The following is a 57,671-nucleotide window of genomic DNA, read 5'->3' as shown; positions in this document are numbered from 1 at the left end:
AGAGTGCTTTGCCGACTTTGCTAATACAGCGACTGGTACCGATGCTCTGCCAGTACAAATCATTAAAATACTGACCCGCGATTTACCGGATTACGAGCTAGCAAAACTGAGTTGGCAATACCTGAAAACTCCTGCGGAACTGTTAAGAAAAGCTCAGTTACCCGCAACAATTCCAGTAGTAGAACGCGCCGAAGCGCACCTGGCGGGAATTTTTGCTAAAAATCAGGTTACCGATTTGTCGGGGGTAGAATGGCTGCTCAGGTGCTTGAAAGAAATGCCGGCGCCGCAGCAACTTGCAGCAGTTGAAGAGTTGTTAGTGAAAATTTCGGCTGATATTCTCAAAAATCAACGGCCGAAATTGGTTGAGTGGGTGCGAGACGAATATTATCCGAAATTGCAGTTACTTTCGGCTCCCGCCCAAGAGTCGCTGAGGCGATGGATTGGCGGACTAAATTACAGTTATTTCCAAAAAACAATCGATTTGGTGGCGCGGATGCTGCGGCTGTCTGATGCGGAAATTAAGCAGTTGGAGGAGCGCCGGGATTTTTGGGCAAATTATAGCGATCGCATTCAACGAGTGCGCTTGCTTTTGCCGCAGTCGTCTGTAAGTGCGATCGGCTATCAGTTGCAGTTTGATGTGGATATCTTACCAGAAGACGGCGCTCCTCCAACTGAAGTTTGCATTTTTCAGTTGGAGGGCTATTGTGCGATCGAGTTTTTCCGGGGAACCGGCGCCGAAATTCGCTTGATTAAGCGAAGTAAAGAGAGCGATCGGCTGTTGTTTGCTAAAAAAGAACTGTCAATTAAACGGATCAGAAAATTAGGCGGCGAAGTTCACGATCGCGTTTTTATGTGGCAGAGTTCTTGCGAAAAGTGGCTGAGACCGAAAAAAATTGTGCCCAATGAGGGGACTAAATCTTTTCAGGGAATGTCGCAGTATTACGGCAAATATGATGCTGTAAATGGCTTGAGAATGCCGGAACCTCAAGAACAAAAAGAGCGGGAAGTTTTATTGAAAAAATGGCAGAAAGAAATGGAATCTTTGTCATAATGATTGCGACTAATCAAACCTGTCCCATTTTCCGCGGTAGAAGAGTTTTGGCTTGACCGAAATTGCCACAAACGTGCGATCGCCATCCTTGAGATCGATTGTGCGCCCAGCCGAAAAGACTGCTGCAAGATGCGGTCAGATTCATCGGTGAGAGAGATACTGCGATCTGCTATAATAAAGGTTGAGAGAAAAAGAACACCGATAACGCGAAAACATGGTTGCCATCCAGAGAAATCTCAACATTCCCGCCCTAGAAGCAGAATACAGTCAAAAAACACCGCGAGAAATTCTCAAATTTGCCCTAGAAAATTTTGATAATATCTCCATTTCTTTCAGCGGTGCCGAAGATGTAGTTCTGATCGATATGGCATCAAAAATTACCAAAGACTTCCGCGTTTTCACCCTAGACACCGGACGATTGCACTCAGAAACCTATCAGTTTTTGGAGGAAGTCAGAAAACATTACGGCATTAAAATAGAAGTAATGTTTCCCGATGCAGCAGAAGTACAAGCCCTAGTAGATGAAAAGGGATTGTTTAGTTTTTATCAAGACGGTCACAAAGAATGCTGCGGCGTGCGCAAAGTCAGGCCGCTGCGCCGCAAACTGAATACTCTCGATGCTTGGATTACCGGTCAGCGCAAAGACCAAAGTCCCAGTACCCGCAACCATATTCCGGTTATTGAAGTTGACAGTGCATTCTCAACTCCCGATCGCGAATTAATTAAATTCAACCCCTTAGCAAACTGGTCTTCGGCAGAGGTTTGGGAATACATTCGCGCTTTGGAAGTGCCTTACAATAAGTTGCACGAACGCGGTTTTGTCAGCATTGGTTGCGAACCTTGTACGAGACCGGTATTGCCCAACCAACACGAACGCGAAGGTCGCTGGTGGTGGGAAGAATCGACGGTAAAAGAGTGCGGTTTGCACGCAGGGAACGCACAAAAATAGTAAATGAATTCGTAGGTGGGCCGTAAGCACATTACCAAAGAATTCGCATACAAATTGTAGCTAACCGTAGGGTGTGTCAGGCGTAGAATTATTGATTTTTTGTCAAAACATTCAGCCCGCTAAGCACCCTACAATAACTATTGTATAAGGTGCAAAGCTGTGAGATTATCGATCTTTGTTTAAGAATTTTCGATAGCGACACACCCTACGGCTTCGTTCTTCCTTCTTCCTTCTTCCTTCTTCCTTCTTCCTTCTGAAAAGTTTTTAAGCCAGGTACTTATGCTCGCCTCAACTAGCGAATTGCTGAACACGGCCCGGAGAAACGCTTATGCGATCGGCGCTTTTAACGTGTACAATCTCGAAGGAGTAAAAGCCGTCATCGATGCCGCCGAAGCGCTGCAAAGTCCGGCGATGCTGCAACTTCACCCCAGCGCCCTCAAATACGGAAAATCGCCTTTAGTCGCGCTTTGCATGGAAGCCGCGCGCAAGTCTGTAGTACCGATCGCAGTACACTTAGATCACAGCACTTCAGAAAAAGACATTCACCTCGCCCTAGCCGCCGGTATCAAGTCAATCATGGCAGACGGTTCTCCTTTGTCCTACGAACAAAACTTAATATTTACTCGCGAAATGACTGAGTTATCGCACGCTAACGGTGCAGTAGTTGAAGCGGAAATCGGCAGAATTAGCGGCACGGAGGACGGTTTGACGATCGAAGAAAAAGCGGCCAAGATGACCGATCCAGTGGAAGCAGTAGACTTTATTGCAGCAACTAAGGTGGATTTTTTAGCCGTTACAATTGGCAACGTTCACGGTAAATATTTCAGCGAACCGAAACTCGATTTTCCGCGTTTGGCAAAAATCCGGGCTTCAGTTTCGGTGCCGTTAGTGCTGCACGGCGCTAGCGGTTTGCCGGAATCTACGATCGATCGATCTATTAAATTAGGTGTGTCTAAGTTTAATGTGAATACGGAAGTTCGCGATGCTTATATGGATGTGTTGAGAACTAGCAATTCTTTGTCAGATCCGGATTTGTTGGAAGTTATGGAAAAGGCGATCGCTGCTATGCGATCGGTGATTTCTGGCAAGTTGCAACTTTTTGGTTCTGCTGGTAAGGCTTATTTGCATCAGTCACCTTATGCGGAAGGATTTACCGCAAATAGTGTCAGCAATCAACAAGCTGAAACTAATCAAGTTATTGTTAAATCTTAAAACGTGTTTGTAGTGAGGACTTTAGTCCTCTCTGGGAGTTAGAAGAAGGACTAAAGTCCGATGCTGCGAACCTGACTTCAGTCCTCTCTAGCGGTTTAAAAATCGATCGGGATCGATGCCAGATTCCCGCAGCCGCTGAATTAAAGACTGCAATTGAGATTCCGCTGACTCGGCGCGCTGCCGTTGCTGTTCGGCTTCAGTCAGAATCCAATTGCCATCAACATCATACCAGCGCAACCACAGGCGATCGACTCCCTGAAACTCCCCTTCCCACAAACCCAAGCCCAAACCTAGATCCGCAATCCACACCCGCGAGTCAGATAATTCTAATTCTTGATAGTGTCCGGCATTCAATGCAAACACTCGCAACCTGTTAGTATAGCGGCTGAAAACGGCATAAACAGGAACCCGCAAAATCTGCTCGTAAACCTCCCATTTACTGGGCGGTTTCTCATTTGTCTGGGCCTGTAAAACTTGCCCGTTACCCGCAGCATTCGACCCAGCGGGCAACTTTTCCTCATCGATATTTGCGCCTAAATCTTCTTTTTCCGTTCCCGGCGAAAGCAGTTCCACAATTACAAAAGGATTCACGCCTTCCTGCCAAGTAACGTAACTCATCCGCAGTTCAGATCCATCGTACAGTCTCGGAACTCCCACAACTCCAAACCAATCCGGGCGTTTGTGCCACAGAGGGTGCTGCACGTCATAATAAAGGTTCATGTCAGTGCCGCTAAATATCTCAGAAGCCTGATAATTCCGAGGGCGAAACGCCAGGGTTAACAACTGCGGCTGCAAATCGTGAAATTCGTCGGGCAAACCTGGTTCCTCCGGGTCTTCGCTAGGTAAATCGTACATCGTCGGCAGCGTTTCTCTGGGCGATCGCGGCGGATCGCTCTGCGGCACAGGATATTTAAAAGGCAGCATATAATATTGAGAAATGACTGCATTTATGCTAACATCATTTTAATACTTGCAGGACTAGCGCCAACACTCTTAGTCCTGGACGCACTCCGACGAAAGAAACCGGGTTTTTTACCCTTATTAAAGGCTACAGTCCTGTTTTTTAGTAAAAAAACCCGGTTTCTGCGTCCAGGACAAACTCTGTCAAACTTGAGTTTCAAATATTTATTTCTCTCTTCCGTGAAGTCTATCTAAAATCTAAAATCTAAAATCTAAAATCGACTGACTCGAACTTCTGTACTATGCTCAACATTCCCCAACTGATTGCTCAAGAACTTGACATCAATATCTCCCAAGTCAATAATGCTCTGGAACTTTTCGCCGAGGGAGCAACTATTCCGTTTATTGCCCGCTACCGCAAAGAACGCACCGATTTGCTGAATGAAATTCAGTTGCGGGACATCTCCGATCGCTTCACCTATTTGACGGAAATCGAAGACCGCAAAAAGTCAATTTTAGAGACGATTAGCTCTCAAGGCCAACTCACTGAAGAACTGCAAGCTAAAATCGAATCGTGTTTGCAAAAAAACGAACTCGAAGACCTTTATCTGCCTTACAAACCCAAGCGGCGGACGCGGGCGACAATTGCGAGAGAAAAAGGTTTGGAACCGCTGGCAGAATTTATCAAGTCTCTGAACTTGCCGACTGCTAAACCAGCCGATATCGAAGCGGAAGCAACCCAATATGTTTCGGAAGAAAAGGGCGTTAAAACAGCAGAAGAAGCTCTCAAAGGTGCTGGGGATATTTTGGCGGAAGCAATTTCCGAAAAAGCTGAATACCGAGCTTATTTGCGAGAGTTTTTGATGAAAACGGGGGTTTTTGTATCGAAAATTAAAGAGGATTTCCCGGAAGGAACTACGAAATTTGAAATGTACCGCAATTACCAAGTTGCAGCGAGAAATGTTCAGTCGCACAATATGTTAGCCCTGTTCCGGGGGGAAACGGAGGGGGTTTTAGATTTAGAACTGGCCTTTGATGAATCGGCGGTGATGGCTTATTTGGAAGCTCAGGAAATTAAAACTAGGATACCCCAAGTTAAAGAGTTTTATCGATCGACCTTGAAGGATGCTTTCAACCGCCTGATGAAGACTTCGCTGATGACGGAAGTGCGATCGCACCACAAAGCCGAGGCTGATATCGAGTCCATTACCACTTTTGAAACCAACCTCCGCGAGTTGCTGCTGTCGGCGCCGGCGGGAATGAAACCGACACTCGCGATCGATCCGGGATTTCGCACGGGGTGCAAAGTTTCCGCCCTCGACGAAACCGGGCAGTTTTTGGAATATCAAGCAATTTTCCCCCACCAAGCGGCCGGTCAAAGACAACAAGCTGGTAAAATTGTCAAGCATTTAATTGAAAAATATAAAATTGAATTAATTGCGATCGGCAACGGTACAGCTTCCCGGGAAACCGACGAATTTGTGTCGGAAGTTTTGGCCCAAATGGACAGAAAACCGATTAAAGTCATGGTGAACGAATCCGGTGCATCGATTTATTCAGCAAGCGAAGTGGCGATCGCCGAATTTCCCGATCTCGACATCACAGTCAGGGGCGCAGTCAGCATCGGGCGGCGCTTGCAAGATCCTTTAGCCGAACTCGTGAAAATTGACCCGAAATCCATCGGAGTCGGCCAATACCAGCACGACGTTGACCAAAAACTGCTCAAAAAGAAACTCGACGAAACAGTCGAAAGCTGCGTCAACTATGTCGGAGTTGACTTAAACACAGCCTCGAAAGAACTGCTGACATTTGTATCGGGAATGACGGCAACAGTTGCCAAAAATATCGTCAATTACCGCAACGAAAACGGCGCGTTTAAAAATCGCCGCCAACTGCTGAAAGTTCCCAAACTCGGCCCGAAAGCTTTTGAACAAGCCGCCGGATTTCTCCGCATTCGCGGCGGCGAAAACCCCTTGGACAATACAGCAGTTCATCCAGAAAGTTATCCTGTAGTGCAGGCGATCGCCAAAGATTTAAGTTTGCCGCTGACAGAAATAACACAAATATCCCAAAAAGTCAAGAGTGTAGATATTAAGAAATATGTCACAGAAAAAGTCGGAGAACCGACGCTGCGAGACATTATTTCCGAACTAGAAAAGCCGGGAAGAGACCCGCGGGCTGAGTTTAAATATGCCACTTTCCAAGCCGGAATTAACGACATCTCCGATTTGCAAGTTGGGATGGAATTAGAAGGCATCATCACGAATGTCGCTAACTTTGGAGCCTTTGTTGATGTGGGAGTGCACCAAGATGGTTTGGTTCATATTTCTCAATTAGCCGATCGCTTTGTGGACGATCCGAAACAGATTGTCAAAGTCGGACAAGTTGTGAAAGTGCGGGTTTTGGAGGTGAATGAGAAGTTAAAGCGGGTGAGTTTGACGATGAAGCTGCAAGAAAAACCGCAACCGCAAAATAGCGCGAGGATTCCGGCCCCGCGCCGGCGCTAAAACTAGCGATCGTATCGTGTCCGATCGATTAACCGCAATCAGATGAGTTCGTAGTGCGCCCGAAAGTCCGCTCTCAGGCTGCGGACTTTCGGGCGCACAACAAAACATTTTTGCAAAATGCTGCGGACTTTCGGGCGCACTACAAACCATTTTTGTTATAGTAATCGACCGGACATGGTATCAACACTACAGACAGATTTTATCGAGCTTTTTCAGATTTGCTAAGGAGCCCGAACAAGTCTTCGGCAAGAGCTTTGTTGCCATCTTTGTCAAGGTGGACACTATCAAACTTAATATACATCGGCGCAGAACGACCTTCTTTCTGGGCAATCTGCGCCCTACCCCGACGGACTGGTTCAGTAGCATCGAGATAGGGCACACCGAGTGACTGACTAATTTCCCCAAGTCGCTTGCCCGCGTCAATAGTCAGCCGATTTTTTGGCACTCGCTGCTCGTTGTCAGAAAACCCGTCAAAAGCCATAAAACGAGCAGGCAAGTAAACTACAACCAACGATCGACCGTCAGCAGCAATCGAGTCCCGGAGTACACTCAAATCTGCCTCAAACTGCTTCCAAGCACGGTCAGCAAGATCGGGAGGCACATCAGCCTGCTTCCAGCCCAAGGCTAGCGTTGCGCCTAAAGGAATTTCCGGCTTCATGTTGTGATGTGATAAACCCAGCAAGTACAAGCCTTTTTGGGAGTTGATTCTCAGCCAGGAAGGAGAAGCTAAAACGCGGGTAATTTTTTTGTATCCGTTTTTTAAATCTTCCAGTTTGGATTGAGGGGCAGGCTCTAGATAGGGATTTTTCGGTGCACCTTTGTCGTCGCGGCGAAACCACGTCATCGAGACCATGTTGTTGTCTACCCCCAGCACTACTACATCTGGTTTGTAGGCCGACCATTGGTTGCGATAAACATAGTTGATTTCTTTGAGGGTAGAACCTTCTATAGCGCTGTTGATATAGGTTGCCTTAGCGCCATTTTTCTGAAAAACAGTTGCTAGTTGAGCAGGCCAAGTATCTTCCGCAGCAATCCCAGTCCCAAATGTTGTTGAATCCCCCATGCCGAGGATGCGCAATTCGCCGGGGGGTTTCTGAATCGGCAGCAGCGGGCCGCGATTTCCGGCGCTGCTGACGGCGATGGGACGACCTCCTGTAAAGTCGCGATCGAAAATGTTATTAGTGTACTCAGGAGCAATAACTTGCAGAATTCCTTCCAATAATAAAGCTGCTAACAATAGCTTTGATAAGTCTACGGTCGTGCGGCGAAATCCGGTTTTTAAATGAGAAAGTGCCCGATCGTTAAATATTGGGAGCATAACTTGTCAATCCGATTAGAACTGGAAGTAAATGAAATTTGAACTTGATGCGCCGGCGAAGGTAAACATCAGCGCGATCGCGATCGTACAAACAATCCACTTGAGCAAATTTGGGTGCATCTGAGCCCAACTCATCCACCGTTGCTTCAGATCCCCCCATTGAACTAGCAAAACTAGGGCCAGGTAGAATATCGGGCGATAGTCAATAGGTATCCGGCCATCAGCAAAGGTCAATATCCGCTGAAATACCACACCCGCACTGTTCAAATCAGATGATGCAAAGAGTACCCAAGAAGTACAAATTACAAAAAAGGTCAACAGCCAGCGCAGGAAATAACTAACTTTCGACTTAGGCGCAGATGAGAGTCCAAACGCTCTTTCCATTGACAGCATTGCCCCTTGCAAACCTCCCCAAGCCACCCAGTTCCATCCAGCACCGTGCCAGAGACCTCCCAGCAGCATGGTGATCATCAAATTCGCATAAGTACGGAGTTGGCCCTGCCGGTTGCCGCCGAGGGGAATGTAAAGATAGTCGCGCAGCCAATTTGACAGTGAAATGTGCCAGCGGCGCCAGAAATCAGTAATGCTGTAGGCCAGATAAGGCCTGTCAAAATTTTTCGGCAGTTCTATACCGAATAGCCGAGCAGAACCGATCGCCATATCTGAATAACCAGAAAAGTCGCAGTAGACTTGAACTGCAAAAGCGAAGGTAGCTAGTAACAACCCCAACCCGGAAACGCTCTGGGGCCCACTAAAAGCCTCGCTGGTAATTGATGCCATCGGGTCAGCTATATAAACTTTTTTCAGCATCCCCCAGATGATTTGGGCAATGCCACTGCGGATCGCAACCCAGTCTAGCGGTGACTCACAGGCCAACTGGGGCATGAGAATCTTGGCGCGGACGATCGGCCCAGCAACCAGATTAGGGAAGAAAATGACGTACAGCGCTACGTCGAGAAAGGACTTTTGGGCAGGTGTAACGCCCTTGTAGACATCGACTATGTAACTTATCGTCTGGAATGTGTAAAAAGAAATACCCAAAGGCAATAGCAGATTCAGTTTAGGCCACGGATGAAATCCCAACAGGGAGTATGCCGAAGCCGAAAAGAAATTTGCGTATTTGAACAGGCATAAAGTGCTTATAACTACAACCAAAAAACTAATTAAAGCAGTATTTCTCTCTCTATTTTTATTTGATGACTCGATAATGCGAGCTGTTATATAAGCTAGCAGGGTATAGAAAACGATTAGGAGTGAGTAGGGTACGCTCCACACCCAATAAAAGGAGTAGCTAGCCAATAACAAGAACCAACGTCTGTATTGCGGTGTCAGCAAGTAATAGACGTACACCACAACCGCCAAAAATACCAAAAATAGTGTGGAGTTAAACAGCATTTTTTGAGTTCGTAAAGTTGAGCGATCGCTAAGTGAATCGTATCTATAGAGATAGCAACCGTCAATAATGTGAACAAAACTTTTTTATGTAACAAATTGCAAAGCCCTGCCCTCAGTAGAGTCAAAGAAAAGAGTATAAGATTTTACAATTTATAATTGGTATCTATCTTTAGGAGGATGTGGTCTAACAATTTTCCAAGTAGACCCCCAGCTCGGGTAATAGATGAGATTGCTTTTATGGCTCGAATGTTACTCTACTTAAATATAAAAAATTTTCAACCTGTTTTTCTTTAATCTAAAATTGTGGTTTCAGTTTTGCACCCTTGATGGCGTTGTACTGCCTGACAAACGGGAAATAGAGCGGTGTGCCGCTGAAAATCTCTCCTCAGTACAAACTATTAGTAAGGCTTGTGAGAGAATCCATCGCAACCGCGAGCTATTTACAGATAGGATGTTTTTTACTATAAACATAAGATAATTTTAAATAATTATAAAATTTTTAGATAAATTGAGCCCAACTTCCGCGAAGGGCGATGGCGTCGGGCCCTCGCCCGTGCTACTGCTATAATTGTGTAGTCCTCACCTACCTCACATTTATATGACAGCAAGTAAAAGCTGCACCTATGTCTCCCCCGAAGACTATTTAGAGGGCGAGAAAGCCAGCCCCATCAAACACGAGTACAGGCAAGGAGAAATTTATGCAATGGCAGGAGCAAGCAAAGCTCATGTCATTATTACGGGAAATGTTTTTGCACTTTTGAGAAATCATCTTCGGGGAAGTGGTTGTATCGCTTACATGGCAGATATGAAAGTTCGGCAGGAGACATCGAATTTTTATTATTATCCCGATGTCGCGGTGAGTTGCGACGAACGGGACAGAAATACTGCTGAAGATTTTATTCGCTATCCGCGCTTAATTGTGGAAGTTTTATCGCCGACAACAGCGGCTTTTGACAGAGGGGAGAAATTTGCAGATTACCGCACTTCAGAAATTTTGCAAGAGTATGTGTTAATCAATCAAGAAAGAGTTAGTGTAGAGTGTTTTCGCCGGAATGCAGAGGGGCTATGGGTGCTTTATCCTTACAGTGAAGGGCAAGAAGTCGAGTTGGCGAGTGTTGATTTTAGCTGTGCGATCGCGGCTTTGTATGAAGATGCGATCGAGATTGGTTGATTTTAATTACTCCTGAATCACTGGAATAATGCGGACTTAGATATTGATATGATTGAACCGCGAAGACGCTAAGGACGCGAAGGAAGAGAAAAGAAGAAGAAGCTGGTTATTGCTATTTTTTCTTTGTGGCTTTCCAAGTGCCGCCGTAGAAGTAAAAAGGATTGTTTTTACTTACCGATTCCCAGCATTTAAGACACAGAAAAAACCACTGCCCCGACTCTTCATACCGGGCGCGGTAGAGAGTCGGGGCAGATTGGGAACAGCGATCGCAATATTTAATCCTGATTCCTCTGGCCATTGTTTCTCAGTTTTAAGCAATAGCGGACTCTTGAGGGCGGGCAAAAATCATTCTGCCGGCGCTAGTTTGCAGGGCGCTGGTGACGACGACTCGGGCTTCGCCGCCGACATAGCTGCTGCCTGCTTCTACGACTACCATTGTGCCGTCATCCAAGTAACCGATTCCCTGGGAGGGTTCTTTGCCTTCTTTGCGGATTTTTAGTTCGATCGTATCTCCCGGTAAATAAGTCGGGCGCACTGCATGAGTCAAATCGTTGATATTCAAAACCGGCAGTTTTTGGACGGTAGCTACTTTCGACAAGTTGTAATCGTTGGTGAGCAAAATCCCGTCGATCTCCAAGGCGAAGCGGACTAATTTGGCATCGACTGTGGCAATATCTTCGTAGTCAGCCGAGTGAATTTGAATCCGTTCCGGATAGGTTTCTTGGATGCGGTTGAGTACATCTAAGCCGCGGCGCCCGCGCACTCGCTTTTGATCGTTGGCGGAATCGGCTACCAGTTGCAGTTCTTGGAGCACGAATTGCGGGATGATAATTTGACCTTCGAGGAAACCTGTTTCTAGCAGGTTTTCAATCCGACCGTCAATAATGCAGCTTGTATCGACAACTTTGGCAGATGCTGGTTTGAAAGTGCCTTCGGCTACCAACACCGTGTCTAAGCTTTTGGGGTTGATCAGCCGCAAGAAAGCGCGGCCGTGGGTGTCTGTCAAGCTGACGCCTGTGAAGCCGAACATGACGCTGCCCAATACTGCGACTAGAGGTTTGATGAAGCCGAACTCGCGGGGAATTGGCAGCAGGAACAGCGGAGCCAGCATTAAGTTCGCTACTAGCAGTCCGATGATTAAGCCGATCGCCCGCGTCAGCAGCATTTCCACCGGCATATCGCGCACTTGCTTTTCTACCCGCCGATAGGTTGTTTGAGCCACTAATCCGAGCACGAAGCCGATTAATGCTCCAAAGGAACCCAGTACGGAACTTAAACCTTGTATATTTGTAACTTGCTCTAGCAGGTTGTTCGGTAGCAGTTCGACTCCGTAATAGCCGATGCCTCCGCCTGCGATTATGAATGAGATAATTATGATTGCGTCTAGCATTGTTCTAGGTTAATGAATTTGTTTACATTATATCTTTCCCGTGCCGATCGTTTTTTCGTAGTTGCGGTCGGATATCGCTATCTTTACTCATAAATTTTCATAAACTTATATTTCGCGCTTGTACCCTTTGGGGGATGTGCTACCCGTGCGCAGGAGCATTTAGCGCGCCCCGCCGCAACCGGGCACAAGGTGGAAATTGACCGCAGAGCGCTCTGTTCGGGAATTGCTGCCGATCGCGACCGGTGCGGGGTTAAACTAAAAGAGCGGGCTCTTTCTTGCTAAGAAAATGTCACAATATACATAATTTTTCATGACGGTTTAATTAAAACTTTAGATTTGAACTTGCACTTTTGGCTGAAGATGTAATGAACCCTACCACAGATTATTTAACATTTGAATTCAAAAAAAGCGTGCAACCATTAAATTCCGGCATTCCCAGTTCGGCTTACCTGCACGTACCTTTTTGTCGCCGCCGCTGTTACTACTGCGATTTTCCGGTTTTTGTGGTGGGCGATCGCAAAAATGGCGAAAATTCCGGCACGATCGTGCAATATGTTGCGGCCCTGTGTCAAGAAATTGCAGAAACTCCAAATTTAGGCGCATCTCTAAAGACAGTTTTTTTTGGTGGCGGCACGCCTTCGCTGCTTTCTGTCAGTCAGTTGAGCCATATTTTAGAGACTCTCGACGGCAAATTTGGGATTGCTGCTGGGGCGGAAATTTCTATAGAAATAGACCCGGGAACGTTTACTTTAGAACAGTTGCGGGGATATGCAGCGGCGGGAGTAAATCGAGTTAGTTTGGGAGTGCAAGCTTTTCAGGATGAATTGCTGCAAGCTTGCGGGCGATCGCACTCTGCGGCCGAAATTTTTGAAGCAGTAGAAATAGTGCGATCGGCTGGGATTGTCAATTTCAGTTTAGATTTAATTTCGGGACTGCCGCACCAAACTTTAGAACAGTGGGAAGCTTCCCTAAAATCGGCGGTGGAAATTGGCCCGACTCACCTGTCGAGTTACGACTTAATTGTTGAGGAGGGAACTGCTTTCGGGCGCTACTTTGAAGCAGGCGCGCAGCCGCTACCAGCTCCGGAAACCGCTGCTGCTATGTACCGTTTGGCGCGATCGATTTTGACCGATGCTGGCTACGAACATTACGAAATTTCTAATTATGCTCGGCCCGGCTATCAGTGCCGCCACAACCGCGTTTATTGGGAAAATCGCCCTTATTACGGTTTGGGAATGGGGGCGGCGAGTTACGTGGAAGGCCGGAGGTTTACAAGGCCTCGCAAAACTCAAGAATATTATCAGTGGGTGCGAGATCTTTCCGACGGCGCTTTTGCAGCTACGCCAAAACTTGAGGGCGAAATCCAGCCAGATATTGAGCGAGAAATTGACCAAAATTTTCAAGTCTCAGAAAATGACGTTTTGTTGGAAACGCTGATGCTGGGTTTGCGTTTAGCAGAAGGGGTTAACCTGTCGGCGCTGACACAAAAGTTTACCCAGCAAACGGTTGATAAAATTTGGGATTGTTTGCAGCCTTACTGGCGGCTTCGATGGGTGGAAATTGTGACTGAGGCTGGGGCGATTCCCTACGGGATAGCTCCGCTTCACGCAACTTTAGGCGAAGGCGCGAAACTGCCGCTGTCGGGAAATTTGAGGTTGAGCGATCCAGAAGGTTTTTTATTTTCTAATACAATTTTAGCTGATTTGTTCAGCAAGTTAGGCGAGGAAAATTAGCTTGCGTCTGAGGAAGTACGCCTCTTGGGGTGGCGATCGCCCCTAATGGCGGAGCCGCAAATTCGACCATAAGAAAATCAAATTGCTCCCTAGCTTTATTAGGTCAAAAATGATATGTTTTATATCGATCCCTCAACAAAACTTAAAAGGCAAACTAAGCCTTAGGATAGACGCAGCGACTGAAATCCGGCTGTCATACTTGAGAGTGACGATTTAAAAAATATCTTGATGGAAACTCTGACTCTCGAACGCAACAACATTCACAGCAATCCCACTCTGGCAATTAGCGAGCGCGGCTGCAATCGTAGTTCTAAGTGTACTTTTTGCGGTCACTACAAACAGCAAAGAGGTTCAGTGGGTCACTGTCAATTGTTGAATGCACCTGTTCGGGGAGGATGGAAATCTTGCGCTTTAGCAATGCCGCCTTTTGCACCTTCTTGGGAACACGCCCAAGGCGCCAATGTTTCGCCTGGGGCATTTATTAATTAACCCAAAAAATAATGTAGAAAAAAATTGCTTAAAACTGGTGATATGCTATATTAAGCTTAGGCCAGTGGTCGAGATATCGCACAATTTCACAAATAAGTTAAAAAGATGAATTTGACACTTAATCAGGTAATTTCCGAACGTGATACGCGCATTTTGTGTTGGTATCTGAATACTACCAACCAAGTACAAATCGCTCGGATTACAAATATACCTAATTGGTATTTTGAGCGGACGGTGTTTCCAGGGGAACGTTTTTTGTTTGAAGCATTGCCCGAAGCTCAGTTAGAAGTTTGCAGGACTGCCCAGACGGGTGGTATTGTGTGCGAACGAATTTTGTGCGATCGGCTGCGAGTTGAAGAGTTAAGCACCGCTGATTGAAGATAATTCCCCAGACTTACTAGCGAGGGATAGAAACCCGGTTTTTTTCAGAAACGGGTTTCTCGGTGTGATGATAAAAACTTAGTTCGCGAATCTCAAACCCAGGTAACTTGCGAGTAAGGGGTAAGGTGCGCTCGGGCCGCGCACCCTACAGATAGAGTGTGTGTGCGTCCAGGACTGAACTTGCGAATAAGCTAAACTGTAGAAAATCAACCGCTGTTCCATACTAAAACCCGATGTCCCTCACCGAAAAAATCCTCTCCCAAGTGCCGGGAGACGCCCTTGGAGGCCTGCTTCATGTCGATCGGCTCTGGGAAAACCTCAAACAAAACAGCGCACCACCACCCCAAGCAGTCAAACACAGCGAACAGCCCCTCGAAACCCTCGACTTCGACATAGTTATCGGCGGCGGAACCCTAGGAATATTAATCGGTACAGCCTTAGCCGTGCGGGGTTGGCGAGTAGCCTTACTCGAACGCGGCATTTTGCGAGGGCGGGAACAAGAATGGAACATTTCGCGCAAAGAATTAGACGCATTCTTAGAACTAAATTTGCTGACGGCTGAAGAGATAGACAAAGCAATAGCCACCGAATACAACCCAGCCCGCATCAGCTTTACCAACACCCCCGACATCTGGGTGCGCGACGTACTCAACATCGGAATCGACCCCGTTTACCTCCTCGAAACCCTCAAACAGCGCTTCCTCCAAGCCGGAGGCAAACTATTTGAAAACACACCATTTAAAACAGCAACAATTCACCCCAACGGAGTTCTCGTAGAATCGGGAAATACCGATTCAGAATCGGCTGCAAATTCATTTAAAACCCGATTATTATTAGATGCAATGGGACATTTTTCTCCCATTGTGCGCCAAGCCAGACAAGGCAAAAAACCCGACGCCGTATGTTTAGTAGTCGGCAGTTGCGCCCAAGGATACCCCAAAAATGACACTGGCGACATATTTGCATCCTTCACCCCAATGCAAAATCAGTGCCAATACTTTTGGGAAGCATTTCCCGCCAGAGACGGGCGCACCACTTACTTATTTACCTACATAGACGCCGACACAGAAAGATTCAGTTTAGAAACATTATTTGAAGATTATTTGCGCTTGCTTCCCCAATATCAAAACGTCGAACTCGAACAGTTAAAATTCCAAAGAGCACTCTACGGATTTTTTCCCTGCTATCGCCAAAGCCCTCTAAAAACCGGTTGGCATCGCATACTTCCAGTCGGAGACAGCAGCGGTAGCCAATCGCCCCTCAGCTTCGGCGGTTTCGGAGCAATGGTGCGCCACCTCAAACGATTGACTCTCGGAATTGACGAAGCTTTGACAAGCGATAGTTTAGACAAAAATTCCATTGCACTTTTGCAACCGTATCAACCCAATCTATCTGTCACCTGGTTGTTTCAGCGTTCGATGAGTGCTGCGATGAATCAGAAAATAGATCCCAATCAAATCAATCTACTTTTGGCTGCTGTATTTCAGGTAATGGAAGAGCTGGGAGAACCGGTACTCAAGCCGTTTCTTCAGGATATCGTGCTGTTTCCGGCTTTGTCAAAAACTTTGTTTAAAACAGCAATCAGCCATCCGGGATTAGTGATGAAAATTATCCCGCAGGTGGGAATAGCTAATTTGCTGGATTGGATGGTTCATTATGTTAATTTAGGGATTTATACGGGATTGCAGCCTTTGGGGAAAGCTGTAGAACCGCAGGTCAAAAATTTAGGGGTGGAACAGCAATACTATTTTCACCGATTGGTTGAAGCGTGGCAATACGGGGCTGGAGGCGATTATTAATTCTCGGTAATTTGGTTCGCAGAAGACCGGGCGGTTGAAACCGCGTCTATACAGACAAAACCCTTCTGGTGCGGGTTGAAGACCAAGCGGTTTAACTCGTTACCAAGCTGAAGCCTGGTAACGAGTTAAACCAGTTAATCTTCTTTAGTCCGCGGAGGCGGACGAAAGTTTGACAAGAAGCGGTTTCAACCGCCGTCTTATCTGATATATTAGTTGTGAGTTATGCAGTAGCGATAACTGCCAAAGCTTGGGGAATCACTCGGAATTTTGCAGGCGTGTGAGTGGTGATTTCACCGTCGGTATTAATCGGATGGCGCTTGCTAGTATTAATCTCAAATTCTTGAGCGTGCAAGGCGCGAACGTTAGGCCAACTCGTATGATTTCCTTGCTTCATAGCCGGCAGCAAAGCAATTATTTCCGACCAATGTTGTGTCTCCAAACTGTACAAATCCAGCCGCCTGTCGTCGATTGTGGCATCTTCGGCAACTGTCATGCCGCCGCCGTAATAGCGGCCGTTGCCGATCGCAATTTGAATGGTTTTAACCTTAAAAGATTGGTTTTTTACCTTAATTTCTGCTCGGAAGGGTCGCGCTGACACAATTGTCTGCCAAGCAGTAAAAGCATAAGCTAAAACTCCCCAGCGCTGCTTCACGTCTTTAGTCAGCCGCTGGGTAATTTCCACGCTCAATCCCAAACTCGCCACATTAAAAAAATGCTTGCCGTTCACCCAACCCAAGTCTATGAGCCGAACTTTACCGCTGGCAATTACTTGACAAGCGGCAGATAAATCTGTGGGAATTTCCAGAGTGCGGGCTAAATCGTTAGCAGTTCCCATCGGCAAAATACCCAGGGGCAATTTAGTGTCTATCAAACCTTCGATGGCGGCGTTGAGAGTGCCGTCGCCACCGCCGATGATTACTAATTCTACTTGATTTTGGTAGCGCCGAATTGTGTCGGGAAGTTCGCGGGCGCGGTCTGTTGATTCTACAATTAACTCAAAACCCAGTGCTTCTAATTCTACAGTGGCTTGAGATAATAGCTTTTGCCCTTTTCGGGAGTGCTGGTTTACTAAAAGTAGAGCTTTTTTCATGTGGGAATTGGGAATTGGGAATTGGGAATTGGGAAATAGGTGGTATTAATTAAAAATAATTATGTCATGGTTGGGTGTGGGTAAGCTTTTCCGTTGGTTCTGCAAAAGCTCTGCTCAACTGCGAGTTGAGTTTTTTTAATTAAAAATATTACAGGTTGATGACTTAAGTGCATGAATTTAAGGATTTAATTACATTTTAGCGCTGTTGGTAGATTGACATCAATCTAAAATAATTGATAATTGTAGCAAAATATAGCTGAAAAGTATCTCGCATTCTCAGCTAGCTGCCATCTACCTCGCTCCTTAAAGAAGCTAAATTAAAATTATGTCTGATATTTTAGAGCAAGCGCAAGCCGCGGCCGATCGCCAAAACTGGCCTCTTTTAGTCGAATGCTTGCAGCAAGTGACAGCCAACAGCAGCCAGCAGCCGGAACAACACATTTTAGAACAAGCTGTCAGTTTAGCAATACAAGCCTTAGAATGGGGGGATTTTCAAGACCGCTGGGAAATTGCTAAAGTATTGCCCAATCTGGGAAATGGCGCGATCGCACCTTTAATTGCCGTGCTCGAAGACGAAGATGCAGACACGGAGCCCAGGTGGTTTGCCGCCCGCATCCTCGGAAAGTTCGTGAAGCCTAGCTATCCCGAAGGGAATCGCCCGGAAGTGATGCAAGCTTTAGTAAAATTAATCGAAAATTCCGACGAAGAATTGAGCCAAATCGCCGCCGAAACCCTAGGAACTTTCGGCCCGACAGCCATAGAATCCCTAGCAACTCTCCTACTCCAAGAAGACTCGCGACAGTTTGCCACAGCAGCACTGGCCCAAATTCGGCACCCCGAAACCATCGCACCGCTCTTAAGCGTAGTCGGAGACTCTCAAGTTGCGGTGCGGGTGGCTGCAATCGAGGCTTTGAGCAGCTTTCACGACTCCCGCATCCCGCCGGTACTGATAGGGGCGCTCAAAGATCCGGCGACAGCGGTCAGAAAAGAAGCCGTGCGAGCTCTCGGAGTGCGCGCCTATTTAGATGCAGAATTAGATTTAGTTAACTTGCTTAAACCTTTGCTTTGGGACATCCGTTTAGAAGTTTGTCAGTTCGCTGCGATCGCTCTTGGGCGGCTGAAAACCGATGCTGCGGCGTACAGTTTATTTGAATTGCTGCGATCGCCCGCAACTGGGGTGGAATTGCAAATCGAAACTGTGCGCGCCCTAGGCTGGAGCGAAACCGCAGCCGGTTTAGAATATTTGCAAACAGCGCTGATCGGGCGATCGGCAGTTAACGCAGAACCGAGCGAATTGACAAATAGCGATCGATTGCCAATTCATAGCATTAATTCGGCTGTTTGTCAAGAGATTGTCGCTGTTTTAGGGCGAGTGGAAAAGCCGGAATTAAAAGTCAAAGCTGCTGAGATTCTGAGCGATTTGCTAGAGGGCAATCATCCGGCTGTGCAGTCTGCTCAAATCAAACAATCTTTAGCTTTAGCATTAGGACAATTAGGAGATATCAGAGCGCTAGATGTGCTAATTCAACTGTTAGCAGACGGCGACAACAGCGTCAGGCTGCACAGCACGGCAGCGCTTAAACGGCTTGGTGCGGGGGAGGTGAGGCAGCAATTAGAAAGTTTAGTTAAGCAAGAAAGTCTCGAACCAAGATTAAAACAGGGAATTGCGATCGCCCTGCAAGAATGGCAAGAGAATTAAGAGCGATCGGATTTGCGGAGAACATTTACCCCTCTTGTGCCACTCTAGTCAGAAGAGGGGTAAGTCCCTAAAAGTCGCATACGCTATCGCCGTTCGAGTCCAGGAAGGTTTCAACATCGAGGGAGTACACAATTGCGTTTTTATACCAGAGGTCTTTCATTGCAGTAAATTTCCTAATATAAAAACTGTGTAATATTGCTTTGTTCAGAAGCCAGGTCACAGGGCTATTTAGGAAGCTGAATGCCACGGGTATAGCTCATCTTTCGGAATATCAGCATAAGTCCTGTTTTGCCCGATTCAAAATCTATCTATTTAAAGGTAGATGAAATATCTCTCAATATAATTAATAAATTACACTTTTAAAATTAAAAAACTGTCGGTCGGGCTGATTACCATTTCTTCAGGAGTAATCGCTACCAATTTCAGATTAGATGTTCATCCAAATAGCCAATTTGTTTAGCTTGTAGCTGCACTGTCTTCGCTCTCTTTCGCCAAGACAGTGCAAAACTACAAACCTTAGTTAAATCGGTCAGCCCTTGTAAGTCCTAACGACATAGGAGCTGTGTTTGCCTTTAGCGATCGCTAATGCTGCCCACTAATCCTCTACCCAATTGAGCAACCCAAGAGAAGTAACAGCTCCAAAAAAGTGAGCGCCAATCAGATTGACGTTTGCCATCGTCACAAAAATATCTAGGGAACGAATCATATTTTCGGGCGCATAAGCTGCTATCGCTTGCGGTTGACTAAGAGTTTTCGCTAGGACTACAGCAACTGTTTCTTCAGAAGCTACAAACGCGATTAATACCCCCACCAAACTTGAAATTAATCCAATCCGTAACGTGTGAGTAATATGTTCTTTGCTGGGATATACCTGGGAGTTTTCCGCGTGCAAAAGTCTACCTAAAAGCCTATAGCGAAAATCCCAAAAAATTCTAAAGCACAGCAATAAAAGACCAAGTATCGCTAAAAACACCCCGAAACCAATACCTGCATTGGTTTGTTCGCTCATGTTGCGACCCAACATAGCAAATAATAAAACAATGCCGGAAACAGCACCCAAGAATAACTGTATCCAGAAGCTAAATCGACTGAACAAGCGAAAAGTGGCGACGAATTCGGTTTGTGTCAGCGGTTGCGACAAGGATTCTGGTTGATTCATTATATACACCTTATTGCTGAATTGATCGTCAAAACAAACGAGGTAAGAAAGAGGTTCTGCTTGTCTTCCTGTCGCAAGCGATCGCCTTATGGTTAGCTATGAGACTTCTTGTGAAAACTCAGTTCAGGACAGGCAGGATGCCTGATGTTTGGGAACTGATTTGGGCAATTTCCGGTAAATAAAAGGTTTAACTCAACACAGCAACTGCCGCTGTGGTTGATTTGATTTTCCTAAAATCCTCCCGGTTGTGAACCATCAACTTCTGGCAACAATTGGAATTTAAAATCTTACAATTTGAGTTAGGTAAAAGTTCTATTGCCCCTGTTCAACCTTTCAAAATCTTGCTTATCTCTCAATTTAATCTAACTAGCCAAACCTTGCCATCTGTCTAATGCCATAAGAAAATATCCACCTGATGGAAGATGATTGAGGAAAAACTTATGATAATGCTTTCAGTTAAGTGCGATCGCTCGAACCATTGGCGATAGATGCTTGATTCCCAACTGCCGCACTCTTTGCGCATCCATTCTTGCAACGTCCATAAGCCCGTTAGGGCAGCTATTGCAGCTCCCAAACAATCCATAAAAATCAATAATCGTATCATTCAGGCTCTCAATCACTTCGGTTGAGAGAACAATACCAGCCGTCCATTCGGCAACTTCCCACAAAGCACCAATCGCAATCCCAAAACAGGTTATTGTTAGCAAATACAGCAGTTTATGGTTGCGAAAAATAGTCAGCATTGAACTGTCTGCTAAAAAACTCAATGCTAAAGTCACGGCAAAAGTCGTGAAAGCAGGAACAATTTCATCATAAAGTCCCGGTTGGTAAAACAGCCCCAAAACCCAGTTTCCGGCGTTGAGTAAGCCAGCAAGCACAAACAGGAAATCGAACAGCATTGGCAAGGGATTGTCCATCACCACAAATGCCAGGGATGCTGCTAAGAATAAGGCTAACCCCAAGGCTTTTTGCCCATTTCCCTGACTAAGAGCAGCTACGATCGAGCGAATATGCTTTCATTAGCTTTGACTAGCCAATGATATTTCATTGTTATTAATTGTACTACTTGATATACTCACCGTCCTTTCATGAACGGTGATTCTTGACGCTTCACTGCAACTTGCTAACCGTTGCTAGTCTTACTGTCGCTCATCGTCCGTTTAGAGTCGTGCCGATACCCCATGCCGACTTTTTCTATATTCCTAGCAGCATTTTCATCTCTGTCTTGTTGGGCGCCACAGTTTAGACAAAGCACTGAACGAATAGACAAATCGATTTTGCCCCATTTGAAACCACAGTCTGAGCAGACTTGGCTGGTAGGTTCCCATCTACTAATCACTTGAAACGTTCTACCAAACTTCTCAGACTTAGCCTCACAGAGAGTCCTAAATTCTCTCCATCCTTGCAGACTAATAGCCCTAGCGAGTTTGTGATTTTTTACCATGCCTGACACATTCAAATCTTCTAAAACGATAGTTTGGTTTTCACTAACGACTTTTGTAGACAGTTTGTGTAGGAAATCTTTTCGAGTGTCGGCAATTTGATTGTGAAGTTTAGCGATTCTGATTCGAGTTATGTTTCTTCTCTTAGAGTCCTTTGGCTGCTTGGCTAACTTGCGTTGCAGTTTACGAACTTTACGATCGAGCTTTTTGTAGTCAGGACTTTCGGCTTTCTCACCATTGCTCATTACTGCAAAGGTTTTAATTCCTAAGTCAATTCCGATACTTGGGTTTTCAGTATCAGTTTGAATTGGTTCAACCTCTACAACAAAGCTTAAAAAATAGCGGTCTGCACAGTCTTTAATCACTGTGACAGAGCTAGGTTCAGACGGTAATTGTCTAGACCGTATAGGCTGCAAATTACCAATCTTAGCCAAGTAGACAGATTCACCCGTCATAGAAAATGCTGATGAAGTGAACTCAGCAGACTGTGAATTTGTCCTCTTTTTGAATTTGGGTGAACCTAGTTTTTTGCCTTTTCGTTTCCCATTGCGAGAGTTGAAAAAGTTTTTGTAGGCAAAATCCAACTGCCTGAGAGACTGCTGCAAAGGAACCGACGAAACATCTTTTAGCCATTGGCGTTCATCAGTTTTCTTGGTTTGAGTCAACAAAGCAGATAGCTTATTGAACCCCGGATACTTTTCAGACTGCTTGCAGATTGCTAGGGAATCATTCCAGACTACGCGAACACATCCAAACAACTGAGCTAAACTCTGGCGTTGTTGGTCTGTCGGGTAGAATCTGTATTGATATCTTGCTTTCATTAAGTATGCTAGTATTGGTCTGTCGTTTAATTATATATTGGTCTACAAGCAATGTCAACCCAATTCCGCAGAGAAAGGCATAGCGTTACAGACTTGCTGATTCATTTGGTCTGCGTAACCAAATATCGCAGACCTGTATTTACGGCTGCAAGTCTTGATCTAATCGAAAAGTCTTTTGGGGAAGTAGCGAAAAAGATGGATTTTCAGATACAGGAATTTAATGGTGAAGCCGACCAGATCCATGTGCTAATTGAGTATCCACCTAAGCTCTCAATATCTAGTATTGTCAATGCTTTAAAAGGAGTGTCGAGTAGGCGATACGGACAGGCTGGTTATCCTAAACCCTACGGTAAAGACGCTCTAGGCGAGTCCTAGCTATTTTGCTTCGTCAGTAGGTGGTGCGCCAGTTGAAATCTTAAAACAATATATTAAGGAACAAGAAAAGCCGGCCACTGAAGAAGGGGTTTAAAACCCAGTTTTCTGATAACTTAAAAATCAAAACTTTACCTCTGTTCAATTGGGAATCGCACTCCGAAAGTCGAGCCGAGTCCTTCCCCGGGACTTTCGGCCCAGACAGTGCCGCCGTGGAGTTCCACCAGATGGCGGACGATCGCCAATCCCAGTCCCAGCCCGCCGTAATTGCGCGTAGAAGTGCTATCAGCTTGGCGGAAGCGATCGAACACAAACGGCAAAAACTCCTTGCTGATGCCAATTCCCGTATCGCTGACGGCGATCGCCACAGAGTGAACCGGAGACAAAGACAACATGGCACTACCCGCCGATCGCGGTTCCCCCTCCTCCGAGAGCCTGATTTCCACCCGACCTCCCGGCGGCGTAAACTTAATCGCATTCGAGAGCAAATTCCACACCACCTGCTGCAAACGAGTAGCATCGCAGTTCAAAATGCTCGCTCCTTCGCCGTAAAAAGTCACCAATTCAACTCCCCGAGCTTCAGCATCAGGGCCGAGCGCCTTCACGGCCGTTTCGACAGTCCGCACCAAATCCACCGGGCGCAGCTTCAAACACACTTTACCGCTGACAATCCGGGAAACGTCCAGCAAATCCTCAATCATCTGAGTCTGCAACCGCCCGTTTCGCTCGATAGTCTCTAAAGCCACAGCCGTTTTTTCGGGACTCAACTTGCGCTGCCGCAGCATCTGGGCCCAGCCCACAACCGCGTTTAGAGGCGTCCGCAACTCGTGAGAAAGCGTTGCCAAAAACTCGTCTTTAATCCGGTTGGCCTCGGCCGCTTCCCGGTAAAGCCGCGCATTGTCGATCGCCACCGCCGCATCCCGCGCCAAATCCGAGAGCAAAACCAAATCGCCCTGCTCGCAGCGGCGGCCGGACTCCCCGCACAGCAGCGAAATCGCTCCGATGGTCCGCCCGCGAGCGATCAGCGGCACGCAGATTGCCGACAGCGGGGTCTGGGAGCACAGCACTTCGAGCAGAGCTGTGTCCGACACAACGGCCTCGATCGCCCAATTCGGTATTTCTGGGTAGAGCTTCGGCTCCCCAGTCCGCAGCACCTTTGCTACTCCGTGGCGTCCGTGGGGGTCTACCGGCAAGCGGCGGTCGATTTCCCACAGCAGAGAGACTTTGCTCGGATCTGAGTGAGCAACTGCTTGCAAGCGGATCGAGCCGTCGGTCTCGATTAAATGCACGCAGCACCAATCCCCCAGCCCCGGCACTGCTAAATCTGCCAAACCTTGCAGCGCCTCCTGGTAATCGAGGGAAGCCGACGACAGCAAAGCCAAAGCTCGGGCGCGGAAATCGGCTGTGGCGGCCGATCGCTGGCGATCGTCAATATCAGTACAAGTCCCGAACCACCTGAGGATTTTCCCAAGAGCGTCCCGCACAGGCATGGCGCGACCCAGATGCCAGCGGTAAGCCCCGTCAGATGCGCGTTTCAAGCGGTATTCCACCTCGTAGGTCTCCCCTGTCCGCACCGAGTTATTCCAGCGTTCTACGCAATTTTCCAGGTCATCTGGATGCACCACTGGCTGCCACCCCCAGCCTTGAGTTTCTTCTAGGGTCAAACCGGTGTATTCAAACCAGCGCTGGTTGTAGTAGTCTATCCAGCCGTCGGGCCAACCAGTCCAAACTATTTGGGGGATGGCTTCTGCGAGGATGCGGTACAACTGTTCGCTGGCTTCGGCTTCGCGGCGGGCGGTTTGTTCCCGCGCCAAAGCCTGATTCCGCTGTTCTTCGGCTTCTTTGCGATCGCTGATGTCGCTAATCGCGCCGATCCATTTCCACGGATTGCCTTGAGAGTCAAGCACGACTTTGCCCCGATCGATCCAGTAGAGCAAGTGGCCGCCCTGGCACTGCACGCGGTATTCCTGAAAAAATGGGGCGGTAGAACTGTTTGGCGCGCTCAAATACCGATCGACCGCGGCCTGGATTCGAGCTCGGTCTTCCGAATCCACAATACTGTTCCAAGCTGCTCTCGTCCTCGGAAATCTGCCTTTTTCGTACCCCAAAATTTCATCTACACGACCGAACCACAGCACGATACCGGTCTCGATATCCCATTCGTAAATCAAATCGCTAGCACTTTCTGCCGCCATCCGAAACCGCTCTTCTGACTGTCGCAGCACTTCCATAAACTTAAAGCGTTCCGTCACGTCCAGAACCAGACACAGCATCGATATCAACTGTCCAGAATCGCTGTAAAAAGCCGAATTGTACCACTCGCAATGCACCAAAGAACCCGACTTATCATAATTGCTGTTGCGAACGACATTGCACCGTTCGTGTTTGTTTTTTAAACTATCAATTGCCGCTTGTACATCTTTCACATCGCCGTCAAAAATAAAGTTCCATTCGCTAAAATGCTTGCCTAAAACTTCTGTTGCCTTCCACCCAAAAATCTTCTCGGCAGCAGGCGACCACCCGCTGAGGCGAAAATTTTCATCCCACTCAATCACCGCTAGGGGCGTATTTTCAAAATGAGAAGTGAGTTTTTGCAGGGCGTCGCGCAGGGATGCTTCTACTTGCTTGCGCGCCGTAATATCGCTAAAAGAAATAGCAATGCCGTCGCCCAATTTAACGGTCACAATCCGAAACCAGCCGACAATGCCTTCGCTGTTGTAAGAAATCTCGGTATCGAGGGGAGTTCCTGTTTCTACAACTTGCGCGTAACGGTCGAACAAACCGCTATCTTTATGGCCCGGCAGCACTTGCAGCAATCGCTTGCCGGTTAATTCTTCAGGGGTGCGGCGCTGAATTTTTGCCGCTGCGGGATTGACGTATTCCCATTCAAAATCGACAATTTGGGATTCGTCGCGAATGCTGCGGAACACGTTAAATCCGTCTATAGATAATTCCTGGAAAGCGCGGAAGCGTTCTTCGCTTGCTTGCAGCTTGTTGGCAGTTTCCAGCAAGAGTTCCTCGACTCCCTCGCGCTGCGCTATTTCTGCGAGCAATTGCTGGTTGATGGGCTCTCGTTCGGCGGTGGGGGATGGGGCGGGATTTTTAATGGCAGAGCCAGCTTGCGAGCGATCGGCCTTTTGAGTTGAGGGCGCTGTATTTGCTGCTAATTGTCTCGCCCCAGCCCAAGCCAACACTCGATCGAGCGAGGGCATCAGTTCCGCTACAGCCCACAAAGAAATGACAGCGGTAACGGCGGCGAGCGAAGTTGACAGCCCGTAACTGGGATGCACCAGCATCCAAACTTGCATCAGGTGAGTTGTCCCGCCGCAGAAAAACCAGGCTCCCAATAGGACAAAACCCTTGCTCAAAGGCACGTCCCGCTGATTCCTGGCCAAGTATATCAGCATCGCTGGAATTGAGTAATAAGCCAAGGCAATTAACAAATCGCTAACCGCGTGCAGTCCCATTAACTGCGGTTGCCACTCTTCTAATCCACCTTGGGGCATTAAATTGTGGTTAAATGACATAAATTTAAGAAATTGCAGCATATCCGCTTTCCTGTGCGATCGATCCTACTTGCACTTGTGTTGCTGACCCGCTAATTCCTAGTTTATACACAAACAAACCGAAAACAACAGCGACTTTAGTCCGGGGATGAAAGTTCATCGCAGGTTTTAACCAGGCGGCAATATTCGTACATTTATTGACAGCCTTAAAGAGAATTAGGTAGTATAATGCGCCATTAAATATAAATTTAATGTTATTTTTGTAGTTAAAAGCTTAGGGAAAAACCCAGGGATTTAGCGCAATTAATGTAGCAATTGCGACGGTGCAGTTCATTCAAACCGTTTAGCTACAAACTGGCAAAGTTCGATAAATTCATTTTGATTGAATCCGTTTTGCGATCGGGCAAGCAGATTCAGAAATCCATTCAACACAGGAGAATCGACCTCTACTTAGACGCTCAGAAATCGGGCCGATCGCAAATTGATTCGTAGAGCCCAGCATCTGGGCGTCTCGCCCCGGAATCAAAACTAATCTGTACCTGTATCAAAATCTACTAAATTCTTCTACTAAATCGGTTAATGTCTCTGATGATCCTCGATGAAAATCTGTGAAACCATCTCAACTTAAACATCCATGCGCTTAGAGCAGCTTCAAGCATTTCTTTCAGTTGCTGAAACCGGGAGCTTTCAGCAAGCGGCCCGGAAGTGCGGCGTTACCCAATCGACTATTAGCCGTCAAGTGCAGGGACTCGAAGCGGAAGTGGGTTTGTCGCTGTTTCACCGCACCGCCCACGCGAAGCTGACTGTGGGAGGGGAACGCCTGTTACCTCACGCTCGCAAAATCTGTCAGACTTGGAAAAATGCTGCAGAAGAATTGGGAGACTTGCTGGCGGGAAAGCAGCCGGAACTGTGCGTGGCTGCGATTCACTCGGTTTGCGCTGCTTATTTGCCGCCTGTGCTGCAAAGGTTTTGCCGCGACTATCCTGACGTGCAGTTGCGGGTGACTTCTCTGGGGAGCGATCGAGCTCTGAAAGTTCTCAAAGACGGTTTGGTGGACATCGCGATAGTGATGAACAACCGCTATTTTACTCAAGCCCCGGAAATGTTGGTTGAGGTGCTCTACAATGAGCCGATCGAGGTGTTGATGGCGGCGGGTCATCCCCTGGCCCAGTACGATCGAGTACCTTGGCCGGAATTGATTTGTTACCCGCAAGTCGTGTTTAAGGACGGGTACGGAATGCAGCGCATGGTGCAAGAGCAATTTGGACGCATGGGTGCTAAACTTCATGCTGTTTTGGAACTCAACACTCTCGATGCTTTTCGGGGTGTCGTGCGGCAGGGAGAATTGATTGCTTTGCTGCCGCATTCAGCTTTGATGGACGCTGCGGGCGATCGCACTTTAGCAATTCGGTCGATCGCCCAAGAGCGCGCAAATTCCAAGGTTTCGGCGATCGGACAATCAGCCGATCCGACTTGGAATCGCGAAGTCGTGTTAGTCACAACTCACGATCGAATGCAAATTCCGCCGATCGCCCATTTCTGGAAGCTGGTACGCGAATTTGTGCCGCCATTTGATGTAATCAAGGTAGTAAAATCCGGGAATTAATACCATTTTAGATTTTAGATTTTAGATTTTAGATGGGCTATGACTGATGACATAATGGCTGAGAAATTGCCGACAATTGCATTCTTATTGACAAATGGTATAATTCGACCATTTTAAATTTAAAAGTCAGAACTTTAAATTTAAAACGGCTTAATTATTACCAATTACCAATTTCCAATTCCCTGCGCGGGCCTTCTTCCCAATGCCTTCTTCCCAATGCCCAATTCCCAATTCCCAATTCCCAATTACCAACTTCAAAAATCATGAGTGACGCATTTAGAGAATTGCTGCGAAAAATTGGCAGCGGAATACACACAGGAGAAAACTTAACTCGCCTTGAAGCAGCAGCAGCCACGCGGATGATGCTTTTGGGAGAAGCAACACCGGCTCAAATCGGAGCTTTCATGATTTCTCACCGCATCAAACGGCCCACCGGCGAAGAATTAGCCGGAATGCTCGATGCCTATGAAGAATTGGGGCCCATGCTTGCCCCCCCAAACCGAGAAAAAGGGTTTGCCGTCTCTAGCGTGGCGGTGTTTGGCGTTGCTTACGACGGGCGATCGCGCACCGCTCCAATTAGCCCTATAACCGCCCTAATATTAGCCGCTAGGGGCGTCCCAGCCGTCATGCACGGGGGGGACACAATGCCGACAAAAGAAGGCATTCCCCTGATTGAAATTTGGCGCGGTTTGGGAGTTGACTGGAGAAAACTTAGTTTAGAAAAAGTCCAGCAAGTTTTTGACAGTACCGGTTTAGGTTTTGTTTACCTTCCCAAGCATTTTCCTCAAGCCGCGAGTTTAGTTCCCTACCGCCGCGAAATCGGCAAACGGCCGCCTTTTTCGACAATGGAGTTGATGTGGTGTCCCTGCGCAGGCGACGTTAACGTCATCTCCGGCTACGTGCACCCGCCGACAGAAGGTATGTTTCAACAAGCCTTTGAGCTGCGGGGAGTCAAAAATTATACCACAGTCAAGGGATTGGAGGGAAGTTGCGACTTGCCGCGCGATCGGACTGCGATTATCGGCATTGCTAAACCGGGCGCCGAGTTCGAGCGAGTGCTTTTAGCCCACGGAGATTACGGTTTTAGCAACACAAATCCTCCCTTTGAATCAGCATCTGAGTTACTCAAACAAATGCAGGAAGTCTTGCTGGGAAAACCCTCGGAATTGATGCAGTCTGCTATCTGGAACGGCGGATTTTATCTGTGGCGCAGCGGAGTTTGTTTGGATATGAACTCGGGTTTGATTGAAGCAGAAACTTTATTAAGCAGCGGTGAAGTCGTGCAAAAACTTGAGGAACTTAGCAAAGCCGTTAGTGCTTTGAATTGAGGATGACTAATCAAGTGTGGCGCAGCGCACCCTACACCGATAAAAAAATCTTCTTTGTGACTAATAACTAATGACCAATGCCCTGGGAAGGCCAATGCCCTGGGAAGGCCTTCTTCCCAATGCCCAATGCCCAATGCCCAATGCCCTATGCCCTATGCCCAATGCCCTATGCCCAATGACAAAATTGCAGTAATTGTGCTCGCAGGCGGTCAAAGTTCGCGGATGGGTACGGATAAAGCTCTGCTGGAAATTGAGGGTAAAAGCCTGTTGCAGCGGGCGTGCGAGGTTGCAGCAGCCTTAACGCCACAAGTGTATGTTTTGACTGCTTGGCCCGATCGCTATCGATCGACCTTAACCGAACCATCCCAATTTCTGGTAGAGTACAATCCGGGCACCGGGCCCTTAGTCGCATTGGCTCAGGGACTGACAGAAATTGCCGCCGACTGGATTTTACTGTTAGCTTGCGATTTGCCCTTATTGGATGCCCAGATTATTCAGAATTGGGCAAATCAGCTAACAGCGTTTGCCCCATCTACCTTAGCAGTTGCACCCTATCAAAAATCGCGCTGGGAGCCTTTGTGCGGCTTCTACCGCCAACAATCTCTGCCAAGTTTGCAAAGTTTCATTGACCAAGGGGGACGTTCCTTTCAAAAGTGGTTAAATCAAATCCCGGCAATCCCTCTACCCGTAGGGGAACGAGAAGCACTAATGTTATCGAATTGCAATACATTAGAAGAGTTTGAGCAATTAAAATCGGTAATCGGTAATTGGTAATCGGTAATCGGTAATTATTCCCTCTTCCGACTTCCATCGGACTTCTTCTTGAAATCAGTTACATCCGTTACATCCGTTACAAAATCCGTTGCCGAACTTCCTTCTTCCTAATGATTAACGAATATTGGTTACTCGATCGCGAAATCACTTTCCTCAACCACGGTTCCTTTGGAGCCTGTCCGATTCCCGTACTGGAAGCGCAAACCAGTTTTCGAGAACAACTCGAAAGAGAACCATTGCGCTTTTTAATGCGGGAATTTGAGCCGCTGTTAGATAATGCCAGAAATCAGTTAGCCGCATTTATCGGTGCGGGCGAGGAAGAGTTGGCGTTTGTGCCGAATGCGACGACGGGAGTCAATGCCGTTTTGCGATCGCTCTTTTTTGCTCCGGGCGACGAATTGCTAACCACAAATCAGGAATACAACGCCTGCCGCAACACACTTGATTTTATAGCAGAGCGCACAGGAGCTAAAGTAATAGTAGCAGAAATACCATTTCCAATTGAGTCGCCAGAACAAATTATTGAAGCAATAATTAAATGCGTTTCGCCGCAAACAAAGTTAGCCTTACTAGACCACATCGTCAGCCAAACAGGCTTAATCTTTCCCATCAAACAGTTAGTCGGCGAATTAGCTAATCGCGGCATCGATGTATTGGTAGACGGAGCTCACGCGCCGGGAATGGTAGCGCTGAATTTAGAAGAAATCGGCGCCGCTTACTACACGGGAAATTGCCACAAATGGCTGTGCGCGCCGAAAGGTGCAGCTTTTCTGTACGTGCGGCGCGACAAGCAAGATGGCATTCGGCCAACTACTATCAGTCACGGCGCTAACTCGCCGCGCGCTGATAAATCGCGCTTTCAATTAGAATTTGACTGGATGGGAACAGTCGATCCTAGCCCCTATTTGTGCGTCCCTGTAGCCATTGATTTTATGGGTTCTTTGTGGAGCGGCGGCTGGCCGGAATTGATGGCAAAAAATCATGCTTTAGCATTGGCGGGGAGACAGATATTGGCGGATAAATTAGATTTGCCGCTGCCTTGTCCCGATGAAATGGTGGGTTCGATGGCAGTTGTGCCCCTTGCCGATGAAAAGTCGGATGCGGTTGCAAAGGGAGGAATTCCACCCTTGCAAGAGGCGCTGTGGCAGATTTTTAAAATAGAAGTTCCGGTGATTCCTTGGCCGGATTCTAGCAAGCGGTTGGTGAGAATTTCAGCTCAGTTTTACAATACCTTGCCGCAGTATGAATATTTGGCTAAAGCGCTAGTTGAGCTGACAGGAATGTCAGCGGGAGATTCCACCCAAAAAACATAACACTCAACTACCAACATTCATAGGATCGAGCGTCAGGACTTCAGTCCTATCTCTATTAGGTTAGTAGTGAGGACTTCAGTCCTATCTCTATTAGGTTCGTAATGAGGACTTCAGTGCTCTGTATCTGTGGTTCGTAGTAAGGACTTCAGTCCTCTGTATCTGTGGTTCGTAGTAAGGACTTCAGTCCTCAGTATCTGTGGTTCATAGTGAGGACTTCAGTCCTCACTATCTGTGGTTCATAGTGAGGACTGAAGTCCTATCTCTATTAGGTTCGTAGTGAGGACTGAAGTCCTCAGGATCTGTGGTTCGCAGCATCGGACTTCAGTCCTCTCCCCATCAATAAAAAAATCAGGACTAAAGTCCGATGCTGCGAACCTCATAGTGTCCGGTGCGCGGATCTGCCACTTTTAATGATTCGCATAAAATTAAGAATTGTAGATGATTTTTAACTAATATTAAAACAGCGCGCTAAAATCTGATTTTACCAGAAAGAATTGGTTTAAAGCCGGAACCATTGTAGGGAGAAATTAAAAGAAGACTATTCATTACTCCAATCCTCTTCCTTCCAGGTAGAGGTCGCTCTTAACTGTCAACTGTCAACTGTCAACTGTCAACTGAATGAAACAACTTCCGCGCCGCCGAATATAATGTATCAAGACAGGCATTTTCCCAGCCCAAACAAAAGAAATTAAAAAAGGAGAATACGATGTCAAATGCCATGATGGTAATTTTCCCCTATCGCGAACAGTACACCTGGGTTTTTGACGACGAGCGAGTCGGACTTGTCCGAGAACCATTTGTTCAGGGCGTCCCCGAAATGATTAACGTGCTCGTCGCAGACATTCCCAATGCCGCTCAAGGTTTCCGACTCTTATTTTCAGCCAATCCATTTCCCGGATATCAAGCAGAAATGGTGTGGTTTAAAGCAGAATACGGCGGTAACTGGTATCGGTGGGAAGCGAAAAATCTAGAAGGCTGGCTGTGTCCGGCTTTGTTCAAATACTTTCCAGAAGCACCGCCCAAGTTTTACTGCAAAGCTGAAAAAATGTAATAATCAACAGCAAGTAAATGAAAAACTTGTCAATCTTTAAAAGAAACTTTGTTAAACCAGTCGATCGCGAATCTAGAAAAAAGCCCAAAATAGCCCTGTATGTATTTTCGCTATTTTTCCTAGTTTTCACAGCCGCCATCTCCGCAGCAATCGGGGCAATTACCGCCCTGTTAGCCCCCGTGGAACCGCCAATTATCAGTAGAGTCCTAGACGCTACCGGCTTTAACTATATATCATCCAACCGCTCTGGATACCGCCTGTCGCGGCCTGTTAATATCTTAATCCTCGGAATTGACCGCGTGCCGGTAGCAACCGCCAATTCCCCTAAGATTTTTAACGGTCGCAGCGATACAATACTCTTATTCCACCTCGATCCTAGAGATAAATCTATTAGCTTGCTTTCTGTTCCGCGAGATACAAAAGTCGAAATTCCCGGCATTCGCTTCAGCAAAATTAACGAAGCCAATGCTAGAGGAGGAGCAGCTTTGGCGGCGCGATTGGTTAGCAGTATCCTGAACAATGCGACAATTGAAAGATACGTGCGAGTCAGCAGCGGTGCGTTTCGGGAATTAGTCGATTTGTTGGGCGGAGTTGACGTATTTGTACCTCGCGCGATGTCCTATACAGATACCGCCCAAAAGTTAAGAATAAACTTAGCACAGGGATGGCAAACTCTCAACGGAGAACAAGCAGAACAATTTGCTCGATTTCGCAACGACGGTTTGGGAGATATCGGCCGCATTCAGCGACAGCAATCTTTAATTCAAGCTATTCGCAACCGCCTCGCAAGTCCATCAGTATTGGTGCGCTTGCCGCAAATTGTGCGATTGATGCAAAAATATGTGGATACAAACCTAAGTTTTGAGGAAATCTTGACGATCGCAAATTTCGGTTTGCAATTGGAGGGAGATAATTTTAAAATGGTGATGTTACCGGGACGCTCTAGCTCAGCACAAGGGGATTTGAGGAGTTATTGGATTTTAGATGCTGCTGGGCGCGATCGGATTATGACACAATATTTCAAGCAAGGGGCCGCTGATTTTGCACAAGAGCGAATTCGCAATAAGGGCGAGTCAGTTTCGCCCGCCAACCTCAAAATCGCCGTCCAAAACGCTTCTAACAACCCGAAAACCGCCAAAACCGTCGCTGAATTTCTCAGAAAAAAGGGCTTTGATAATGTATCTGTAGTCAAGGATTGGCCCGACAAACAGCGTCAAAGTCAAATTATTGTGCAGCAAGGCGATTTAGAAGCAGCGAATCAACTGCAAAAAGCGATCGGCGACGGTAAAATAGAAGCATCTTCTACTGGTGAAATCGATTCTGACTTGACACTTCGCGTCGGCGAAGATTGGGTAAAGCGATTTTAATTAGTCATTAGTCATTAGTCATTAGTCATTAGTTGTTAGTTGTTAGTTGTTGGTTGTTATTGGTTGTTTATTGCTTCCCATGCCCAATGCTATAAGGCCCAATGCCCAATGCTATAAGGCCCAATTCCCAATGCCCCATTCCCAATTCCCCATTCCCTGCGCGGGCCAATTCCCAATGCCCCATTCCCAATTCCCCATTCCCAATTCCCCATTCCCCATTCCCCATTCCCCATTCCCATCATCATGAAAAGTGTATTCCGAGTTTTACTGAGCCTGATTTTAAGTTTAGTGTTGGCCTTTGGATGGGTGCTGCTGAGCGCGACTCCGGCATTTGCGCTGCCGAAAACCAATATTAATTACACAAATATTAACTTGTCCGATCGCGATTTTTCCAACTCAGACTTAGCGGGCGGAACATTTGTCGCCGCCGAGATGCGGGGAACCAACTTTCAAGGCGCTGATTTAACCAATGCGATTTTGACTAAGGGAGTCTTGCTGAATGCCAACTTGTCAGGCGCGAATCTCTCCGGTGCTTTAGCAGATAGAATTACATTCGACGGCGCTAATTTGACGAATGCTAATTTCACCGAAGCAATTATGACTCGAACTCGGTTTTTTGATGCTGCAATTTCCGGCGCTGATTTTACCGACGCAATTATCGACGCTTATCAAGTAACAATCCTGTGCGAAAAAGCAGATGGTGTCAATCCCGTGACGGGAGTTTCTACCCGAGAAAGTTTGGGATGTCCGTAGAAATTTAAAGTTACAGGAATTATGCACTCTTAGGCTAGAAACCCGGTTTATACGAATTTTGGGTTTAGTAACAAAAAATCTACAAAGAAACCGGGTTTCTGAGATCAGCGTGCGTCACTGACCTCCATTACATCCGTTAAATCCGCTACAAAATCCGCTGCCGAACTTCCTTCTACCGAGCGCTACAAATGCCTGTGATCGCAGTACCCAATACCAAGTCGGAATTCAACAGCAAATCTAAATCGGTGTCAGGATTAACAGCATACAAATCAACTTTATTTCTACCCAAAAATACCCCGACTAAAGTTCCGATTCCCGCACCGCCGAGCACCTCTTCAGTGGCGATCGCCCGATCGCCCGTAACTCCCGCGATCGCCGCCGCCGCTGCTGCACCCAAAGCCGTGTTCTTAATCAGATTACCAACATTCACGCCCTTAGTCACAGTTTCTTTCCGAGTAATCACCTGCGAAGTAGCATTCAAAGGCACTCTGCTACCGTTGATGATACTCAATTCTTGCGCCACAAACTGAACGCCCTCAGCAGTCGATCGCAATTCGCCGCTAATTTTCGAGCCTTCGGGTATCAGCACTTGGCCATTATTCCCTGCGATATCCGCAGCCACAGTCAGCGTAATCGGAGACTTGTCATTGGGGCCGAGCAAAATCTTGCCTTTTGCGTACTCGATGGGAATAGTCACCCCGCTAGGGATTTTCACAGCAACACTCTGGCCAATATCAATCTTAGCAATGTAAGGAGAATTAATTGCTCTTGCTCGATCGGTACTGACTAATGTTTGATAGATAAAAGCAGCTACTTCAGCCCGCGTGGCTGACTGATTTGGTTTCAGAGATTTAGGATTGGGATAGCTGACAACCAACTGTTTTTCAGTAGCAGCAGCCACGCTTTTGGCAGCATAAGTCTGAATCTCACCCGCATCATTATAGTAGCTGAGAACATCTTGAAAATTGCACTTAGGCTCATAGCCAAGTCCGTTATTTAAAGCGACTACAACTTGAACGCGAGGAATCTGCTGTGAGGGCCTGAAAACATTGCCGGGATAGCCAGACATCCATCCCATTTCGTAAGCTTCTGCGATCGCCCCCCGCGCCCAAAAATTAGACGGAACATCGGCAAAATTTACAGCAGCGCGAGTTTTTGCCTTTTTCACAGAACGGATCATTGCCGCGAATTCAGCCCGCGTTACCAGTGCATCCGGGCGGAAAGTGCGATCGGGAAAACCCTTAATAATTCCTCTTTCTGACAAATCTTGAATAAAGTCTTTTGCCCAGTAGTTATTACTAACATCCGAAAAAGCTGTCTGAGCAAAAGCAGGCGCGGGAGCGAGCATCGGCGCTGCGGTTCCGGCAACTGTTCCCAAGGTTAATAAAACAGATGTACCGGATTTGATGCGGTGTAATACAGACATTTTTTGATTCTCCAATTTACACAATTTTTTTATTGAGGAGAACTAAGCTTTTGATAGGCTGATTGGTTCCTGCCCAACTGGCTTTTTCCCTCAGTTATGTAATCATTATTGAATGATTTTACTTCTGGTGCGGGGAAGATACGGTCTTTTAAAATAAATATTTTGATGCTGCTTTGGGAATTTTAAAAAGCTTAAATCCCTTAAGATCCTTATGTTACTTATCTTCCTTATCTACCTTGTGTCTGCAATTAACAGGATTTATGGCCGCAGCCGTTTGATATTAGTTAACTATATTAACTAAAAGTGACTATAATTGACTCGATCGAGAAATACCTGTTTGTTGCTTATGAGTAGCCTGACGTTTGCCTCTGCCCATCAGCTAGCGCGAATGATTCGCGATCGCCAAGTCTCTGCCGTCGAAGTTCTCGACGCTTACCTTACTCAAATCGCCAAGCACAACTCGCAATTAAACGCCATTTGTACGCTGGATGAAGACAATGCCCGTACTAGAGCAAGACTTGCCGATGAAGCCCTAGCCAGAGGAGAAAACTGGGGTGCTTTACATGGGGTTCCCATCACGATTAAAGACATTTTTGAAACAGCCGGACTCCGCACCACAGCAGGCTATATTCCCCTCAAAGATTATGTGCCTCAACAGGATGCAACTGCTGTTGCGAGATTGCGGGCCGCAGGTGCCGTCATCATGGGAAAAACCAACATGGCGGAACTGGCTGCCGATTATCAAAGCACAAATTCTCTGTTTCCACGGGTGAATAATCCTTGGCATCTTGACTGCACACCTGGGGGCAGTTCTGGAGGGAGTGCCGCGGCTGTCGCAGCAGGACTTTCACCGTTAGATTTGGGCAACGATTTCGGGGGTTCGGTGCGTCAGCCTGCTCATTTCTGCGGCATATATGGTTTAAAGCCGACAGATCGCCGTATTTCTACAGCAGGGCAGATTCCTGAAGTGCCGGGAATGCCACTGTCTATTCGGCAAATGATGACAGTGGGGTGTTTTGCTCGATCGCTCGAAGATATCCGGCTGTGTTTTTCCTTAATTGCAGGCGCGGACCTGCGGCGCCCTGATGTCCCACCGATTCCGCTCGATCGACCCTCTGGCAAGCCTTTGCAGCAGCTCAAAATCGCTTGGAGCGCTGAATGGGCCGAAGTTCCCGTTGCTTCTGAAATTCGAGCAGCTATAGAGTCGATCGTGCAGACACTCTCTCACGCAGGTGTCCAAACCGAACGCTGGCTTCCCAAAGACTTTGAGCTTTCCAAAATATTGAATCTCTACGGACGGATGTCAATGTACCTGACTATCTACGCTCAACCGCAGGATAGATATAACCTGCGTCGTAGTTTAGAGTTAATCTTCCGCACCGCCACCCAAGGCGACAAGGAACTCCGAAAATTGGGAGATTTCAGCAGATTCCTACCTGAGATATTGAATCCAAGTTTGAAAGGATATTTCGAGGCACTCACACAGCGCGATCGCTTCACTGCGGATATGGATGAGGCATTAGAACCTTGGGATGTATGGCTTTGTCCAGTTGCGGCAACCGCTGCGTTTACCCATCGTCCCGCTTGGAGTGCCGTTGACGTTAATGGCAGATCCTATCCTCATGCAGTGGCAAACGGGGCTTACACCATGCCTTCTAATCTTAGTGGACATCCTGCGGTGGTAATTCCAATTGGACAAACTCAAAATGGTTTACCGATTGGAATGCAAATTATTGGTAAGCGGTGGCGTGAGATGGAGTTGTTGGCGATCGCAGAAGCGATCGACAAAGTGGTTGGTAGCTTGCAACACCCACCTGGTTACTGAACAGTCGATCGGCACAAAAAACCCGCTCATGACGCACGATTTTTGGATGGTGCGTCATGCGTAAGCTCTGTCTCTGTAATTAACAGGATTTACGAACAAAGCCGTTTGAGAATAACTGCCAGTTCTATTGAGATTAGCTAACACACATGGGAATATTAGATATAGACGACATATATCGCATCAACTCTAGAAGCACAATATGAGCGCAGACGAACATATCCTGCAATTACCGCATATAAGTTTAAAGGGCAGAACGCTACTGCCAGAAGAATCGGGAATATATTACGTGGTAGATGAAAAATCCATAATTTGGTACATCGGAAAAGCAAAGAGTCTACGAACCCGGTGGACAGGTGACAGTCACCACAGACTAGATCAACTACAAAAGCAACGAAAACAACAGTTTACTATCTACTACGAATTATTGCCTGAATCGCTACTTGATATTAGAGAGCAGGAGCGGATTGAGCAGTACAGTCCGCAGTTGAATGGAACTAAAATCAAGGCTAAAAAATTACATCCAACAGAGACATTGTTACGGCAAACGTTATTTAGCCTAGCCCCTTACAGTTTTGTATTAGGTGTAGAAGCCGCCCGAAAAGAAGATATTAATTTCATCGAAGATTCTCTTAATTGGCAAGATAGTTGGAGAGTAAAAAAGGCTGTTTTGCCTCTGAGTGTAATACACATTTGCATAAATCTAAGTGAATTAGGCTACAACTGGCACTCAGAAATGCGTTTCCTGAGAAGGATTTTTAGAAAGCGCAGTAATTATTATAATAATTGGGAATTTGCTTATACTTATAAAGGTAAACCCATTTATGAATTAGCCGTGAGAAGATTGTTGGTTAATGGGTTCATTATAGAAGTATATGGAATCGAGCGAGAAGCATTACAATACATTCAAGGGTACGATGTGACTCAAGTGGCAAATGTAGACGTTAGGGCTGTTAATGAAGCTTCTTTAGCCCTCCTAAAAAATAAGTGTTTGCTTGGGATTGGAGGGATATCTTTGGCTAAAGATAACCAATATGACCTATATGAGAGACTTTCCCGCAAGGCTATACAACGAATATATCCTTATAAACAAGATTTGGTTAAATTACTTTTTAATGAAGAGATAGATTTCAGTAAAGATCAAGTATTACCAACCAACACAACAACTGTCAGGGATAGTAATACAGGTATGCTTGTAAGGTTAGCTAATCTTGCCAATAAAAAACACTATCTGGCGACCTTGTTAACGGAACGCGGTATTGACTTAAATCGTTATGAGGTAAATAGGTATCTAGAGCAACTACCAAAGGATGATAATTACATAGACAGCAGTACAGATAAAAGAATGAATATCTTTATTAAGCCATTCTTTGGTAAGCTCAAAGAGCCTATAGGAGACAGAATTGTTAATTCTGAAGTTATGCGGATGAACAATACAATATATGGTGCAAAAGGAATGACGAGTCAAATCTCTTTGCGCGAACGTTACAAAGAAGTTTATTTGCAGGCCACAGTAGATAGAGGGTTTTGGTTGCTGCTAGAAACCTACTTGTCGGATTTTGCTAAAGTAAAGCTGAACGAAGAAGAAGGATATGTAAGCAAGGCGTATGTATCGCCTAGAAGATTTATAGCACCTGCTATACTCACTGTCACCTTAAATGGGAAATGGAAAGCAGATATTCCATTTGGTTCTAAAGATAATATGTCATACGATGAAAGTGTAGACACGATCGCCCATCTTTTACAGGCAAGCGGAATCCCTAAGCTGAAGTTTTCATTCAAAGTAGAGTGTCTACGCACATAGCTGCTTGCAAAAAAAGAGTAATATCAATTACACAGTTTTTTAGACAAGCTGCATTAAAGGCGCAACAGCCTAGCTGATTAATAACCACTAACTATTGACTACTGACTAATGACTAATAGCGGCTAGCGGTTCCCAACTTGTCGCATCTTCAAATAAAGCTTGATAGCCCGCTGCATTCGGATGCAGGCCATCTGCAATCAGGCGCGATCGCCACCAATCACTGCCCCGATCGAGCCATTTATCAAAAATATCTAAATAGGGAATTCCCCGCAAATGACAAGCTAATTTCGTTGCTTCCTTGTAGCGATATTGGTCAGCATGACTGTAATACAAACAATCTTGAAAAGGCATTTTACTTTCATCCACCGGCACCATCCCCACAAATATCACCGGACAAAGTTGTTGGGATAGATTTAACAAATTATCCAAAACAGTTTTAAAATGTTCAAAATCAGTGTAGCTGCGCCCGGTAGGCGACTGCACTCTCGCCGAATCGTTGAGGCCTACGGAAAGAATAATCGCATCCGGGACGCGGTTTCTGAGCTCGCCACGCTGGCGAAACTCGTTTTCGAGGCGCTGAGCGACTTGATAGGTGCGATCGCCCCGAACGCCCAAATTGTATAAAACGTGTCCTGCACTCTCCGTTAACATCCACTGGCGCCGCAATCTTTCCACCCAACCCCCGCCTACACCGTCGCCGAAACCGTAGATTAAGCTGTCGCCAAAAGCAACCAATTTGAGGGGATGGGAATTTACCCGATGCAAGTGACCAAAGGAATAGGCTGTTGCTGCCTGCATAAGCAATGATACCCAGTAAATTATTTAAGAATCTTCAGACATATTAACCGCCATCGGGGCGGATCGGGCCCGGCCCGTGCAGGGGCAGCCAAGGTCTGATAGAATTGTCAGTCAAGTAGAATGTAACATTAAATAAAGTAGGTAATCTCATGGTTAAGCGTCCAACCTTCGATTCAACTCAGCTAACCCGTCGGGCGGAAGAGTTGATCAGTGCTGCCTCCAACCGCTATCGGATTACGGTGCAGGTGGCGAACCGCGCCAAACGCCGTCGCTATGAAGATTTTGACAATATGGACGACCATCAAATGAAACCTGTAATGCGGGCGATATTTGAGATGTCGGACGAATTGACTCAGCCGGAAATTATCGGAGACATCTAGACTGCGGGAGTTTTGAGTTTTGAGCGGTGAATTGCGAGCAATTTTTGTTAACTCAAAACTCAAAACTTTCTCAAACTAGACTGTGCGCTGGGGCGAGAAACTCGGTTTATTTTATATAGGCAAGGCAGCTAGAAATAGAGACGCAAGCGATCGGGACAGCACTCGTAAGAAACTATTTTTACCAAAGCGGGATGCTCCAAACCAAGTTTATTTTCGTAAATCATTAAATAGGAGAGCTGCTGGCAAGTAAGTTTATGAAATTATTCTATTTTTGAAATAGTCAAAACAGTGAAAAAATTAAAGCTAGGCTTGAGTTTTCTGTTAGTTACTTTGAGTGTGGCGATTTTCACGCTTTTGAGTGGGGTATTGGAATCGGGCGAACTGAGTATGTCGGCTTTGGAACCTTCGCTGCTGCGGAGTTCTGCGTCGGCGTCTGCGGTGCGCGTTGCTCAACAATCTGCGCCGTTGCAAGTGAGGGCGCAAGATGCGTGGAAATTTGTGTATGAAAAATTGCCGGATTTGCCGATCGAGAATAACTACATTTCTAAGGAAACTGGAAAAGTCGATCCAAACAATACTTTAGTCGGGCGCTTGATTCGATATCACGTGTTTGTCAAAGGAAGGCCGCCGAATTACCGCTTTGATTGGAAGTTGAGTTTAGCTGACTATCTGGGGGCGACTCCCGATTATTTGGTGGAAGGCGTGTATCCGGGAAACGATGTTTTGCGAGAAAATCCGATGGAACGCGATCGCGCTGCTATTCAAAGTTTAAATAAAAGACAGCGGGATGCTTTGGTTCAAGCTTTGGTTGATGTTTTTACCGAGAATTCCGGGCGCGGGCGCGCACCGGCGGCGGGGACAAAACCACAAGGGCGCGAGACTTCCCCGGAAATACCGCAGCCGCAGCCGGGAGATGCAAAGTTGCTGATACCGTAAGATTGGACGAGGCCTAGAAACCGGGTTTTTGGCTAATCTGCGTGGTACAACCCAGTATTTTCGGCAAAAACCCGGTTTCTCGACAGCAGCGGGTAAGTCCTAAAATCACCCAATCAATCAATCCAAAATCCAAAATCCAAAATCTAAAATCGATCGATGGAACGTGTAATTAAGACAGGTGTTGGCTGGCGTTTGGGGTGGAGCCCCGAGGCCGAGGAGTTTCAGGGTTTGGTGGCTGGGGAGGGTTGGGCGATGGAACTCACGGAAGCTGAGTTAAACGATTTCTGCCGATTGTTGGGACAATTGGCCGCCACAATGAGTCAAATGGCCTCTGAGTTAATGGACGAGGAAAAAATCGCCGTTGAAGCCGAAAGCGACTTGCTGTGGGTGCAGGTAGAAGGCTATCCCGAAGCTTACAGCGTGCAGTTGATCTTGAATGCTGGCCGTCGCGGCGAGGGTTTTTGGCCGGCGGCTGCGGCGCCCGGTTTGGTGCAGGCCGCAAAAGTTTTAAAAGTTTTTTGACATTTTCGGGAATTCCATGTTAAGCTATTAAAGCTGTCGGGGCGTAGCGCAGCTTGGTAGCGCACCACTTTGGGGTAGTGGGGGTCGCACGTTCAAATCGTGTCGCTCCGATTGTGATAAAACCTTCTCGCTTGAGAAGGTTTTGTCGTTTCTACAGTTCCGCAGCTAGAGTTGGACATTCTCACTCTTGGGTGACAGAGTATGTCAGACTCAGACATGAACTGCGATAAAAGTGCGATAAGTCCAAAGACTCGGTAAAGCTTAGACGAGCAATTGCATAAATCTTTGATGCGAGCCGGTCAACCGCAGATGCAAAGCTCCTCGACGCAGATGCAACGCAGATAATTTCAAATCTTGAGAGGTCTCATAAACAAGCTGAATCAGCGCGAAGCAGAGAAGCTGGTTTTAGACAAACTCGGGAAATTTCTCACTCAAACTTTGAGCGAAATAATACTGACACCAAAATTCTGCTACTTCTAACAACATGGGTATAGATTCAGGAGTTATGCCTGTGCCATAATGCAACGAATAGCATTCAACGTATTCTCTAGCTAGTTTATAAGTCCAATAGGGAAAATCTTGGTCTGCGAAACAACGCAGTGCATAGTCTAATTTCAGTAAATCTCCACTGCGGACAAAATGTACTGTTGTCCAGTGAACATTACGACGGTCATCTCCTTGTAGGCTATCAATTTTTTTCAACAACCTATTGATAGATTGCTCGCCTTCATCACTAGGATTTTCTAAGTAAATTTCCATTTGGGCGATCGCTTCATCCATTACCTGTTTGTGCTGTTCCCATTCTTCCTCGGGGTAGTGTTCGGGACAAGTAGCCTGATTCATCTGGTGTTGTACTCGTTTAGCAATGTCGAACCCAAATTTTTCGGCGGCAACTCGATCCGCGCACAAACTTTTGATACTTGTCAGCCTGGTTATGGAAATAGCAAATCGAGTTTCTTTAGCTTCTTTGGCTGTTTGAACCCATTTTTGGATTTTAGTGGCAATATTAGGTTGTGATTTTTTTTGTTTCATTTTAATTAATAGAATGCACAAATGTCGTCTATGTCTTTGTGTATTATACATAAGGCTATCCCAGAGATGGCGATCGCCCAAATCGGTTGTTTTTGGGAAATTTTGCTGTGACTCGGCCGATCGCAATGAGAGTCGCGGGTTCAAATTCCGCTGCTGCGATCGCAAAAACCCGCCTAATTAAGCGGGTTTAGTAGTTGTCCTAAATATTTTCACTCTTGAGCAATAATTAAACACTCAGTGCCAACTTTCGACAGAAAATCTGGAAATGCTGATGTGGGGTTCCCATCTTTGTTTACAACTCTGCGGAGTGTATAGCCTTTTTCAGGAGGTCTGCCGAAAAACGAGTTTCTGCGATCCCAGATATCCCCATTCGGAGTGTTCGGATCTCGATCGATCAAAAAATCCATAATCCACGGCGGCACAGACAATCCAAACGCGATCGGCGTGATGTGTCCGTGCTGCAAAGTGGCATCCGAGAAGCGGAACAAGTAGCTGAAGCGAGAAAATTTGACGGCATAAAGTAACATCCGTCCCGCCATTGATGAATGAAATGTCCAGACAACAGGTTCATAAATCCGCAGCAATAACGTCCGTTGCTCGGCATTCCATTCTGAATTGTACATCGTCAGACAATAGTCCGGTAAAATATTCCCGTCCATAAAGAAGATACCTTGCAGAACTTCGGGGAATTCGGGTGGATGTTCTGCTTTCATCCAAGTTGCGATGTCTTTTAGTTTCTTTGTTTCGATTAACATGGTATTATTTAACCTCGAAAATTGTTTACATTTCGTGCCCAGTTAGATAACCAAAATTAGGTTCGATCGTTCGGACTTCAGTTTTTCTTCAGACCGGGATAGAAAACTAAAGTCCGATGCTGCGAACGGGTTTTTGCGCTTTGATTTAGGCTGGGGATGAGGACTGAAGTCCGAACGCTCGAACCTGGTTTTTGGATTAATTACCCCTGCAAATTAGGTGCCCGCGATCGCCGAACTTTGCCAACGGTACTCATGACATCCACCAACATCTTGAGTGCAACATCTTTAGCGGGACAAATCCGTCCCGCACTCCGATCGCCCACCGCATGAAATCCCATATGATAAGGGCACAAATTCTCGCGTTTAGCGTTGAATTCGTACACCGTAGAGCCCCAGAAACTGCCGTCTAGGTGTCCCAAACTGATCGGTATCAGTACCTTGGTGCCGACGGGGAAAGTGCGCTGTTTGCCCGCTACCGTGGCGGTGAAGGGCTCTGTCGCGACTCGGTGCGTGGCGCTGACGGGAGCCCAGAGGCGCGCGCATTCCAGGAGGAAAAGCTCGATCGACTGGCGATCGTCCAAATCGAGATCGTCCCAAAAATCCGTCGGATTAATTTGGGCTGTCTGTGTTCCTTTATACGCCGGGAGAGGGCGGTATCCCATAGCCGTGTAGCCTAGGTGCAGGGGGCCTTGCAGTCCCGCTATCCCCATAATTGCTGTCATCAGCTTCGCCAATTCCCGCCTAGTCATGTTGTTATTTTCCGAGCTCACCTCGAAGTCGGCTAAGGCGGGAGAATTTTCGTATATCGTCGCCGCGCGCTCGATTAAAGCCGACAAATCCCCGTGTCCAAACAGGTTCAGGCTTTGCAGCAGGCTGCCCGCGACGGCGAAGTAGTGCGCTGGGCTTTGGCGGATGTAATGTAAATCGGTGAGAAGTTCGATCGACTCCTTGTCGTCTGGGTTAATCCCAAAAATTACGTAGTGCAGGTATGGAACTAAAAATCCCATCCAACCGCGCCTGACATCGGTAAAAAATGTTCCCCCCGCACCGTGCGGCATCTCGGTATAATCCGCCGCCAGCCGAGCGAGCAACCGCCTGCTGATTTCGTCTTCTTGGCGATCGGTTGTGGCGCTGTTGAAGAGATATTTCTGCATACAGCTTCGGAATGCTGCGTGGTTGCTGGTACCGTCTGGTTCGCGATCGGACAAAGACAGCAGGAAAAGGTTCCTACCGCCGACATCTTGGTTGGGGGACAGATCCGGATCGAGCACAGAAGTACCCAGCCGCCATCCGCGCGCCTGAGGCGATGTCAGTGCTTTTTCCAGCGTGTCAAACTCTCCCATCACCACTTGTCCCGCGCAGCAAAAATTTGCTCCCAAAGCCAGCCGTTTTGCCGGCAAATACGTGGGTTCGTTGGCAATTAAGCCTTCAATTAGGGCGATCGCGGGCAGCATCGTTTTGCTGAGACTCTCCTGGGGATTTTGCAAAGCCCAAGCCTGAAACTCGTTCAGGGCAGGGTTCATCAGCGGTGAGAAAATAGTATCTAAATTTAGGTTCATGATAATTCCTCCGAGCTCCTCTGGCTATAACACGCTTCGGATTTAGCAGCAAGAGGGTATTGAACCCCTATTGACCGAGATTCAATACCCCCAAAAATGCGAAAATCAGTAAGTATAACTATAGCCATCTTTATTGGTGAACGTCGTGGCAATATAGATTAATTCTACTGAATATGTCTGCGTCCAAGTCTAGCCTTATTCCGGAGATTTGATGGAATTTATTACAAATTTATGGTAAGTAGATATACTCTCGGCTTCTCAAGTATTAGCCCCAATCTCTGAGAGTCGCAGATAACTGCGGTTATCTGCGACTACTTACTATTAGATTGAGCTAAAATCGGCGACACCAATCAGACTCGAAGACACTCCAGTTAGAGAAGCTAAAATTTCTCCGGTTGCCGCCAAGCGAATTAATGTTGCACCGCTACTTTCAGCGATCGCCAATTGCGAAAAAGTAATGCCGTTGGCGAGTGTTAGCAAATCTTTGCCATCTTCAAAGTCGGCGATCGTATCGATGCCCGAATTGGTAGATAGTAGGAAGCGATCGCCCCCGAGGCCTCCAATCAAACTATCATCTCCATTTTCACCGCTGAGGAAGTCGTCGCCATCACCGCCAAGCTGGATATCGTTACCTTTGCCGCCGTAAAGACTGTCGTTGCCTTCACCTCCAATCAGGCTATCTTGACCGCGATTTCCGAACAGGATATCTTGCCCGTTATTGCCGAATAAATTATCGATTCCTTTGCCGCCGTAAAGACTATCGTCGCCGTCGCCGCCGTCGAGGGAATCATTGCCTTGATTTCCGTGTATCCAGTCATTACCGCCAAAGCCGCTGAGAGTATCATTGCCGCGTTTGCCGGTGATGACATCGTTACCGCTGTCGCCGGAGAGGATGTCGTCGCCGTCAGTGCCGCTTTGAGTGGAGTTAGCTGCGATCGCATCTAATTCCCCCCTAATCAAAGGAACAGCAGGAACGGACGGCAGAGTCGCTTGTTGAATTTGGGCATCTAAAGCAGCGCCAGTATTTTCCGCAACTACCGCTGCAATAGTTTTAATGCCGGCACCGGCTTCCTTGAAATCTTTGGCTGTCTCCCCTAAAGCTACCTTTTGCACGCGCGCAACTTCTCGGTTAATTGAAGCTGTTGCCGTGTTGGATACAACGAAGTCAATGCGCTGATTTGCTTCGGCCATTACCTTAGCTGCATCCGGGGCAATTTGCGACAACTGCTGGCTGTTAAAAGTCGAGTCTAACTGTTGGGAAATAGTTAGAGATTGCCGGAAAATTGACTGCAATTGGGCGGCATCGCTGAGATTGAGAGTTGTACCCGATTGAATTTGACCGGCGATCGCACTTACAACCGCTTTCACAATGTCAGTATTTGTCAGATTGGATGCACCGTCAATCAGTGCAACTGTTTGAGTGATGAAATTTTGGACTTTTACCATTGCAGTCAAAGTTTCGACACCGCCCGCTATATTGTTTTCGGTAGCTGCGATCGGGTCAAAATCAGTGATGTCAACTTCAGCGGGAATCGAAAGAGAAGAGTTGACCAGAGATTCGGCGCGATCGCTGTCAATTCCTTTGTCAATTAAATCCGCTACCAGAGTAGTTAACAGCGTGACAACAGTAGCGTAAGGCGGTGCAGTGACGGGTGTTTCTAGAGGCAAACCCGTAGCAGTATCTGTGCCGCCGAAAGCAACAATATTGCCTTCATCAGGATCGACTTCGCCATTTTGATTCTTGTCAAACACCTCGGAGGAAAAATCGAGTTCGTATTCACCTTTAGGGCCAGTTTTTGTAGAAGGTTCCTGGGTATCCAGTACCCCATTCTTGTTAGCATCAAAGAACACAGTAGCGCCAGCAATGTAACCGTCGATTACAGAACCCCGACCTTGATTGTAAAGATCGAAAAATGCTATATCTGATGCACCGGCAGCATCCCTGGCTGTTACCCGAATCCAGTAGTTTTGCTCGAGAGGCAACCTATTGTCAACTATGAAAGTCCGACTGCTGGCGTCGAAACTCATGCCAGTTGGTAAGGGGCTAATGCGGTTCCAACTTGTCGGGATTGGCGATTGCCCCCCGCTGACATTTCGCCACTCAAAGTTGGTGACATTTTCATACCAATCAGCAGTGTAAGTCAGCGTATCGCCGGGATCGGGGTCAGCGAAAGTGTTGTTTTGAAAAGTAAACTGCAATCTGCTAGGACGCCTACCCGATGCCAGTAACCTCAAACCTTGTTCGCGAAAAGGAATGTTTAAGACTGGCGGACGGTTGACGCCCGGACTCAGATTCAGATTAATATAACCTGACGATCCGCCGAAGCCGTCTACTGCTATTTTGTAAGTTCTACCGGCAGTAGCAGTAAAGTTGACTCGACTGGTTTGACCGCCAGCAGGGTCGTTATTATTGCTAGCAACAGTCGCCAAACTAGAAACAGAACCGCCAGTGTAAACCCCCAACAAAGTATCGAAAGAACTGCCGGCTGTAGAAACTGTTACCGGGCCGGAACTTGGGGCTGTCCAAGACCACCAAATAGATTTACCGCCGCTGTTACCTGCGTGATTTAATTCTCCTGTCTGTTTGGTGCCGTTGACATTTAAACCAGTTGTGGAAAAAAAACTACCGCTGACAGTTTTAGCTTTCTCAAAATTATCGTTTGAGTGCCGCCAATTAGCAGCATAAATTGCCGTATTGTTCAGTGTGCGAGCATTATTTGTCGAACTCGTTCCTGTGGGTTCGCCGAGATGAGTGAGATCGGGATTAGACCAGCGATTGATGCGTGGAATGGGTGGAGTGGGAGGCTCAGTCTGGTAAGACATGATGGTGCGGAAAGTGTTTGGACCCGTGGTATCCCGATAGCCGTAAGAGTAGGGATAAGCAATATCACCACCAGTGCTTTCTGCATTATGTTGAGCACCTAAATTGTGTCCTAGTTCGTGGGCAAAAGTTAAATTTCCTACTGCACAACTCGTTTTAATTACAGTAAAGCTTGAATTTGCAAACCCATAGCTTGGAGTTGTCATTAGGGAACCCCGACCGCAGATACCGGACTCTAAGTTATTAACAAATAAGCTCACCATGTCAGCCGAATAGGTATTCCGCAATTGGTGAACGTTGTCTAGAAAACCGTCGGAAGTATTGCGGAGTCTGTCTAAATCTGTGATGGAATTGCCACTTTCGCTGTAGGATATTTCCTCTCTGTGTACTATCCGTATCCGCTGGTTTACGCCACTATTTTCGTAACCTAAATTTGTTTCAGATTCAGCCAAGTCAATTAAGGTATTCATGGCGGCAGTACCACCGGCACCGTCTCTGGCTGACTTGGTATAAACGACCATGACATCTATTACCGCAGGGTCGTCGCCAGTCAAATCTCCGCTGATGTCTGGAAGGTCAGCAAAACTGTCGCTGGGGACGGGAACTGCATCGCTTTCTTGCTTTAATTCGGGAGAATCAGGAAAGGCGGCTTGGTCGATTTCTCGAATGCTATGGAGACCGTTACCGGCGTAGCGGATTTGGTAAAATTTGTCTTTATACCTGATATTGCCGATCGCAACGCCATCCTTTTTACTGTTGGTCAAGATGACTTCACTGTCATCTAAAGCACCTTTAATTCGACCAATTCGCACCCAACTTTCTCCATTGTATGAGGTTTTTACTTTGTCAATGATTACGTCAAAAGACGTATCGTTGAATAAGTTAAGGTTGAGCGATCGATCGTCTAAATCCAGTTGCGGCTTGTCTATTAAGTCAAATTTGACATTAGATAACCGCTGGCGCTTAACAGTGGGGTCGTCAAGGTCGGGTTCTGCAACAATTTGTCCCGGTATCAGGGGAATGAATAGAGAATTAGATTTGTTTGCTGGGGTATCGTTATCGCTATTGGTAACAGCAACATCGGCTGCATTTAACCCGGAGTATTTAGTGTCATTGCTGACAGCAGGTGCGGTAACAATGGTGTAATCTTTATTCCCGTCAGCAACACTGTCGTCTACCCCGGTTACTGTTACATTTTGCGGTGCATTCCAGTTGGCAGAGTTGAAGGTAAGAGATACAGGTGAAACTGTTCCTTCTGCTGTATTGGAACTGCTTAAATCTATTTTGACATCAGCAGTAGGTTGAGCGTTGAGTTTGACATTAAATGTTGCTTTTCCTTCCCCTTCATTAGTCGTTAATCCTGTTGTTGGGTTAACAGTAATACCAACAGGTGTTGCCGATCGTATTGGCGTGACAGGCGTTGGCGTTGGCGTCGGTGGCGCAGGTGTTGGCGTCGGTGGCGCAGGTGTTGGCGTTGGTGGCGCAGGCGTTGGCGTCGGTGGCGCAGGCGTTGGCGTTGGTGGCGCAGGCGTTGGCGTCGGTGGCGCAGGCGTTGGCGTTGGTGGCGCAGGCGTTGGCGTTGGTGGCGCAGGCGTTGGCGTTGGTGGCGCAGGCGTTGGCGTCGGTGCAGTATCGTTATCGGTAATGGCGACATTGACACCCCCAATTGCGATCGCACTATACTTACTATCAGCACTCGTAGCGGTATGAGAAATACTGCCCGTATGACTTCCTTCCACAACCGCATCGTCAACAGCCGTGACTGTGACAGGTTTCGCCACATTCCAGTTAGTAGCGTCAAAGGTAATCGGCGCGATCGCACTTATTTGATTCCCCACATCAAAGCTAATATTCACCGCTGCGGTGGGCTGCGAATTTAGTGTAACTGTATAACTGCCATTCGCAAATCCTTCCGTAGCAGTTGCGATCGCAGGAGAAATGCTGACACCTGCTGTGTCGTTGTCGCTGTTGGTGATGCCGACATCCGAGGGATTGAGATTGCTGTAATTGCTGTCTGTACTGACAGCAGCAGCAGTAACAATATTGTACGTTTGACTGCCGTCAGCAATATTGTCATCAACACCTGTTACCGTTACCTGCTGCGGAGTATTCCAGGTATTGGGAGTGAAAGTTAGGGTATTTGTCGAAACAGTTCCCTCTGCGGGATTGGAACTGGTGAGTGCGATCGCCACTGGTGCGATCGGCTGCGTGTTGAGGACAACGCTGAAATTAGCTTTTCCTCCCGCTTCAGTCGTAGTTAATCCCGCTGTCGGGTTAACGCTAATGCCAGGAGTTTCGTTATCGCTGTTACTAACGCTGACATCCGAGGGATTGACATTGTTGTAATTGCTGTCGGTACTGACAGCCGCAGCGGTGACAATATTGTAAGTTTTACTGCCATCAGCAATGCTGTCATCAACACCAGTCACCGTTACCGTTTGCGGTGCATTCCAGTTGGCAGGAGTGAAGGTTAAACTATTGCTAGAAACTGTTCCCTCTGCCGGATTGGAACTACTCAAACCAATGTTAACGTTAGCACTCGGTTGAGTATTGAGTTTGACGGTAAATGTCGCAGTGCCGCCCGCTTCTGTCGTCACTAATCCGCTAGCGGGATTGACGGCAATTCCCGCAGTATCGTCATTAGTAATAGTCGTTGTGGCGCTAGCAGTTGTAATTGTCGGATTTGGGCCGGGTGCAACCGGATTTGATAAGGTGACAGTAATAGTTTCGTCAGGTTCGATCGCACTATCGCCCAACACATCCAGCGTCAGAGTTTTGGATGTTTCGCCCGCAGCGAAATTAACCGTACCAGCGACGCCAGTTGCCCCGGAAGTGCCGCCGATCTTGTTGTAATCGCTGCTGTTTGTAGCAGTTCCTCCAATTGCATAATTTACACTGCTTACAGCATTGATGCCGCCGCTGCGAGTCACCGTGAAAGTAACAGGAGTTTTGCCGCTGTTGCCTTCGGCGGTGCTGGGAGTACCAGCAGCAATGGCGTAATCTATGGCATCATTGGCAGCAATTGTCAGTGTTGTTTGTTTTGTTGTACCTGCAATCCCGTCAGTAATTGTGCCAAAGTTGAACACCGCTGTTTCGGCGTTCTCTGGGATATTGTCAGGTTTGACAGTGACTGCTATATTCTGAGTCAGGGTTTTGGTACCTGCACTGAAGGTGAGAGTGGTAGGTGAAAAAGTGTAGTCTGAAGTTTGGGTAGCACTGCTGCTGGGGTTAATTGCGATCGGCACTATCAAATCTTTGACGGGACTGCTGCTGACAGTAACCGGAATATTAATAATAGTATCCGCGTTTCCTTCTGTGCCGCTGTAGGCAGCAGCGCCGAAATTCACTACAGGTGTATTGTTGAGTAAAACCGAGACATTGTTAGAATTTGTCCCGTTGTTTGCTGTTACTAAGTCTGTCTTGCCGTCAGCGTTAAAGTCCCCAACAGCAACAGCATAGGGATTAGCCGCCGCACCAAAGTTGCTAGCAGCCCCAAAACTGCCCGTACCATCTCCCAACAAAACCGAGACATTGTTAGAGTTTGTCCCGCTGTTCGCTACAGCTAAGTCTGACTTGTTATCGCTGTTAAAGTCTCCGACTGTAACAGAATAGGGACTTGTCCCCGCATTAAAGTTAGTAGCAGCCCCAAAACTGCCTGTCCCCGTCCCCAACAGAATTGAGACGTTGTTAGATTGATTGTTTGCCGTGGCTAAGTCTAACTTGCCGTCAGCATTAAAGTCTCCCGCGACGACAGACTGCGGACTTGTCCCCGCATTAAAGTTAGTAGCAGCCCCAAAGCTGCCTGTACCTGTCCCCAACAGGATCGATACGTTGTTAGATTGATTGTTTGCCGTGGCTAAGTCTAGTTTGCCGTCAGCATTAAAGTCTCCCGTGACGACAGACAGCGGCTGTTTCCCCACAACATCAAAGTTGGCAATCGCACCAAAGCTGCCCGTACCTGTTCCCAACAGGATGGATACATTGTTAGTGCTTCCGAAGGTGTATGTTGCCGTAGTTGCCGTAGCTAAATCTGGCTTGCTGTCCCCGTTAAAGTCCCCGACAGCAACAGAGGGAGTAAATATCCCTGTACTCAATGTTGTGGCGTTGCCAAAGTTACCTGTGCCTGTCCCCAACAGAATCGATACGTCATTAGAGACAAACTCCCCCGATCCGGTACTCTGAGGTGCGGCTAGATCCAGGTTGCCATCGCTGTTAAAGTCTCCCACGGCAAGGAAGTTGGGCCTACCCCCGGCGTTAAAGTTAGTGGCAGTGCCAAAGCTGCCTGTACCTGTCCCCAACAGAATGGAGATGTTGCTAGATCCACTATTTGATGTGGCGATATCTGGTTTGCCGTCTTTGTTAAAGTCTCCGACAACAACGGAATTGGGATTTGCGCCGACTGGAAAGTTGGTTGCGGTACTGAAAGTAGACATGATTAATTCCCCGATTAATTGACAACAGTAATTTTTGATTTTTGAAGCTGTGAAACTGATGCAAATCGCACCTAAGTTGGTGGCATCAGTATCCCGACGATCGCAAGTACAATTATGCCACCTCCCACAGCGATCGCTGCTATATTCCATAGCGAAAATCGACTGTTAGGATCGTGGTATGGTACCATTAGATTGTTGAGTTCATTCACACTCTTTTGAACAGGAAGCAGAGCGATTACAGAAAGTAATCCCGCTAGTCTGTATGGAATTGGGAGATTCCGACAAAATACGATAATCCCAATCCAAGCAACAGTCAGCCAAAGGGGACTAAAGTTGGCATAAACACTGCGAGATTTAGCCCAATTTTTAATCTTTGCAAGTAAGGGATAGCAATATAAAGTCCCGAATACAGTTCTCCAAAAGGGGCTAATGTTGCTTTCATCTTCCGCTTTTAATAGCTGCCAGTTTTTGTAAAACCAAAACAGTTGATAAAATCCAAACGTTACTATGGACATCACGAACAACTTAAACCGAGAAACAGGAAAGAAGATAGTTTGTGACTGTTCGTTCATATCAAAAACCTCATTGGTGGATACATTAATACTCGATCGGGACTTATACCCAATCCGGTCGATTATCTAATATGGTAGGGGCGGGTTCACCAACAATATCAGCCAATAATTGACAATCTCAAAAACCCGCCCCGGACGCGATCGTACTGTCGAAAATCGGGGCGGGTTTACAGAATCTCTCGTTTCTATTAAAGATATTCGCGAACCCGCCCCTACAGAAATTATGGTCGATTAACCGGACATCATATCAGTCCTATTGCTATTAGATGGAGCCAAAATTGCTGGCATTAATCGCACTTGCCGTCACCCCATTCAGAGAGGCTAAAATTTCTCCGGTTGCTGACAAGCGGATGAAAGTTGAACTGTTTTCTTGAGTAATTGACAATTGCGCGAAAGTCAGACCGTTACCCAAAACTAACAAGTCTTTACCAACTTCAAAGTCAGTAATAGTATCAGTCCCGGCATTGGTGGAAAGCAAGAATTTATCTACCCCATTCCCTCCAGTCAAACTATCACTTCCCAAACCGCCATCCAACAAATCATCACCGCGATTTCCAAACAAGACATCATCACCGCTACCGCCCAGCAAAGTATCGTTACCTTTGCCGCCGAACAGAGTGTCATTCCCAACACCGCCATCTAGGGAATCATTGCCCCTCAGACCCAGCAAAACATTATTCGTACTGTCGCCAGTGAGAATATCGTTGCCATTTGTACCGAGAATTCGGTTCGGAGAATTGCTACCCAAATTAGCGTCACCAGTGACAACAGGAACCGCCGAGCCCTCCGGCAATGTCACAGCTTGAATTTTGGTATCTAAAGCAGCACCAGTATTCTCAGCAACTAACTGGGAAATTGGCTTGCTTCCCGCACCAACTGCTTTGAAATCTTGAGTAGTTGCGCCTAAAGCTACTTGTTGGACGCGGGCAACTGCTTGGGGAATTGATGTTCCTGCTGGGTTGGAGACAGCGGCATCAATGCGCTGATTGGCTGTTGCCATTACTGTCGCAGCTTGCGAGGTAATTTGGGTGACTTTTTGAATGTTGAAACTGGGGTCAATCTGCTGGATTTTAGCAGCGGCTTGCTGAATTATTGGTTCTAGGGCGGCTGCATTACTGAGATTTAAGACAGAACCGGATTGGATTTTCTCGCCCATTGAACCCACAACAGCCTTGACAATATCCTGAGTAGATGCACTAGATGCGCCGTCAATTAAACCGGCTGTTTGAGTTATCGCGTTTTGGACTTTTACCATTGCTGCGAAAACTTGGACGCCGCCCGGTTGGTTGTTGTTGGTGGCTGCGATCGGGTCTAAGGTAGTCAGGTCAACATCAGCGGGGAGAGAAAGCGCTGATTTGACTAAAGATTGTGCTGTTTCCGGTGCAACTCCCTTGTCTGTCAAGCCGGCGACTAAGCTGGTTAACAGCGTGACAACTGTAGAATCTGGTGGTGCGGTGAGTGGTGTTTCTAGAGGTAAACCAGTGGCGGTGTCAGTACCACCCGTGGCAACTAAATTTCCTTCTGATGAGTCAATTTCTCCATTCTGATTTTTGTCGAAAATGTCGAAGGGAATATTGAGATTAAACTCACCGTTGCTGTCAGTGATGGTGGATGGTTCGTCAGTATCTTTAATGCCGTTTTTGTTGGCATCTAAGAAGAGAGTTGCACCCGCGATATAACCGTCAATTGCAATGCCAGTAGAAAAGCGATTGTCGCGGTACAGGTGGAAAGAGTCACTGACACTAGCACCAGCATTGTCCGTTGCTGTCACCTTAATTGGCAAATAGAATTGCAGGGGAACATTGCCCGCATTCAAATTAACGTTAAAGGTGAGTGTATTCGGATCGAACTTAAGCCAATCCGGCGGAATGAAATTGCCAGTATTCGGGTTGACGCTAAGCCAATCGATAGGGGGAATTCCTCCCGGGCGAAAACTGTTGGCTGGTTCCGGTACAAGTGAGTAGGAATAAGTCAGTTTATCGCCCGGATCGTCGTCGATAAAAGTATTAGCAGCAAGAGTTAAACTGAAGTCGCTGTGAAAATTCTGGCGACCCTGACTGAGGATGGGATTGTTAACCCTTGGCGGACGGTTCCCAACAATGCCTCCTGCTAAGGCCAGTACATCAACGCGCTTGAAATCAAGACCTGTATTGGTAACGTTATCGTCTTCGTCGTCCCCGTCGTTGATAGTGACACCCGTTGATTTCAAAAGATTGGCGAACTCGGTTGGCGTCAGTTTGCGGCCCAATTTTTGCTGTGCTAACTGTTGGGCTAATACAGCAATCCCGCTAATGTAGGCTGTAGCTTGACTGGTACCGTGATAGGTGATTAAATCGCCATCTTTGCCCGCACCGGTGACAGGTGCCCCCGGTGCGAAAACTGTGCTTAATGTCGCGCTACGCTGAGAAATGGGGAGAATGCGATCGGCAGCAGTGGTATTAGCGGTGACGAATTTTGTAGGATCATACTTGACAAAATAATCGTCATAATTGTACAGACCAATGTCAGAGTTATATACCGCGCCAACTGACAGCGAATTCGGATCGGCGGCAGGGTATTGCACGCCTGGATCGTTCTGGTACTGGTAGTAACGGTTGCCTGATGAGGAGGCAACAATTATATTCTTCGCCGCCAAAGCTGCCAGTTCATCTCCAATACCGTAGGGTAAAGTAGAAGTAGGACTGGGATAATTTTCGGCGTCGCCGAAGGACATATTGACACTGGCAATCTTGTAAGTGTCTGCATTTTCCAATACCCACTGCAAGGCTTGTTCTACAAATGCAAACTTATTTTTTTCGTCTTTTTCACGAGGCGTATCCCGAAATACCTTGAGGCCGATAATGTTAGCACCTGGTGCCACCCCTTTGTAGGTTGAGTCTTGGGAACCAATGATGCTTGCAATGTTCGATCCGTGTCCTTTTCTGTCGCTAGCATCCGCGTCGCCGTCGGCAAAATCGTAGTTAAAAACGATGCGATCGCTGATGCCGTTTGAGTTGGTGTCCGGGCCAAAAAATGGGTGATTTAAGTCTATGCCAGTATCTAATACTGCTACAGAATAACCGCTGCCGTCAATCCCGGAAAAACTCGGTGTGGCGCGGAATTTATCCAGCTTAATCAATGAATTGGATACACTGGCGGGGGTCAAATGATTGGGATTGGGGTCATCAGTGCCGTCAATATCGTTAAAATTCGCTGGGGCGATCGGGTTGTTATTAATCAGCGAAGTGGTGACATTAGGGTTGAGTGTGGTAACAGAATTGGTGCTGTTAACATTGGTAAGATTCGGTGTGGCAGCAAGGAAATTGTTGTTGCTCAGGAAATTGAATGAATTGGGGTTGCTGCTGTTAGAAGAGTTTGTGGTATTTGAACTTAACGGCGTAGGTGTGGAGGAAGTATCTTGATACCCTGTGGTTGTGACACCTGAAAGGCGAGGTACAGCAGACAGATTTAAGTTGTATGGAGTTTCGGCACCATTAACTGAAGCAACTCGAATTCTGTAAGTGCCGTGTTCCAAAAGGCGGTTGATTGACTTGGAAGAGTTGCCAGAATTTTGTGCCGTTGAGATGACATTTAGACTGCTGTCAAGCAGTTCAACTTTCACATCAGAAGTGAATCCGTTGACTGACAAGCTGAAGTCATTTTTAGCACCGATCGTGAATTTGTAGAAATCTTCGTCAGCGCTGCTAACTGAATCACTATGAGTTTTGAGAGCAGAAGTTACATTGATGTCACTGGCTGTATTTGCCGTGTTTGCAGCGTCGTCTTTTGGTGCGGCAGTAGTGGTCTTGTTGTCAAGATTGGTAACAGCAACATCGGCTGCATTTAACCCGGAGTAGTTGCTGTCATTGCTAATAGCAGGTGCGGTAATAATGGTGTAAGCTTTGTCGCCATCAATTACAAGGTCATCAACACCTGTTACTGTTGCCGTTTGTGCTATAGTCCAGCTAGCAGAAGTGAAGGTAAGTGATTGCGGAAAAACAGTTCCTTCTGCTGTATTAGAACTGCTTAAATTTATTGTGACATCGGCAGTAGGTTGGGTATTGGGTTTGACAGTAAATGTTGTTTTTAGTCCGCCTTCATCAGTCGTTAATCCTGTTGTTGGGTTAACAGTAATACCAGGAGGTGTCACTCTTCTGACAGGTGTTGGCGTTGGTGGCGTGACAGGTGTTGGCGTTGGTGGCGTGACAGGTGTTGGCGTTGGTGGCGTGACAGGTGTTGGCGTTGGTGGCGTGACA

The 57,671-nt window shown here is 46.9% G+C and carries 41 protein-coding genes, 1 tRNA gene and 1 pseudogene (1 of these 43 running past the window's edge); 24 read left to right on the top strand and 19 right to left on the bottom strand.

Translation table 11 applies throughout. From position 1 onward, the window contains the following. The 3 genes from QUB63_RS12235 to QUB63_RS12225 all read left to right on the top strand — a co-directional run. Nucleotides 1-1,051 carry the 3' portion of an EH signature domain-containing protein gene (locus tag QUB63_RS12235; RefSeq protein WP_332945406.1) on the top strand. It extends 401 nt beyond the left edge of the window, so 1,051 of the gene's 1,452 nt are visible here — the last part of the coding sequence; its start codon lies beyond the left edge, outside the window; it ends in the stop codon at nucleotides 1,049-1,051. 214 nt (nucleotides 1,052-1,265) lie between these two features. Next, on the top strand, nucleotides 1,266-2,000 hold the full coding sequence (locus QUB63_RS12230; protein ID WP_332945404.1) for a phosphoadenylyl-sulfate reductase: 735 nt from the start codon (nucleotides 1,266-1,268) through the stop codon (nucleotides 1,998-2,000). A 279-nt stretch (nucleotides 2,001-2,279) separates the two neighbouring features. Next, on the top strand, nucleotides 2,280-3,212 hold the full coding sequence (locus tag QUB63_RS12225) for a class II fructose-bisphosphate aldolase (protein ID WP_332945403.1): 933 nt from the start codon (nucleotides 2,280-2,282) through the stop codon (nucleotides 3,210-3,212). An 87-nt stretch (nucleotides 3,213-3,299) separates the two neighbouring features. Here QUB63_RS12225 and QUB63_RS12220 read toward each other — a convergent pair whose 3' ends face one another. Next, nucleotides 3,300-4,136 carry a Uma2 family endonuclease gene (locus QUB63_RS12220; protein ID WP_332945401.1) on the bottom strand — a complete coding sequence of 279 codons (837 nt, stop codon included), beginning with the start codon at nucleotides 4,134-4,136 and terminating at the stop codon, nucleotides 3,300-3,302. Nucleotides 4,137-4,414: 278 nt separating this feature from the next. Between QUB63_RS12220 and QUB63_RS12215 the strand changes: the two genes are divergently transcribed. Next, nucleotides 4,415-6,619 (top strand): Tex family protein, encoded by a 2,205-nt coding sequence (locus QUB63_RS12215; RefSeq protein WP_332945400.1) that lies wholly within the window; start codon nucleotides 4,415-4,417, stop codon nucleotides 6,617-6,619. A gap of 199 nt (nucleotides 6,620-6,818) precedes the next feature. Here QUB63_RS12215 and QUB63_RS12210 read toward each other — a convergent pair whose 3' ends face one another. Then, nucleotides 6,819-7,937, bottom strand: a complete 1,119-nt coding sequence (locus QUB63_RS12210) for an SGNH/GDSL hydrolase family protein (RefSeq protein ID WP_332945399.1) — start codon at nucleotides 7,935-7,937, stop codon at nucleotides 6,819-6,821. A 15-nt stretch (nucleotides 7,938-7,952) separates the two neighbouring features. Next, nucleotides 7,953-9,332: an MBOAT family O-acyltransferase gene (locus QUB63_RS12205; protein ID WP_332945398.1), complete on the bottom strand. Its 1,380-nt coding sequence runs from the start codon at nucleotides 9,330-9,332 to the stop codon at nucleotides 7,953-7,955. 598 nt (nucleotides 9,333-9,930) lie between these two features. Here QUB63_RS12205 and QUB63_RS12200 point away from each other — a divergent pair. Beyond that, nucleotides 9,931-10,503, top strand: a complete 573-nt coding sequence (locus QUB63_RS12200) for a Uma2 family endonuclease (protein ID WP_332945397.1) — start codon at nucleotides 9,931-9,933, stop codon at nucleotides 10,501-10,503. A gap of 112 nt (nucleotides 10,504-10,615) precedes the next feature. Here the strand turns inward: QUB63_RS12200 and QUB63_RS12195 are convergent, their stop codons facing one another. Continuing rightward, nucleotides 10,616-10,801 carry a hypothetical protein gene (locus tag QUB63_RS12195; protein ID WP_332945396.1) on the bottom strand — a complete coding sequence of 62 codons (186 nt, stop codon included), beginning with the start codon at nucleotides 10,799-10,801 and terminating at the stop codon, nucleotides 10,616-10,618. Between the two features lie 12 nt (nucleotides 10,802-10,813). Next, nucleotides 10,814-11,893, bottom strand: a complete 1,080-nt coding sequence (locus QUB63_RS12190) for a PIN/TRAM domain-containing protein (protein ID WP_332945395.1) — start codon at nucleotides 11,891-11,893, stop codon at nucleotides 10,814-10,816. Between the two features lie 365 nt (nucleotides 11,894-12,258). Between QUB63_RS12190 and hemW the strand changes: the two genes are divergently transcribed. The 4 genes from hemW (at nucleotide 12,259) to QUB63_RS12170 (ending at nucleotide 16,295) form a co-directional block, all read left to right on the top strand. After that, complete coding sequence (gene hemW, locus QUB63_RS12185) at nucleotides 12,259-13,626, top strand: radical SAM family heme chaperone HemW (RefSeq protein WP_332945394.1); 1,368 nt, start codon at nucleotides 12,259-12,261, stop codon at nucleotides 13,624-13,626. A gap of 228 nt (nucleotides 13,627-13,854) precedes the next feature. Further along, nucleotides 13,855-14,115 (top strand): hypothetical protein, encoded by a 261-nt coding sequence (locus QUB63_RS12180; protein ID WP_332945393.1) that lies wholly within the window; start codon nucleotides 13,855-13,857, stop codon nucleotides 14,113-14,115. A gap of 105 nt (nucleotides 14,116-14,220) precedes the next feature. Next, entirely contained in the window at nucleotides 14,221-14,493 is a 273-nt protein-coding gene (locus QUB63_RS12175) for a DUF1830 domain-containing protein (RefSeq protein ID WP_332945391.1), read from the top strand. Between the two features lie 236 nt (nucleotides 14,494-14,729). Beyond that, entirely contained in the window at nucleotides 14,730-16,295 is a 1,566-nt protein-coding gene (locus QUB63_RS12170) for an FAD-dependent oxidoreductase (RefSeq protein ID WP_332945390.1), read from the top strand. A 220-nt stretch (nucleotides 16,296-16,515) separates the two neighbouring features. Here the strand turns inward: QUB63_RS12170 and QUB63_RS12165 are convergent, their stop codons facing one another. Further along, nucleotides 16,516-17,385, bottom strand: coding sequence for a lipid kinase (locus tag QUB63_RS12165; protein WP_332945388.1), 870 nt, complete (start codon nucleotides 17,383-17,385; stop codon nucleotides 16,516-16,518). Nucleotides 17,386-17,710: 325 nt separating this feature from the next. Here QUB63_RS12165 and QUB63_RS12160 point away from each other — a divergent pair, with 325 nt between their 5' ends. Then, nucleotides 17,711-19,084, top strand: coding sequence for a HEAT repeat domain-containing protein (locus tag QUB63_RS12160; protein WP_332945386.1), 1,374 nt, complete (start codon nucleotides 17,711-17,713; stop codon nucleotides 19,082-19,084). 595 nt (nucleotides 19,085-19,679) lie between these two features. On the opposite strand, the gene QUB63_RS12155 is transcribed toward QUB63_RS12160, so the two are convergent. The 3 genes from QUB63_RS12155 to QUB63_RS12145 all read right to left on the bottom strand — a co-directional run bounded on the left by QUB63_RS12155 (nucleotide 19,680) and on the right by QUB63_RS12145 (nucleotide 22,506). Further along, on the bottom strand, nucleotides 19,680-20,243 hold the full coding sequence (locus QUB63_RS12155) for a DUF3611 family protein (protein WP_332945384.1): 564 nt from the start codon (nucleotides 20,241-20,243) through the stop codon (nucleotides 19,680-19,682). Between the two features lie 452 nt (nucleotides 20,244-20,695). Then, nucleotides 20,696-21,205, bottom strand: coding sequence for a hypothetical protein (locus QUB63_RS12150; RefSeq protein WP_332945382.1), 510 nt, complete (start codon nucleotides 21,203-21,205; stop codon nucleotides 20,696-20,698). Nucleotides 21,206-21,366: 161 nt separating this feature from the next. Next, nucleotides 21,367-22,506, bottom strand: coding sequence for an RNA-guided endonuclease InsQ/TnpB family protein (locus QUB63_RS12145; RefSeq protein WP_332945381.1), 1,140 nt, complete (start codon nucleotides 22,504-22,506; stop codon nucleotides 21,367-21,369). A gap of 51 nt (nucleotides 22,507-22,557) precedes the next feature. On the opposite strand from QUB63_RS12145, the pseudogene tnpA reads away from it, so the two are divergent. Beyond that, nucleotides 22,558-22,975: pseudogene (tnpA, locus tag QUB63_RS12140) on the top strand (IS200/IS605 family transposase). 34 nt (nucleotides 22,976-23,009) lie between these two features. On the opposite strand, the gene QUB63_RS12135 reads toward tnpA, so the two are convergent. Further along, entirely contained in the window at nucleotides 23,010-26,426 is a 3,417-nt protein-coding gene (locus tag QUB63_RS12135; RefSeq protein WP_442921759.1) for a PAS domain S-box protein, read from the bottom strand. Between the two features lie 592 nt (nucleotides 26,427-27,018). Between QUB63_RS12135 and QUB63_RS12130 the strand changes: the two genes are divergently transcribed. The 6 genes from QUB63_RS12130 (at nucleotide 27,019) to QUB63_RS12105 (ending at nucleotide 33,823) form a co-directional block, all read left to right on the top strand. Beyond that, a complete protein-coding gene (locus tag QUB63_RS12130) occupies nucleotides 27,019-27,990 on the top strand; it encodes a LysR family transcriptional regulator (protein ID WP_332945379.1) in 972 nt (323 codons plus the stop codon). Between the two features lie 263 nt (nucleotides 27,991-28,253). Next, nucleotides 28,254-29,318 carry an anthranilate phosphoribosyltransferase family protein gene (locus QUB63_RS12125; protein WP_332945378.1) on the top strand — a complete coding sequence of 355 codons (1,065 nt, stop codon included), beginning with the start codon at nucleotides 28,254-28,256 and terminating at the stop codon, nucleotides 29,316-29,318. 168 nt (nucleotides 29,319-29,486) lie between these two features. Next, nucleotides 29,487-30,092: a molybdenum cofactor guanylyltransferase gene (locus QUB63_RS12120; protein ID WP_332945377.1), complete on the top strand. Its 606-nt coding sequence runs from the start codon at nucleotides 29,487-29,489 to the stop codon at nucleotides 30,090-30,092. A 110-nt stretch (nucleotides 30,093-30,202) separates the two neighbouring features. Continuing rightward, a complete protein-coding gene (locus QUB63_RS12115) occupies nucleotides 30,203-31,405 on the top strand; it encodes an aminotransferase class V-fold PLP-dependent enzyme (RefSeq protein WP_332945376.1) in 1,203 nt (400 codons plus the stop codon). Between the two features lie 706 nt (nucleotides 31,406-32,111). Further along, a complete protein-coding gene (locus QUB63_RS12110) occupies nucleotides 32,112-32,456 on the top strand; it encodes a DUF6717 family protein (protein ID WP_332945375.1) in 345 nt (114 codons plus the stop codon). A gap of 17 nt (nucleotides 32,457-32,473) precedes the next feature. Beyond that, nucleotides 32,474-33,823 (top strand): LCP family protein, encoded by a 1,350-nt coding sequence (locus QUB63_RS12105; protein ID WP_332945373.1) that lies wholly within the window; start codon nucleotides 32,474-32,476, stop codon nucleotides 33,821-33,823. An 89-nt stretch (nucleotides 33,824-33,912) separates the two neighbouring features. Here the strand turns inward: QUB63_RS12105 and QUB63_RS12100 are convergent, their stop codons facing one another. After that, the gene (locus tag QUB63_RS12100) at nucleotides 33,913-34,068 is read right to left on the bottom strand and encodes a hypothetical protein (RefSeq protein WP_332945372.1); all 156 of its coding nucleotides are present in this window, start codon (nucleotides 34,066-34,068) and stop codon (nucleotides 33,913-33,915) included. Here QUB63_RS12100 and QUB63_RS12095 point away from each other — a divergent pair. Next, entirely contained in the window at nucleotides 34,067-34,576 is a 510-nt protein-coding gene (locus QUB63_RS12095) for a pentapeptide repeat-containing protein (protein ID WP_332945370.1), read from the top strand. The genes QUB63_RS12100 and QUB63_RS12095 overlap by 2 nt on opposite strands. Before the next feature lie 172 nt (nucleotides 34,577-34,748). Here the strand turns inward: QUB63_RS12095 and QUB63_RS12090 are convergent, their stop codons facing one another. Continuing rightward, a complete protein-coding gene (locus QUB63_RS12090) occupies nucleotides 34,749-36,002 on the bottom strand; it encodes an S-layer homology domain-containing protein (protein WP_332945369.1) in 1,254 nt (417 codons plus the stop codon). A gap of 346 nt (nucleotides 36,003-36,348) precedes the next feature. Here QUB63_RS12090 and QUB63_RS12085 point away from each other — a divergent pair, with 346 nt between their 5' ends. Together QUB63_RS12085 and QUB63_RS12080 are read left to right on the top strand one after the other, a co-directional pair. Next, nucleotides 36,349-37,827, top strand: coding sequence for an amidase (locus QUB63_RS12085; RefSeq protein WP_332945367.1), 1,479 nt, complete (start codon nucleotides 36,349-36,351; stop codon nucleotides 37,825-37,827). A 199-nt stretch (nucleotides 37,828-38,026) separates the two neighbouring features. Then, nucleotides 38,027-39,628, top strand: coding sequence for a GIY-YIG nuclease family protein (locus QUB63_RS12080; protein ID WP_332945365.1), 1,602 nt, complete (start codon nucleotides 38,027-38,029; stop codon nucleotides 39,626-39,628). Between the two features lie 105 nt (nucleotides 39,629-39,733). Here the strand turns inward: QUB63_RS12080 and QUB63_RS12075 are convergent, their stop codons facing one another. Then, the gene (locus tag QUB63_RS12075) at nucleotides 39,734-40,426 is read right to left on the bottom strand and encodes a GDSL-type esterase/lipase family protein (RefSeq protein WP_332945364.1); all 693 of its coding nucleotides are present in this window, start codon (nucleotides 40,424-40,426) and stop codon (nucleotides 39,734-39,736) included. Between the two features lie 149 nt (nucleotides 40,427-40,575). Here QUB63_RS12075 and QUB63_RS12070 point away from each other — a divergent pair, with 149 nt between their 5' ends. From QUB63_RS12070 to QUB63_RS12055, 4 genes are all read left to right on the top strand, one after another. Further along, on the top strand, nucleotides 40,576-40,806 hold the full coding sequence (locus tag QUB63_RS12070; protein ID WP_332945363.1) for a DNA-directed RNA polymerase subunit omega: 231 nt from the start codon (nucleotides 40,576-40,578) through the stop codon (nucleotides 40,804-40,806). Between the two features lie 288 nt (nucleotides 40,807-41,094). Beyond that, on the top strand, nucleotides 41,095-41,742 hold the full coding sequence (locus QUB63_RS12065; RefSeq protein ID WP_332945361.1) for a hypothetical protein: 648 nt from the start codon (nucleotides 41,095-41,097) through the stop codon (nucleotides 41,740-41,742). A gap of 156 nt (nucleotides 41,743-41,898) precedes the next feature. Further along, nucleotides 41,899-42,264 (top strand): DUF1818 family protein, encoded by a 366-nt coding sequence (locus QUB63_RS12060; protein ID WP_332945359.1) that lies wholly within the window; start codon nucleotides 41,899-41,901, stop codon nucleotides 42,262-42,264. Between the two features lie 37 nt (nucleotides 42,265-42,301). Beyond that, nucleotides 42,302-42,375: transfer RNA gene (locus QUB63_RS12055), tRNA-Pro, on the top strand. Between the two features lie 294 nt (nucleotides 42,376-42,669). Here QUB63_RS12055 and QUB63_RS12050 read toward each other — a convergent pair. The 6 genes from QUB63_RS12050 to QUB63_RS12025 form a co-directional block, all read right to left on the bottom strand. Then, entirely contained in the window at nucleotides 42,670-43,296 is a 627-nt protein-coding gene (locus tag QUB63_RS12050) for a hypothetical protein (RefSeq protein WP_332945357.1), read from the bottom strand. A gap of 209 nt (nucleotides 43,297-43,505) precedes the next feature. Next, nucleotides 43,506-44,051: a hypothetical protein gene (locus QUB63_RS12045; protein WP_332945356.1), complete on the bottom strand. Its 546-nt coding sequence runs from the start codon at nucleotides 44,049-44,051 to the stop codon at nucleotides 43,506-43,508. A gap of 200 nt (nucleotides 44,052-44,251) precedes the next feature. Beyond that, the gene (locus QUB63_RS12040; RefSeq protein ID WP_332945354.1) at nucleotides 44,252-45,610 is read right to left on the bottom strand and encodes a cytochrome 450; all 1,359 of its coding nucleotides are present in this window, start codon (nucleotides 45,608-45,610) and stop codon (nucleotides 44,252-44,254) included. A 321-nt stretch (nucleotides 45,611-45,931) separates the two neighbouring features. Beyond that, complete coding sequence (locus QUB63_RS12035; protein WP_332945353.1) at nucleotides 45,932-52,864, bottom strand: FG-GAP-like repeat-containing protein; 6,933 nt, start codon at nucleotides 52,862-52,864, stop codon at nucleotides 45,932-45,934. Nucleotides 52,865-52,935: 71 nt separating this feature from the next. Then, entirely contained in the window at nucleotides 52,936-53,436 is a 501-nt protein-coding gene (locus QUB63_RS12030) for a hypothetical protein (protein WP_332945352.1), read from the bottom strand. Between the two features lie 262 nt (nucleotides 53,437-53,698). Next, nucleotides 53,699-57,671, bottom strand: a 3,973-nt coding sequence (locus QUB63_RS12025; protein WP_332945351.1) for a S8 family serine peptidase, incomplete at its 5' end; no start/stop codon positions are given.

It is taken from the genome of Microcoleus sp. ARI1-B5 (genome assembly GCF_036705795.1).
GTDB lineage: Bacteria > Cyanobacteriota > Cyanobacteriia > Cyanobacteriales > Microcoleaceae > Microcoleus.
The sequence above is the reverse complement of the archived record's forward strand: the minus strand, read 5'-3'. Positions and strand labels throughout refer to the sequence as shown.

Bases quoted from the DNA above. Each gene is read 5' to 3' on its own strand.
- QUB63_RS12085 (WP_332945367.1), top strand. From the start codon at position 36,349: ATGAGTAGCCTGACGTTTGCCTCTGCCCATCAGCTAGCGCGAATGATT.
- QUB63_RS12125 (WP_332945378.1), top strand. From the start codon at position 28,254: ATGAGTGACGCATTTAGAGAATTGCTGCGAAAAATTGGCAGCGGAATA.
- QUB63_RS12225 (WP_332945403.1), top strand. From the start codon at position 2,280: ATGCTCGCCTCAACTAGCGAATTGCTGAACACGGCCCGGAGAAACGCT.
- QUB63_RS12145 (WP_332945381.1), bottom strand. From the start codon at position 22,506: ATGAAAGCAAGATATCAATACAGATTCTACCCGACAGACCAACAACGC.
- QUB63_RS12115 (WP_332945376.1), top strand. From the start codon at position 30,203: ATGATTAACGAATATTGGTTACTCGATCGCGAAATCACTTTCCTCAAC.
- QUB63_RS12070 (WP_332945363.1), top strand. From the start codon at position 40,576: ATGGTTAAGCGTCCAACCTTCGATTCAACTCAGCTAACCCGTCGGGCG.
- QUB63_RS12030 (WP_332945352.1), bottom strand. From the start codon at position 53,436: ATGAACGAACAGTCACAAACTATCTTCTTTCCTGTTTCTCGGTTTAAG.
- QUB63_RS12220 (WP_332945401.1), bottom strand. From the start codon at position 4,136: ATGCTGCCTTTTAAATATCCTGTGCCGCAGAGCGATCCGCCGCGATCG.
- QUB63_RS12075 (WP_332945364.1), bottom strand. From the start codon at position 40,426: ATGCAGGCAGCAACAGCCTATTCCTTTGGTCACTTGCATCGGGTAAAT.
- QUB63_RS12045 (WP_332945356.1), bottom strand. From the start codon at position 44,051: ATGTTAATCGAAACAAAGAAACTAAAAGACATCGCAACTTGGATGAAA.
- QUB63_RS12035 (WP_332945353.1), bottom strand. From the start codon at position 52,864: ATGTCTACTTTCAGTACCGCAACCAACTTTCCAGTCGGCGCAAATCCC.
- QUB63_RS12170 (WP_332945390.1), top strand. From the start codon at position 14,730: ATGTCCCTCACCGAAAAAATCCTCTCCCAAGTGCCGGGAGACGCCCTT.
- QUB63_RS12165 (WP_332945388.1), bottom strand. From the start codon at position 17,385: ATGAAAAAAGCTCTACTTTTAGTAAACCAGCACTCCCGAAAAGGGCAA.
- QUB63_RS12160 (WP_332945386.1), top strand. From the start codon at position 17,711: ATGTCTGATATTTTAGAGCAAGCGCAAGCCGCGGCCGATCGCCAAAAC.
- QUB63_RS12110 (WP_332945375.1), top strand. From the start codon at position 32,112: ATGTCAAATGCCATGATGGTAATTTTCCCCTATCGCGAACAGTACACC.
- hemW (WP_332945394.1), top strand. From the start codon at position 12,259: ATGAACCCTACCACAGATTATTTAACATTTGAATTCAAAAAAAGCGTG.
- QUB63_RS12215 (WP_332945400.1), top strand. From the start codon at position 4,415: ATGCTCAACATTCCCCAACTGATTGCTCAAGAACTTGACATCAATATC.
- QUB63_RS12155 (WP_332945384.1), bottom strand. From the start codon at position 20,243: ATGAATCAACCAGAATCCTTGTCGCAACCGCTGACACAAACCGAATTC.
- QUB63_RS12060 (WP_332945359.1), top strand. From the start codon at position 41,899: ATGGAACGTGTAATTAAGACAGGTGTTGGCTGGCGTTTGGGGTGGAGC.
- QUB63_RS12175 (WP_332945391.1), top strand. From the start codon at position 14,221: ATGAATTTGACACTTAATCAGGTAATTTCCGAACGTGATACGCGCATT.
- QUB63_RS12130 (WP_332945379.1), top strand. From the start codon at position 27,019: ATGCGCTTAGAGCAGCTTCAAGCATTTCTTTCAGTTGCTGAAACCGGG.
- QUB63_RS12190 (WP_332945395.1), bottom strand. From the start codon at position 11,893: ATGCTAGACGCAATCATAATTATCTCATTCATAATCGCAGGCGGAGGC.
- QUB63_RS12095 (WP_332945370.1), top strand. From the start codon at position 34,067: ATGAAAAGTGTATTCCGAGTTTTACTGAGCCTGATTTTAAGTTTAGTG.
- QUB63_RS12230 (WP_332945404.1), top strand. From the start codon at position 1,266: ATGGTTGCCATCCAGAGAAATCTCAACATTCCCGCCCTAGAAGCAGAA.
- QUB63_RS12200 (WP_332945397.1), top strand. From the start codon at position 9,931: ATGACAGCAAGTAAAAGCTGCACCTATGTCTCCCCCGAAGACTATTTA.
- QUB63_RS12135 (WP_442921759.1), bottom strand. From the start codon at position 26,426: ATGCTGCAATTTCTTAAATTTATGTCATTTAACCACAATTTAATGCCC.
- QUB63_RS12210 (WP_332945399.1), bottom strand. From the start codon at position 7,937: ATGCTCCCAATATTTAACGATCGGGCACTTTCTCATTTAAAAACCGGA.
- QUB63_RS12105 (WP_332945373.1), top strand. From the start codon at position 32,474: ATGAAAAACTTGTCAATCTTTAAAAGAAACTTTGTTAAACCAGTCGAT.
- QUB63_RS12040 (WP_332945354.1), bottom strand. From the start codon at position 45,610: ATGAACCTAAATTTAGATACTATTTTCTCACCGCTGATGAACCCTGCC.
- QUB63_RS12090 (WP_332945369.1), bottom strand. From the start codon at position 36,002: ATGTCTGTATTACACCGCATCAAATCCGGTACATCTGTTTTATTAACC.
- QUB63_RS12100 (WP_332945372.1), bottom strand. From the start codon at position 34,068: ATGATGATGGGAATGGGGAATGGGGAATGGGGAATGGGGAATTGGGAA.
- QUB63_RS12080 (WP_332945365.1), top strand. From the start codon at position 38,027: ATGAGCGCAGACGAACATATCCTGCAATTACCGCATATAAGTTTAAAG.
- QUB63_RS12050 (WP_332945357.1), bottom strand. From the start codon at position 43,296: ATGAAACAAAAAAAATCACAACCTAATATTGCCACTAAAATCCAAAAA.
- QUB63_RS12180 (WP_332945393.1), top strand. From the start codon at position 13,855: ATGGAAACTCTGACTCTCGAACGCAACAACATTCACAGCAATCCCACT.
- QUB63_RS12205 (WP_332945398.1), bottom strand. From the start codon at position 9,332: ATGCTGTTTAACTCCACACTATTTTTGGTATTTTTGGCGGTTGTGGTG.
- QUB63_RS12195 (WP_332945396.1), bottom strand. From the start codon at position 10,801: ATGGCCAGAGGAATCAGGATTAAATATTGCGATCGCTGTTCCCAATCT.
- QUB63_RS12120 (WP_332945377.1), top strand. From the start codon at position 29,487: ATGCCCAATGACAAAATTGCAGTAATTGTGCTCGCAGGCGGTCAAAGT.